This is a genomic window from Roseibium sp. HPY-6 (genome assembly GCF_040530035.1).
GTDB lineage: Bacteria > Pseudomonadota > Alphaproteobacteria > Rhizobiales > Stappiaceae > Roseibium.
The window spans coordinates 455,458-510,525 of sequence record NZ_JBEWCD010000003.1 but is presented as its reverse complement, the minus strand read 5'-3'; the positions used below and the strand labels follow the sequence as shown (position 1 = coordinate 510,525).

General features: G+C 56.8%; 61 protein-coding genes (1 of these 61 only partly in view). 36 read left to right on the top strand and 25 right to left on the bottom strand.

Annotated features, from left to right (window positions below):
- Positions 1 to 574 carry the 5' portion of an urease accessory protein UreD gene (locus tag ABVF61_RS28385; RefSeq protein WP_353996974.1) on the bottom strand. It extends 281 nt beyond the left edge of the window, so the window shows 574 of its 855 coding nt (coding positions 1–574); it begins with the start codon at positions 572 to 574; the stop codon falls past the left edge of the window.
- Positions 575 to 940: 366 nt separating this feature from the next.
- On the opposite strand from ABVF61_RS28385, the gene ABVF61_RS28380 reads away from it, so the two are divergent.
- Together ABVF61_RS28380 and ABVF61_RS28375 are read left to right on the top strand one after the other, a co-directional pair.
- A complete protein-coding gene (locus ABVF61_RS28380; protein WP_502950025.1) occupies positions 941 to 2,344 on the top strand; it encodes a D-alanyl-D-alanine carboxypeptidase family protein in 1,404 nt (467 codons plus the stop codon).
- Between the two features lie 187 nt (positions 2,345 to 2,531).
- A complete protein-coding gene (locus ABVF61_RS28375; protein ID WP_353996972.1) occupies positions 2,532 to 2,822 on the top strand; it encodes a hypothetical protein in 291 nt (96 codons plus the stop codon).
- On the opposite strand, the gene map is transcribed toward ABVF61_RS28375, so the two are convergent.
- Both map and ABVF61_RS28365 read right to left on the bottom strand, forming a co-directional pair.
- The gene (gene map, locus ABVF61_RS28370) at positions 2,819 to 3,586 is read right to left on the bottom strand and encodes a type I methionyl aminopeptidase (RefSeq protein WP_353996971.1); all 768 of its coding nucleotides are present in this window, start codon (positions 3,584 to 3,586) and stop codon (positions 2,819 to 2,821) included. The two genes, ABVF61_RS28375 and map, sit on opposite strands and share 4 nt — an antisense overlap.
- Position 3,587: 1 nt before the next feature.
- The gene (locus ABVF61_RS28365) at positions 3,588 to 3,794 is read right to left on the bottom strand and encodes a ParD-like family protein (protein ID WP_353996970.1); all 207 of its coding nucleotides are present in this window, start codon (positions 3,792 to 3,794) and stop codon (positions 3,588 to 3,590) included.
- Positions 3,795 to 4,008: 214 nt separating this feature from the next.
- On the opposite strand from ABVF61_RS28365, the gene ABVF61_RS28360 reads away from it, so the two are divergent.
- Entirely contained in the window at positions 4,009 to 5,211 is a 1,203-nt protein-coding gene (locus ABVF61_RS28360) for a CobW family GTP-binding protein (RefSeq protein WP_353996969.1), read from the top strand.
- Positions 5,212 to 5,247: 36 nt separating this feature from the next.
- Here the strand turns inward: ABVF61_RS28360 and tesB are convergent, their stop codons facing one another.
- Positions 5,248 to 6,114 (bottom strand): acyl-CoA thioesterase II, encoded by an 867-nt coding sequence (gene tesB / locus ABVF61_RS28355; protein WP_353996968.1) that lies wholly within the window; start codon positions 6,112 to 6,114, stop codon positions 5,248 to 5,250.
- Positions 6,115 to 6,272: 158 nt separating this feature from the next.
- Between tesB and ABVF61_RS28350 the strand changes: the two genes are divergently transcribed.
- The 5 genes from ABVF61_RS28350 to ABVF61_RS28330 all read left to right on the top strand — a co-directional run bounded on the left by ABVF61_RS28350 (position 6,273) and on the right by ABVF61_RS28330 (position 10,006).
- Positions 6,273 to 7,484 carry a ubiquinone biosynthesis hydroxylase gene (locus ABVF61_RS28350; RefSeq protein ID WP_502950035.1) on the top strand — a complete coding sequence of 404 codons (1,212 nt, stop codon included), beginning with the start codon at positions 6,273 to 6,275 and terminating at the stop codon, positions 7,482 to 7,484.
- A 68-nt stretch (positions 7,485 to 7,552) separates the two neighbouring features.
- Positions 7,553 to 8,425, top strand: coding sequence for an SDR family NAD(P)-dependent oxidoreductase (locus ABVF61_RS28345; protein WP_353996966.1), 873 nt, complete (start codon positions 7,553 to 7,555; stop codon positions 8,423 to 8,425).
- 46 nt (positions 8,426 to 8,471) lie between these two features.
- On the top strand, positions 8,472 to 8,669 hold the full coding sequence (locus tag ABVF61_RS28340) for a twin transmembrane helix small protein (RefSeq protein ID WP_353996965.1): 198 nt from the start codon (positions 8,472 to 8,474) through the stop codon (positions 8,667 to 8,669).
- Positions 8,670 to 8,702: 33 nt separating this feature from the next.
- The gene (locus ABVF61_RS28335) at positions 8,703 to 9,278 is read left to right on the top strand and encodes a cob(I)yrinic acid a,c-diamide adenosyltransferase (RefSeq protein WP_353996964.1); all 576 of its coding nucleotides are present in this window, start codon (positions 8,703 to 8,705) and stop codon (positions 9,276 to 9,278) included.
- 35 nt (positions 9,279 to 9,313) lie between these two features.
- Entirely contained in the window at positions 9,314 to 10,006 is a 693-nt protein-coding gene (locus ABVF61_RS28330) for a rhomboid family intramembrane serine protease (RefSeq protein ID WP_353996963.1), read from the top strand.
- Positions 10,007 to 10,011: 5 nt separating this feature from the next.
- On the opposite strand, the gene ABVF61_RS28325 is transcribed toward ABVF61_RS28330, so the two are convergent.
- The gene (locus tag ABVF61_RS28325; RefSeq protein ID WP_353996962.1) at positions 10,012 to 10,323 is read right to left on the bottom strand and encodes an RT0821/Lpp0805 family surface protein; all 312 of its coding nucleotides are present in this window, start codon (positions 10,321 to 10,323) and stop codon (positions 10,012 to 10,014) included.
- Between the two features lie 201 nt (positions 10,324 to 10,524).
- Positions 10,525 to 10,749, bottom strand: coding sequence for a hypothetical protein (locus ABVF61_RS28320; protein ID WP_353996961.1), 225 nt, complete (start codon positions 10,747 to 10,749; stop codon positions 10,525 to 10,527).
- A gap of 368 nt (positions 10,750 to 11,117) precedes the next feature.
- On the opposite strand from ABVF61_RS28320, the gene ABVF61_RS28315 reads away from it, so the two are divergent.
- The 9 genes from ABVF61_RS28315 (at position 11,118) to ABVF61_RS28275 (ending at position 17,929) form a co-directional block, all read left to right on the top strand.
- Positions 11,118 to 11,633 (top strand): RNA polymerase sigma factor, encoded by a 516-nt coding sequence (locus ABVF61_RS28315; protein WP_299479119.1) that lies wholly within the window; start codon positions 11,118 to 11,120, stop codon positions 11,631 to 11,633.
- Positions 11,630 to 12,334: an RT0821/Lpp0805 family surface protein gene (locus tag ABVF61_RS28310; protein WP_353996960.1), complete on the top strand. Its 705-nt coding sequence runs from the start codon at positions 11,630 to 11,632 to the stop codon at positions 12,332 to 12,334. Before ABVF61_RS28315 ends, ABVF61_RS28310 begins: the two co-directional genes overlap by 4 nt.
- A 275-nt stretch (positions 12,335 to 12,609) precedes the next feature.
- Positions 12,610 to 13,359, top strand: a complete 750-nt coding sequence (locus tag ABVF61_RS28305; protein ID WP_353996959.1) for an electron transfer flavoprotein subunit beta/FixA family protein — start codon at positions 12,610 to 12,612, stop codon at positions 13,357 to 13,359.
- A 24-nt stretch (positions 13,360 to 13,383) separates the two neighbouring features.
- The gene (locus ABVF61_RS28300; RefSeq protein ID WP_353996958.1) at positions 13,384 to 14,316 is read left to right on the top strand and encodes an electron transfer flavoprotein subunit alpha/FixB family protein; all 933 of its coding nucleotides are present in this window, start codon (positions 13,384 to 13,386) and stop codon (positions 14,314 to 14,316) included.
- A gap of 137 nt (positions 14,317 to 14,453) precedes the next feature.
- Positions 14,454 to 15,335, top strand: a complete 882-nt coding sequence (locus tag ABVF61_RS28295) for a 3-hydroxybutyryl-CoA dehydrogenase (RefSeq protein ID WP_353996957.1) — start codon at positions 14,454 to 14,456, stop codon at positions 15,333 to 15,335.
- 5 nt (positions 15,336 to 15,340) lie between these two features.
- The gene (locus ABVF61_RS28290) at positions 15,341 to 16,840 is read left to right on the top strand and encodes a class I adenylate-forming enzyme family protein (RefSeq protein ID WP_353996956.1); all 1,500 of its coding nucleotides are present in this window, start codon (positions 15,341 to 15,343) and stop codon (positions 16,838 to 16,840) included.
- Positions 16,841 to 16,923: 83 nt separating this feature from the next.
- Positions 16,924 to 17,127: a hypothetical protein gene (locus ABVF61_RS28285; protein ID WP_353996955.1), complete on the top strand. Its 204-nt coding sequence runs from the start codon at positions 16,924 to 16,926 to the stop codon at positions 17,125 to 17,127.
- A gap of 300 nt (positions 17,128 to 17,427) precedes the next feature.
- Positions 17,428 to 17,688, top strand: a complete 261-nt coding sequence (locus ABVF61_RS28280; protein ID WP_353996954.1) for a hypothetical protein — start codon at positions 17,428 to 17,430, stop codon at positions 17,686 to 17,688.
- A gap of 34 nt (positions 17,689 to 17,722) precedes the next feature.
- Entirely contained in the window at positions 17,723 to 17,929 is a 207-nt protein-coding gene (locus ABVF61_RS28275) for a hypothetical protein (RefSeq protein ID WP_353996953.1), read from the top strand.
- A gap of 175 nt (positions 17,930 to 18,104) precedes the next feature.
- Here the strand turns inward: ABVF61_RS28275 and tlpA are convergent, their stop codons facing one another.
- Complete coding sequence (gene tlpA / locus ABVF61_RS28270; protein WP_353996952.1) at positions 18,105 to 18,767, bottom strand: thiol:disulfide interchange protein TlpA; 663 nt, start codon at positions 18,765 to 18,767, stop codon at positions 18,105 to 18,107.
- A gap of 41 nt (positions 18,768 to 18,808) precedes the next feature.
- On the opposite strand from tlpA, the gene argH reads away from it, so the two are divergent.
- The 4 genes from argH (at position 18,809) to ABVF61_RS28250 (ending at position 24,583) form a co-directional block, all read left to right on the top strand.
- Positions 18,809 to 20,194: an argininosuccinate lyase gene (gene argH / locus ABVF61_RS28265; RefSeq protein WP_353996951.1), complete on the top strand. Its 1,386-nt coding sequence runs from the start codon at positions 18,809 to 18,811 to the stop codon at positions 20,192 to 20,194.
- 108 nt (positions 20,195 to 20,302) lie between these two features.
- Entirely contained in the window at positions 20,303 to 20,518 is a 216-nt protein-coding gene (lptM, locus tag ABVF61_RS28260; RefSeq protein WP_353996950.1) for an LPS translocon maturation chaperone LptM, read from the top strand.
- 72 nt (positions 20,519 to 20,590) lie between these two features.
- Entirely contained in the window at positions 20,591 to 21,865 is a 1,275-nt protein-coding gene (gene lysA / locus ABVF61_RS28255; protein ID WP_353996949.1) for a diaminopimelate decarboxylase, read from the top strand.
- 132 nt (positions 21,866 to 21,997) lie between these two features.
- The gene (locus tag ABVF61_RS28250; protein WP_353996948.1) at positions 21,998 to 24,583 is read left to right on the top strand and encodes a TIGR02302 family protein; all 2,586 of its coding nucleotides are present in this window, start codon (positions 21,998 to 22,000) and stop codon (positions 24,581 to 24,583) included.
- Between the two features lie 127 nt (positions 24,584 to 24,710).
- Here ABVF61_RS28250 and ABVF61_RS28245 read toward each other — a convergent pair whose 3' ends face one another.
- The 4 genes from ABVF61_RS28245 to ABVF61_RS28230 form a co-directional block, all read right to left on the bottom strand.
- On the bottom strand, positions 24,711 to 25,538 hold the full coding sequence (locus tag ABVF61_RS28245) for a VPLPA-CTERM sorting domain-containing protein (protein WP_353996947.1): 828 nt from the start codon (positions 25,536 to 25,538) through the stop codon (positions 24,711 to 24,713).
- 94 nt (positions 25,539 to 25,632) lie between these two features.
- Positions 25,633 to 26,055, bottom strand: a complete 423-nt coding sequence (locus ABVF61_RS28240) for a YybH family protein (RefSeq protein WP_353996946.1) — start codon at positions 26,053 to 26,055, stop codon at positions 25,633 to 25,635.
- Positions 26,056 to 26,105: 50 nt separating this feature from the next.
- Entirely contained in the window at positions 26,106 to 26,543 is a 438-nt protein-coding gene (locus ABVF61_RS28235; RefSeq protein WP_353996945.1) for a hypothetical protein, read from the bottom strand.
- A 10-nt stretch (positions 26,544 to 26,553) separates the two neighbouring features.
- The gene (locus ABVF61_RS28230) at positions 26,554 to 26,949 is read right to left on the bottom strand and encodes a YybH family protein (RefSeq protein WP_353996944.1); all 396 of its coding nucleotides are present in this window, start codon (positions 26,947 to 26,949) and stop codon (positions 26,554 to 26,556) included.
- Between the two features lie 108 nt (positions 26,950 to 27,057).
- Between ABVF61_RS28230 and ABVF61_RS28225 the strand changes: the two genes are divergently transcribed.
- Positions 27,058 to 27,978, top strand: coding sequence for a LysR family transcriptional regulator (locus ABVF61_RS28225; protein ID WP_353996943.1), 921 nt, complete (start codon positions 27,058 to 27,060; stop codon positions 27,976 to 27,978).
- A gap of 115 nt (positions 27,979 to 28,093) precedes the next feature.
- Here ABVF61_RS28225 and ABVF61_RS28220 read toward each other — a convergent pair whose 3' ends face one another.
- Positions 28,094 to 29,098: a LacI family DNA-binding transcriptional regulator gene (locus ABVF61_RS28220; RefSeq protein WP_353996942.1), complete on the bottom strand. Its 1,005-nt coding sequence runs from the start codon at positions 29,096 to 29,098 to the stop codon at positions 28,094 to 28,096.
- A gap of 152 nt (positions 29,099 to 29,250) precedes the next feature.
- Between ABVF61_RS28220 and ABVF61_RS28215 the strand changes: the two genes are divergently transcribed.
- The 5 genes from ABVF61_RS28215 (at position 29,251) to ABVF61_RS28195 (ending at position 34,816) form a co-directional block, all read left to right on the top strand.
- Entirely contained in the window at positions 29,251 to 30,489 is a 1,239-nt protein-coding gene (locus ABVF61_RS28215) for an FAD binding domain-containing protein (RefSeq protein ID WP_353996941.1), read from the top strand.
- A gap of 26 nt (positions 30,490 to 30,515) precedes the next feature.
- Positions 30,516 to 31,604, top strand: coding sequence for an ABC transporter ATP-binding protein (locus ABVF61_RS28210; protein WP_353996940.1), 1,089 nt, complete (start codon positions 30,516 to 30,518; stop codon positions 31,602 to 31,604).
- A 64-nt stretch (positions 31,605 to 31,668) separates the two neighbouring features.
- Positions 31,669 to 32,988 (top strand): ABC transporter substrate-binding protein, encoded by a 1,320-nt coding sequence (locus ABVF61_RS28205; protein ID WP_353996939.1) that lies wholly within the window; start codon positions 31,669 to 31,671, stop codon positions 32,986 to 32,988.
- Between the two features lie 72 nt (positions 32,989 to 33,060).
- Entirely contained in the window at positions 33,061 to 33,978 is a 918-nt protein-coding gene (locus ABVF61_RS28200; protein ID WP_353996938.1) for a carbohydrate ABC transporter permease, read from the top strand.
- A 10-nt stretch (positions 33,979 to 33,988) separates the two neighbouring features.
- Positions 33,989 to 34,816, top strand: a complete 828-nt coding sequence (locus tag ABVF61_RS28195; protein WP_353996937.1) for a carbohydrate ABC transporter permease — start codon at positions 33,989 to 33,991, stop codon at positions 34,814 to 34,816.
- Between the two features lie 182 nt (positions 34,817 to 34,998).
- On the opposite strand, the gene ABVF61_RS28190 is transcribed toward ABVF61_RS28195, so the two are convergent.
- From ABVF61_RS28190 to ABVF61_RS28180, 3 genes are read right to left on the bottom strand one after another with little or no spacing between them, the layout of a single operon-like run.
- A complete protein-coding gene (locus tag ABVF61_RS28190) occupies positions 34,999 to 35,394 on the bottom strand; it encodes a response regulator (protein ID WP_353996936.1) in 396 nt (131 codons plus the stop codon).
- 2 nt (positions 35,395 to 35,396) lie between these two features.
- The gene (hpt, locus tag ABVF61_RS28185) at positions 35,397 to 35,963 is read right to left on the bottom strand and encodes a hypoxanthine phosphoribosyltransferase (RefSeq protein ID WP_353996935.1); all 567 of its coding nucleotides are present in this window, start codon (positions 35,961 to 35,963) and stop codon (positions 35,397 to 35,399) included.
- Positions 35,964 to 35,965: 2 nt separating this feature from the next.
- Positions 35,966 to 36,931 carry a zinc-ribbon domain-containing protein gene (locus ABVF61_RS28180; protein ID WP_353996934.1) on the bottom strand — a complete coding sequence of 322 codons (966 nt, stop codon included), beginning with the start codon at positions 36,929 to 36,931 and terminating at the stop codon, positions 35,966 to 35,968.
- Positions 36,932 to 37,126: 195 nt separating this feature from the next.
- On the opposite strand from ABVF61_RS28180, the gene ftsE reads away from it, so the two are divergent.
- From ftsE to ABVF61_RS28160, 4 genes are all read left to right on the top strand, one after another.
- Positions 37,127 to 37,786 (top strand): cell division ATP-binding protein FtsE, encoded by a 660-nt coding sequence (gene ftsE / locus ABVF61_RS28175; protein WP_353996933.1) that lies wholly within the window; start codon positions 37,127 to 37,129, stop codon positions 37,784 to 37,786.
- A gap of 54 nt (positions 37,787 to 37,840) precedes the next feature.
- Positions 37,841 to 38,881 carry a cell division protein FtsX gene (locus ABVF61_RS28170; protein ID WP_353996932.1) on the top strand — a complete coding sequence of 347 codons (1,041 nt, stop codon included), beginning with the start codon at positions 37,841 to 37,843 and terminating at the stop codon, positions 38,879 to 38,881.
- 148 nt (positions 38,882 to 39,029) lie between these two features.
- Positions 39,030 to 39,662 (top strand): YdcF family protein, encoded by a 633-nt coding sequence (locus ABVF61_RS28165; protein ID WP_353996931.1) that lies wholly within the window; start codon positions 39,030 to 39,032, stop codon positions 39,660 to 39,662.
- Between the two features lie 55 nt (positions 39,663 to 39,717).
- A complete protein-coding gene (locus tag ABVF61_RS28160) occupies positions 39,718 to 40,494 on the top strand; it encodes a lysophospholipid acyltransferase family protein (RefSeq protein ID WP_502950034.1) in 777 nt (258 codons plus the stop codon).
- Between the two features lie 15 nt (positions 40,495 to 40,509).
- Here ABVF61_RS28160 and ABVF61_RS28155 read toward each other — a convergent pair whose 3' ends face one another.
- Positions 40,510 to 41,031, bottom strand: a complete 522-nt coding sequence (locus ABVF61_RS28155; protein WP_353996929.1) for a gamma-glutamylcyclotransferase — start codon at positions 41,029 to 41,031, stop codon at positions 40,510 to 40,512.
- Between the two features lie 114 nt (positions 41,032 to 41,145).
- Here ABVF61_RS28155 and ABVF61_RS28150 point away from each other — a divergent pair, with 114 nt between their 5' ends.
- A complete protein-coding gene (locus tag ABVF61_RS28150) occupies positions 41,146 to 42,195 on the top strand; it encodes a DUF2125 domain-containing protein (protein ID WP_353996928.1) in 1,050 nt (349 codons plus the stop codon).
- A 54-nt stretch (positions 42,196 to 42,249) separates the two neighbouring features.
- Here the strand turns inward: ABVF61_RS28150 and ABVF61_RS28145 are convergent, their stop codons facing one another.
- Positions 42,250 to 42,711, bottom strand: coding sequence for a GNAT family N-acetyltransferase (locus ABVF61_RS28145; RefSeq protein WP_353996927.1), 462 nt, complete (start codon positions 42,709 to 42,711; stop codon positions 42,250 to 42,252).
- Between the two features lie 160 nt (positions 42,712 to 42,871).
- On the opposite strand from ABVF61_RS28145, the gene yddG reads away from it, so the two are divergent.
- From yddG to ABVF61_RS28130, 3 genes are all read left to right on the top strand, one after another.
- Positions 42,872 to 43,771 carry an aromatic amino acid exporter YddG gene (yddG, locus tag ABVF61_RS28140; protein WP_502950024.1) on the top strand — a complete coding sequence of 300 codons (900 nt, stop codon included), beginning with the start codon at positions 42,872 to 42,874 and terminating at the stop codon, positions 43,769 to 43,771.
- A gap of 101 nt (positions 43,772 to 43,872) precedes the next feature.
- Positions 43,873 to 44,757 (top strand): HpcH/HpaI aldolase/citrate lyase family protein, encoded by an 885-nt coding sequence (locus ABVF61_RS28135; RefSeq protein ID WP_353996926.1) that lies wholly within the window; start codon positions 43,873 to 43,875, stop codon positions 44,755 to 44,757.
- A 12-nt stretch (positions 44,758 to 44,769) separates the two neighbouring features.
- Complete coding sequence (locus ABVF61_RS28130; protein WP_353996925.1) at positions 44,770 to 44,973, top strand: DUF1737 domain-containing protein; 204 nt, start codon at positions 44,770 to 44,772, stop codon at positions 44,971 to 44,973.
- 78 nt (positions 44,974 to 45,051) lie between these two features.
- On the opposite strand, the gene ABVF61_RS28125 is transcribed toward ABVF61_RS28130, so the two are convergent.
- The 5 genes from ABVF61_RS28125 to ABVF61_RS28105 form a co-directional block, all read right to left on the bottom strand.
- The gene (locus ABVF61_RS28125) at positions 45,052 to 45,828 is read right to left on the bottom strand and encodes a sulfotransferase (protein WP_353996924.1); all 777 of its coding nucleotides are present in this window, start codon (positions 45,826 to 45,828) and stop codon (positions 45,052 to 45,054) included.
- Positions 45,829 to 46,137: 309 nt separating this feature from the next.
- The gene (locus tag ABVF61_RS28120) at positions 46,138 to 47,127 is read right to left on the bottom strand and encodes an ATP-dependent carboxylate-amine ligase (protein ID WP_353996923.1); all 990 of its coding nucleotides are present in this window, start codon (positions 47,125 to 47,127) and stop codon (positions 46,138 to 46,140) included.
- On the bottom strand, positions 47,124 to 47,777 hold the full coding sequence (locus ABVF61_RS28115) for an outer membrane lipoprotein carrier protein LolA (protein ID WP_353996922.1): 654 nt from the start codon (positions 47,775 to 47,777) through the stop codon (positions 47,124 to 47,126). Before ABVF61_RS28115 ends, ABVF61_RS28120 begins: the two co-directional genes overlap by 4 nt.
- A gap of 84 nt (positions 47,778 to 47,861) precedes the next feature.
- Positions 47,862 to 50,636, bottom strand: a complete 2,775-nt coding sequence (locus ABVF61_RS28110) for an FtsK/SpoIIIE family DNA translocase (protein ID WP_353996921.1) — start codon at positions 50,634 to 50,636, stop codon at positions 47,862 to 47,864.
- A complete protein-coding gene (locus tag ABVF61_RS28105) occupies positions 50,633 to 51,856 on the bottom strand; it encodes an aminotransferase class I/II-fold pyridoxal phosphate-dependent enzyme (protein ID WP_353996920.1) in 1,224 nt (407 codons plus the stop codon). The genes ABVF61_RS28110 and ABVF61_RS28105 overlap by 4 nt, the downstream gene beginning before the upstream one ends.
- 170 nt (positions 51,857 to 52,026) lie before the next feature.
- On the opposite strand from ABVF61_RS28105, the gene ABVF61_RS28100 reads away from it, so the two are divergent.
- Positions 52,027 to 52,686, top strand: coding sequence for an SGNH/GDSL hydrolase family protein (locus ABVF61_RS28100; protein ID WP_353996919.1), 660 nt, complete (start codon positions 52,027 to 52,029; stop codon positions 52,684 to 52,686).
- Position 52,687: 1 nt separating this feature from the next.
- Here ABVF61_RS28100 and ABVF61_RS28095 read toward each other — a convergent pair whose 3' ends face one another.
- The 3 genes from ABVF61_RS28095 to ABVF61_RS28085 form a co-directional block, all read right to left on the bottom strand.
- On the bottom strand, positions 52,688 to 53,206 hold the full coding sequence (locus tag ABVF61_RS28095) for a hypothetical protein (protein ID WP_353996918.1): 519 nt from the start codon (positions 53,204 to 53,206) through the stop codon (positions 52,688 to 52,690).
- An 18-nt stretch (positions 53,207 to 53,224) separates the two neighbouring features.
- On the bottom strand, positions 53,225 to 53,413 hold the full coding sequence (locus ABVF61_RS28090; protein WP_353997332.1) for a DUF1674 domain-containing protein: 189 nt from the start codon (positions 53,411 to 53,413) through the stop codon (positions 53,225 to 53,227).
- Between the two features lie 217 nt (positions 53,414 to 53,630).
- Positions 53,631 to 54,881, bottom strand: coding sequence for a glycosyltransferase family 87 protein (locus ABVF61_RS28085; RefSeq protein WP_353996917.1), 1,251 nt, complete (start codon positions 54,879 to 54,881; stop codon positions 53,631 to 53,633).
- Between the last annotated feature and the right edge of the window lie 187 nt (positions 54,882 to 55,068).

Sequence of the window (55,068 nt, the reverse complement as noted above, 5' to 3'; positions counted from 1 at the left end):
CGTCTATGCGAATGTCGTCGGCGAAAACCAGTTTACCGGCCCGCCGGATGCGCCATCTGTCCTTGAAGGACAGCCTTTCGATGGTCTCGCCCATCGCGGTGCGCCCAAGAACAACGGTCTCAAGCATCATCAAGCGTGCGTCCCGGGCAAGATCCGCTCTAAGGGTTCGCGATAGGCTGGACCGGTCGAAGAGCAGCGTTTCCTGAGGAAGCCATTCAAGTGTCGCTCGCGCGCCGACACGCAGAGACCCTGTCACTTTTGCCGAGCCGCCATTGCTGCGATAGGCGCGCTCGGCAGTTTGGCTGGTCACAATCGCGTGTGCATCGTCGCCGATTGCAACGTCGTATTCCAATTCGTCACCACCGGTGAGTCCGCCGGCCGTGTTGATCAGCACAGCCGTGGGCGCGCCACCATAGATCCTCGGCATCCGGACTTTCGCCGAGCCCTTCTGGTAAAGGTCCGCAAGCCGGGTAGCCCCCGCGCGGTTTGAGAAACGGATGCGGGCGGCTCCTCTGACACGCTGCAGAGGTTTGGCTTGTAAACTCAAATCTGATGCCGGTGCAGCATCATACATGTTGTTTCCGCCCCCGGGGTTCCGTCGGCCTTGGTGCCGCCGGTATGATGGTCCCATTGTGTCACCGGGCTCGTGGTTGCAGCACCCCGGATCGTTCTTCCGGCGATATTAGCAAGGGCCGGGCCAAAAAAGCATCTTTTCGGCGCTTGGCGGAAACAAGGCGGAATATGCTGGCATATTTGCCGAGTTCTTCGCCTATGCTGCGCCGATTGTTCAAAAAATAAGCAAGTGCTTAAATCACAATCATCTTGCGAGCATCAACAAGGGGTTGCTCTTGGCGGCATGTTCCGGTTTTTTATAGGCACAGCAACAAGGCAAGCAGTCCTTAACCCGTGTGCGTTTTTATAGCGGTGTGACCAGCGAGGGATGCGCGTGTTTTCAAGCCCAATCGGCCGCCTGACAGTTTTTTTTATCGTTCTTTTCGGCTTCGTCCTGGGCCCGGGACCCGAGCCTGCGCGCGCGGATATCGGGGCTTTCATCCTGATCGATGCCAAGTCGGGCAATGTTCTTGAAGAAAATAATGCCACGCGAAAATGGTACCCGGCGTCCCTGACGAAGATGATGACTGCCTACGTCACCTTCAAGGCAATCCGCGAAGGACGTGCCACGCTCAAATCGGCAGTTGTTCAATCAAAGAACTCATTGTCCGAACCACCCAGCAAAATGGGCTTCAAGGTCGGGACGCGCTTTACCATCGAAACGGCCCTGAAGATTATCCTGATCAAGTCTGCAAATGACGTTGCAGTGGCTCTGGGCGAAGCTGTCTCCGGTTCGGAGGCAGCGTTTATCGCTGCGATGAATGCGGAAGCCAGACGGCTTGGCATGACCAACACGCGTTTCACAAATCCGCATGGATTGCCGGACAACGGTCAGGTCACGACGGCACGGGACATGGCCATCCTCGCGATGGCGCTGCGTAAAGACTTTCCGGAATCCAAGGATTTTTACAATCATCCGGGGATTCGTTTCGGCAAAAAGACGCTGCGGTCCGCAAACCGGGAGTTCCTGCTGCGGGTTCCCGGCGCAAACGGGATGAAAACGGGATATATCTGCAACTCCGGCTATAATGTTGCAGCGTCTGTTTCCCGCCGCGGCCGCACGTTGATCGCGATTATCCTCGGCGCCGGATCCGGGCTGGAGAGGACAGCTTTCGCGCGCCAGCTCTTCGACAAGGGTTTCAAGAAACGCCGCGGAGGAAGAAACGTTGCCAGCCTGACCGGAACCTCCGGCAATCCGCCTGCAAATGGCTACTGCCGCCGCAACAGAAGTCCTGGCGCCAAAGCTTATATGGCTCGTTTCGACATGAAAAACGAACCTTCCGGTGGTTTCCTGTTTTTCAGAAGTGCAAACGACAAACAGCTGAAGAAAGTCGATGAAAGCGGGTTCACGCTCGCAAACGGCAAACCTGACTGGGCAAAAATTCTCGACCGGACCCTCGGGCCGCGCAGGGTCGCTTACCGCCCGTTACAGGTTGGTCTTGGTAACCCGACCGGCTCGCCGAAGGCGTCCGGATCTGTTGCGGGAGCGGGAATACCCGCCAGCGACATTCCGGTGCCGTCCGCCAATCCGGTTCGACGTGCTCAAACGCAAATTCGAGAGAAACTGCAAAATACGGCGCAAGGCAGCAGTTCCGGCGCGATTTCGCAAGCTTCGGCGGCCGCGATTCCGCAGGCAACGGCTGACGCCTCCACGCAGGCGGCACCCGGCTCGATATTCCGCAAAGGCCTCGATTTTACGGTACCTGTCCCAACGCCCAGCCCCCGCAAGTGAGCCTGTTCAAGGGTTTAGGGGCTTTTGATCGAACGTGAACAGGCGGTTAACCGTTTATTTACGCTAGTCCTTAACACTGCGGTAAGCATTTATCCGACGAGGCCCGCCATCGTGACTGCTCACATGGCATTGGATGGGCATCGTTGAGAAGGGCGAGCGGACACAAGAGAGATCGAGAGATCGCATCATGATTGAACCGAGATCGACAGCCACTATCCGGGCGCTTGCAAGCCTCGCTGAACTCTCTGCAGATCAGCTTGAAGAGGGGGCATCCGTGGATGAAGTGATTGCCACCCTTCGCAAAGCCGCCGAAGCCGTGCGTCTCGTCATCGATACCGATGAGATGGATGACGAAGATTTCGAGGAATCGGATCTCGCTCAGGACCTGACCCCGATGGATCTCTCCGCGGACAGCGACACACAGGACGACCCTGTGGATGGTGAAACCGAGGAAGAGAGTATTCTGAACGCCAGCTAACCTATGGCTGATTCATCGTTTCGCAGGGTAAGGACCTCTGCGCCGATATCAGTGACGGCAATCGTGTGCTCAAATTGAGCGGACAGCTTTCCATCGCCTGTCAGGACTTCCCAGCCATCGTCCGCTGTGGTGACCTTACGTGTCCCCTGATTGATCATTGGCTCGATTGTGAAGACCATGCCTTCGCGCAACTTCAACCCCGCGCCGCGGCGTCCAAAATTGAGGACTTTAGGCTCTTCGTGCATTTCACGGCCTATGCCATGTCCGCAATAATCGCGAACGACAGAATATCCATTCCGTTTCGCGTGTTTTTCGATCGCAAAGCCGACATCGCCCAGATGAGCGCCCGGCCGCACCGCCTCGATGCCCTTCCAGAGCGCGCGGTACGCGACGCGTACTAGCCGTCTTGCGGCCGGCGACGCGTTTCCAACAATGTATGTCTTGCTCGAATCGGCAATGAAGCCGTTCTTTTCGAGCGTGATATCGAGGTTGATAATGTCGCCGTCTCGGATAATCGCAGTCCGACCGGGGACACCGTGACAGACGACGTCGTTAATCGAGCTGTTCAGGACATATTCGAAGCCGTATTGCCCTTTGCTCGCCGGGCGCGCGTCCAGAGTGCCTGTGATAAAGCGCTCTACCAGGTTGTTGACCTCCAGTGTCGAAAAGCCTCTGAGATCCATCGTATCCAGCTGTTCGAAGACGGATGCCAGCAACTTTCCTGAGACACGCATCAGCGCCAGCTCGTCAGGGGTCTTTACCACGTCAGGCGGCCGTTTTGTCTTGATGCGGAATGTCGGCGGCTTTCAGCTGCATCTTGATGATCTCGCTGAATGAGAGTGTCGGGTTCGCCTCGGCCAGCATGCCGATTTTCATCCAGAACTCGGCCTGCGCATTGATGGACCTGCACATGACTGTGCTGGCGCGGCGGATATCGTCGTGCAGGTCTTCCCCGATCTTTACGATGCCCATGGCATTCTCCATATACAGAACATATATGTTTTATATACGATTCGTCTAGCAGGTTCAATATGCATCAGGACCGCGTTATGTCATTACATTTCCCCTTTACCGCAAAGCCGAAAAAGTGATAGCGGTTCGGCAGCCAAACACCGCGAGGTGCCTTGGCTGCTCCCGCCAAGTGATTGGAAACACTGCGGGATGGTATTCAAAGGAGACGCGTTTCATGGTTTCCCCCGGTCCCTCCGGAAAAAAAGGCCCCAAACCTCCCATTCCCTTGTCGGTTCTGACTGGCTTTCTCGGATCGGGAAAAACCACCTTGTTAAACGAGATCCTGAAGGATCCGGCGATGGCCAACACTGCGGTCATCATCAACGAATTTGGTGAAATCGGCCTGGATCACCTCTTTGTCGAGCAGGCAGGAGAAGGGATCGTCGAGCTTTCTTCCGGATGCCTTTGCTGCACGATCCGGGGTGACCTGGTGACGACACTTGAGAACCTGCTGCGTCATCTGGACAACGGCCGCACTGAACGTCTTGATCGAGTGATCATTGAAACCACCGGTCTCGCCGATCCCGCGCCGATCCTCCATACCATCATGCTGCATCCCTATCTCGTGATGAGATACCGTCTCGACAGCGTGGTCACCCTGATTGACGCAATCAATGGCCGTTCAACACTCGATCAACACGAAGAGGCGCGTAAACAGGCGGCTGTTGCCGACCGGATCGTGCTAACGAAAACGGATTTGCTTGAAAAAGAGCAGGATCATGCAGAATTTGAAGCTCTGCAACATCGGCTGAAAGGCCTGAACCCGGGCGCTCAGCGACTGAATGTGCAGTCAGGTGAAGCCCAACCAGATCGACTATTCAATGCCGGGCTTTATGACCCGAAGAGCAAGATACCGGATGTGGCGACCTGGTTGAATGAGGAAGCCTTTGCCGAGACGGCGCATGATCATGATCATTCACATGCTCACGGGCACGGGCACCACCACCATCATCACGATGACGGCCACGGGCACTCACATGATGTCAATCGGCACAGTGAGGCAATACGCGCCTTCACGCTTGCCACCGATCGGCCGGTTTCCGCTTCCGCGCTGGAAATGTTTCTCGATCTGCTGCGCTCGGCGCATGGCCCGAAGCTGCTTCGGGTGAAAGGCATCGTGCAACTGGCGGAAGATCCGGAAAGACCGGTTGTCATTCACGGCGTGCAACATGTGTTTCATCCGCCGGCAACGCTGGATGCCTGGCCGGATGCCGACAAGCGGACTCGCATGGTGTTCATAACAAAAGACCTGCCGGAAGGGTTCGTGAGGAAAATGTTCGAGGCTTTTTCAGGTGCCCTGCTTCCCGATACGCCGGATCCAAAGGTCCTGACGGACAACCCGCTGGCGGTCTCCGGGTTCACAAGCCCGATACGCTGAGCTGCCGGGTCCTTTGCCGGAGATTGAAGGGGCGTGTCAGTCCTTCTTGCGCAGTCTGATCAGGCCTTCCTGGGCTGTGGAGGCAACAAGTTTGCCTTCCATCGTGAACAGCGAGCCGCGGTTCAAGCCGCGCGAACCGGACGAAGAGACACTGTCGGTAGCGTAAAGCAGCCATTCATCGGCGCGGAACGGATGATGAAACCACATGGCGTGATCGAGGCTGGCCGCTTGGATCTTCGGACTGAATACGGACGTTCCATGCGGGAAAAGCGACGTGTCGAGCAGTGTCATGTCCGATGCATAGGCGAGCACGCACTGATGAATGCGTTCGTCATCGGGAAGCCTGCCTGTCGCGCGCACCCAGACATATTGTTTCGGCGGCAGAGGTTTCTTGCTGAAGTAGTGCGTCAGCTCAACGGGGCGCATTTCGATCGGCCGCTCGCGCTCCCAGTAGCGCCGGACGTTTTCCGGCGCGACCGCAAGAAACTTGTCCTTCAATTCCTGATCGCTCGGCAATTCATCCGGCTTTGGAACGTCCGGCATGTCCATCTGATGTTCAAGTCCCTGTTCCCGCAGCTGAAAGGACGCCGACATGGAAAAAATCGCTTCGCCGTGCTGAATGGCGACAACTCTGCGCGTGGTGAAACTGCCCCCGTCCCTGATCCGGTCGACTTCGTATATGATCGGTACTTGCGGGTCGCCGGGGCGGAGAAAATAGCCGTGAAGCGAGTGAATGTGGCGCTCTTCGACAACTGTCCTCGAAGCGGCCACAAGCGCCTGGCCGATGACCTGGCCACCGAAAACGCGTTGCCACCCGACTTGAGGGCTGCGACCACGGAACAGATTGCTTTCCAGCGGCTCCAGGTCAAGTATCTGAAGAAGATTGTCGACGGCCGTGTTCATCGGTGTGTTCCCTGCTACATGAAGCAGCGCGGGTCGCTGCTGGAAATAACGAAACGGATGCGCACTCTTGGACGGGACATGACGTTAAAGTCAAGATGCCTTTGGGGAAGCTGAAGGCCGGGAGAATTGCTGTGACGAAGAAAAAGGAAAAGGCAGAGATGTACGACCTCCTGATAGCCGGAGGCGGTTATGTCGGGCTCTCGCTGGCGGTTGCGTTGAAGCAGGGCGATCCCGGTCTCAAGTGTGCGGTTATCGATCCGAAACCGATGGATCAGCTGCACAAGGATCCGCGCGCATCGGCCATAGCTGCCGCGGCTTCACGCATGCTGACCCAGTTGGGAATCTGGGAGAAGATTGCGAATGAAGCCCAGCCTATCAACGAAATGATTGTCACGGACAGCAAATTGCGGGACGCGGTGCGCTCGGTGTTTTTGACCTTTGACGGCGAAGCGACCGAAGGCGAACCGTTCGCGCATATGATGCCGAACGGCGTCATGATGCCTGCACTTTATGAAGCCGCAAGGGTACTGGATGTTGCGTTCTTTGCGCCTGGAATGGCTGAAACCTTCCGCACACTTGCTGATCATTCCGAGCTTGAACTTCAGGACGGCACAACCCTGAAAGGCCGAGTGCTGGTTGCTGCAGATGGTGTCCGGTCCAAATTGCGCGATCTTGCCGGAATCCGGACAGTGAACTGGGACTACGGCCAGTCGGGGATCGTAACGACCGTCAAACATGAGCGGCCGCATAACGGCCGGGCCGAAGAACATTTTCTGCCGGCCGGCCCATTCGCTATCCTGCCGCTGCCCGGCAATCGGTCGTCGCTCGTGTGGACTGAAAAAACGGCAGACGCGGAGCGGCTGGTGCGTTCCGACGAATTCACCTTCGAACTTGAGCTGGAACGGCGCTTCGGGCACCACCTCGGCAAATTGGCGGTCGAGGGTCCGAGACGCGCCTATCCGCTCGGATTGAAACTCGCACGCGATTTCGTGAAGCCGCGATTTGCGCTGATCGGAGACGCCGCCCACGGAATTCACCCGATTGCGGGTCAGGGCCTCAATCTGGGCTTCAAGGATGTTGCGGCACTGGCGGAAGTTCTGGTCGACGCGCGCCGCCTCGGCCAGGATATCGGCGGTTTCGATGTTCTTGAGAGATATCAGCGCTGGCGGAGGTTCGACACATTCCAGATGGGCGTGGTGACGGACGTATTGAACCGCCTCTTTTCAAACGACAATGACATGCTGCGCGCCGTCAGGGATCTGGGTCTCGGGCTGGTTGACCGAATGCCGCGTTTGAAAAACCAATTCATCAAGGAAGCTGCCGGTTTCGCCGGCCCCGTTCCAAAATTGCTTTCCGGTGAGCCAATCTGATAGGACTTGAATTGCCAGCGGCGGCCATGCCGCCCGTTTTGGTTTTTAAGCGATTGGATCTGCGCTGAATGAATGATTTGCCAGAGGGTTATACTGCGCCCCGCTCCATTCTGATTACAGGATGCTCATCGGGCATTGGCGCTGAGGCGGCACATATTCTACGCGGACGCAATTGGCGGGTTTTTCCGACGGCGAGAAAACAGGAAGATATAGACAGGCTAGCGGCTCAGGGCTTCGAGGCGCTTCGGCTTGATTATGAGGATCCTGCGAGTATCCGGGCGACTGTCGATGCTGTGCTGAGCCTTACGGAGGGCAGACTGGATGCAGTGTTCAACAACGGGGCCTATGCGGTGCCTGGAGCTCTCGAAGACATACCAACCGATGCAATGAGAGCCTTGTTCGAGGCCAACTTTATCGGCTGGCACGATCTGACGCGCCAGATCATCCCGTCAATGCGCGCGAATCGTGCCGGACGCATTGTTCAATGTTCTTCGGTACTGGGTATTGTTGCGCTCAAATTCCGTGGGGCTTATACAGCATCCAAATTCGCGGTCGAGGCGTATACGGACACGTTGCGGCAGGAATTGAAGGGCAGCGGACTGCATGTCTCGCTGATTGAACCGGGCCCGATAGACACCCGGTTTACGGAGAATACGCTTGCCAATTTCGACCGCTGGATTGGTGAAAAGGGGCTAAATTCCTCCGTTTTTGCGGAGACTTACAAAAAACGGCGCGTGCGCATGGAATCCGGAGAACCGGGTCCTTTCAAGCTGCCGGCCAGCGCCGTCGTCAAACGGCTCATCCATGCTGTCGAAGCCAAACGGCCAAAAGCGCGATATCATGTGACGGTCCCAACGACTTTGATGGCGGTCGCCAAGCGCATGCTTCCAACGGGACTTCTCGACACAGTCTGTATCAGGGCCGCGGATGCGGAAGAATAACAAAGGGCAAAAGGCACTTATTTGAGTGGCTCGGTAAGGAAACGAAATGGCGGAATTCTTCAATATTCTTATTCCAATCGGCATGGCCGCCGTCGCGATCGTACTGTTGCTCGGTATCTGGAACATGTTCAGAAACGGCCCTGCAAACCGATCGCAAATGCTGATGCGCTGGCGGGTGGGATTACAGTTTCTTGTTGTTGTCCTTGTCATGGGCGGGCTCTACTTTTTCGGTTCGGGCCACTGAAACGACAGCGCAGACGCGAGGGAATGGGACGTAATGGTTGTTCTGAACAAGATTTATACAAAGACCGGTGATGATGGCACGACCGCTCTGGGAACCGGGGAACGGCGCCCGAAAAACGATCTTCGGATAGAGGCGTATGGAACAGTCGATGAAACCAACGCCGTGGTTGGTCTGGTGAGGCTTCACGTCGCCGAATCTGAAACTGGTATCGACAGTGTGCTCAATCGCATTCAAAACGATCTTTTTGATCTCGGTGCTGATCTGGCGACCCCGGAGACGGATCAGGATCTTGGCTATGAACCGCTTCGCATCACTGACAGCCAGGTGACTGCGATCGAGGCAGCCATTGATGATCTGAATTCCGATCTTTCTCCGCTCAGATCCTTTGTTTTACCGGGGGGAAGTGCCGCGTCCACCTATCTTCATCTTGCCCGGACGGTTTCGCGCCGCGCCGAGCGATTGATGGTCGAACTTTCTTCTGTGGAAAACATCAATCCGGCAGCTGTACGCTACATGAACCGCCTTTCGGACTACTTCTTCGTGGCCTCGCGTTACCTGAATGACAAGGGTGAGAAAGACGTTCTCTGGGTCCCTGGCAAGAATCGGTAGGTCGATGTTGATGTCCGCGGGAGCTTAACAGCGGCATGTTCATTCCGCTTCACGATCAAAATCAGCTGGACCATGTTCCGCGTCCTTATGTGAACCTGGCAATCATCGCGGTGAACGTGATTGTCTTTCTTGTTCTTCAGGATGCGGGCAATTACCAGACGGTCAACGCGTCGTCGATTTCACACGGGCTGATTCCGGTTGTCCTGTTCGATATCCGTGACCTCGCGCCGCAGTTTCAGGTTCTGCCGGACTGGATGTCCTTGGTCACTTATGCCTTTCTGCATGGCAATTTCATGCATCTGATTGGCAACATGCTGTTTTTATGGGTGTTTGGCGACAATGTTGAAGACGCGATGGGGCATAGCCGCTACCTCGCTTTCTACATTATTTGTGCGATCGTCTCTGGATTGGCCTATGCGCTCCTCGATCTGGATTCGGATATGCCGCTGATTGGTGCCTCTGGTGCCGTTTCGGGCGTGGTTGCGGCCTACCTAATGCTTCATCCCAAGGTGAAGGTCTGGGTTTTGGCCCTGGGACGAATACCCCTACGCCTGAGCGCTCAATGGTTGCTCGGCGCCTGGGTTCTTTATCAGATCTACAACGCTTTTGCTTTTCCGGAGAGTCAGGTTGCCTGGATCGCCCATGTCGGCGGCCTGGCTGCCGGGGCGATTCTGGTTCTGTTTTTCAGGCGCAAAGGTGTGCCGCTGTTTGACAGAGACCTTGGCTAGGGAAGTCAGGCGGATTTCCAGACCGCATTTCCGGTGCGGCAGGCCACGCCTTCGCGGTTCAGGGACTTTCCGGACGCGAGCACAATGCGTTCCGTGTAGGAACGGCAATAGGTTCCTTCCGATGTCTTCCAGGTTTTAAGGGGAGTTACCGAACCTTTGACACCGCTTTGAGGATTTTGCCAGCGTGTCGCTTCGCCTGAAAGAGACTTTTCAAGCGCGGTTTGAAGCTTTTCATTGGCGATTGTTTTGTCAGACGTCTGCAACGTGGTCGAGACGGTTGGGACAAGCGGCTCTGTTTTCTCCTGAGCGGAGATCATTGTACAAGAAGGTGTTGCCGCCAAACACGCTACCGCAAGCACGACCCTTGCCGGGAGCAAATTACCATTATTTCGCAATTGATCCCGCCTCTTGGATCTAACGCCAGCCGTTCTGAATAGCCTCCCTTTCTTGGCTTCTGGATAAAGCACCGCCGGAAGGCTCACTGTCGCCCCTGAACTGGGGGCCCCCAAAGATACGATCTACCAGACCGTCAGATCTAGACTTTTCTGAGGCAGATTGTTTTGAATTTCCACCGGAATTTGATTGAGCCTGTCTTTGCGCCTCTTTGCGCCTTTCGTCAGCAGAGCTTTCACCGCCCCCACCGGAGCCGCCACCTGCGTTACCTCCGCCTGAACCACCACCTGAACCGCCTCCTGATCCCCCACCGGAGCCACCTCCGCCTTTTCCGCCGCCGGAGCTGCCACCACCACCATCTCCGGATTGCGCAGCCGCGGCGATGGTGTCTTTCATGTCAAACAAGGGGCTAAAGAAGACAAAAGAGAACACCAACGCCGAGGCCGCAACGCTCGGCAGAACGCGGAACATCGCAGAGAGGCGGTCTTGCAATGAATTCTGACGAGCGTGTTTCATTCGTTTCCAGCTTTTCGGCAATTTGTTATTTTGTCTTCGCACAGGAGTGGACTATTCCTCTCGCACACACAACACGCGGCGTTCTCACTTCTTCCGCAACATAAATCAAAAAAAGTCGGGATTGAAAGATCAGTTTGCGTGTTGTTCCTCTGAGAGCGGTTTTGCGGAGAACTTCTTGTCTGATGAAGCACTGAAAACGGAGATGATCCGTTTGCTCCCGAAGTTGAGGAGTTTTGCGCTTAGATTGTGCCGAAATCCGGATCAGGCGGATGATTTGGTGCAGACGACGTGCGAGCGTGCGATCCGGTCATTGGACCAGTTCGATCCTGCAACCCGTCTCGACAGTTGGATGTTTCGTATCCTGCAGAATCTTTATTTTAATTCTGTGAGGGACGGCGCCAATCGGGCCCGTTTGTTTGACTTGGCAATGATGGATTTTGAAGAAAGTTATGACGGCGCAAAGGCGGCTGCCAGCAGTCTCGAGTTGCAGAAAGTTCAGTCTTTCATAGGGCAGCTTGAGGAGGACAATCGTGAGGTTCTGCTGAAAATCGCTATTGAGGGGCAAAGTTATAAGGATGTTGCCGCAGAATTGGGCGTTCCGATCGGGACGGTGACCAGCCGTTTGGCCAGGGCCCGCCTGAAACTGAGAGAATTTCTTGAAGCGAACAACGCTTCGACCGGGGTTACATTACGCAGCATGCCAGGAGGTGTGTCATGACGTTTCACGAAAAGCGCGAACAGGTAGTGTTGGCGGAAAGTATCGGCAAGATCCTTGACGGGGAAGCGAGCTCTGAGGAGCGCGGTGACCTGCAGAAGGAAATTGACGGATCGGACGGAGGCGCGGGCCTCATGCGCGCTCTGGCAGAAGACAATGCGCTTTTGCAAAGCGCGATACCGGCCGATGTTCCGGAAGCGAGCATGGCGCGTTTCCGCGATATCATCGATCAGGAATTCGAAAAACGCGACGTGGTTCCGCTTCCACGGTCTCAACCATTCTGGTCAAGTCCGATGGTACAGATCGCAGCAAGCGTCGTGATGGTGGCGTGCACGTTTCTGTTTACTGCATTCTGGATGCAATCACGCATGGATAATGCGGTCGCATCTCTGGCAGCGCACATGGAAACGGAACGGATCCTGCTTGCGCAGACTGTCCAGGAGGCACTTGAAACGCGGGTCAGCGGCGAGCCGGTCTATATCGGGCAGGAAGGCGCCTGGACAGATGTCCTCACCCCAATCAAGACCTACAAAAGCAAGAGTGGACACTGGTGCCGTGAGTATGTACGCCAAACGACATTCGGCGGTCTTGATCTGACCATTCAAGGGACTGCTTGCAGAGACGAAAACGGCACCTGGACAACTGTGTTTGCCGAGCCTGTTTCGGACAAATTCTCTCCGCGTACCGATGAGGCTGGCATCTGACCCGGTTTCTGTCGGTTCCCGCATGACGGTGGACTGCCTGTCCACCGTCCCAAAACGCCTTGGATTATCATCATTACGACGCATGTTTTTCCGTGTCCGGCAATTTCTTGCGTTGCGCCCCATAGCGTAATTGACAGCTGCCCTGCAGGTAAGTACCGTCCCGCGCCATGCGCCACGATTGGCTAGTTTCCGCCGTTTGTGACCAAAGGTCGCAGCAGCGGACGCACCAGGTAATGCGGTGCGGTGTAAACCGCCCAGGAAGAGGTTGAGACCAAATGAAGATCCTTGTGCCCGTTAAACGGGTCATCGACTACAATGTGAAAGTCCGCGTCAAGGCAGACGGTTCAGGCGTCGATCTTGCCAACGTCAAGATGTCGATGAATCCGTTCGACGAAATTTCCGTGGAAGAAGCCCTGCGACTCAAAGAGGCGGGCAAGGCGAGTGAAGTCATCGTCGTCTCAGTCGGACCGCAGCAGGCGACTGAAACCCTTCGGACCGGTCTGGCAATGGGCGCGGATCGCGGCATTCTCGTAAAAACCGATGAGACGACTGAGCCATTGGCTGTCGCAAAGATCCTCAAGGCGATCGTAGATGCGGAAGAGCCAAGCCTGGTCATTGTGGGCAAGCAGGCAATTGACGACGACTGCAACCAGACCGGACAGATGCTATCCGCACTTCTGGGCTGGAGCCAGGGAACATTCGCTTCCAATATCGATCTCGGCGAAGGCACGGCTGACGTGACCCGTGAAGTTGACGGCGGTCTGCAAACGGTGAAGCTGAAACTCCCGGCGATCGTGACCACCGACCTGCGCCTCAACGAGCCGCGCTATGCGTCCTTGCCCAATATCATGAAGGCCAAGAAAAAGCCGATCGATGAGAAAACGCCGGAAGATTACGGCGTCGACATCGCACCGCGGCTTACGGTTGTCACGACGACTGAACCACCGGCACGCGAAGCGGGGATCAAAGTCGGGTCGATTGGCGAATTGGTCGAGAAACTCAAAAACGAGGCCGGTGTCCTTTAAGGCCCGTCGCATGAGGAAGAAAAAATGACAACACTTCTTGTGGCTGAGCATGCCGGCGGCGCATTGAATGACGCAACCGCTAAAGCCCTGACCGCCGCTGTTGCGCTCGGATCCGACGTTCACGTACTTGTCGCAGGTAAAGGCGTTCAGGGCGTTGCTGAAGAGGCCGCCAAGCTGACAGGCGTCGCGAAGGTTCTGATCGCCGAGAGCGATGCGCTTGAGCATCAGCTCGCCGAGCCGACCGCCGACCTGATTGTTGGCATGGCCGGTGACTATGACGCAATCGTCGCGCCGGCAACGGCAAACGGCAAGAACACGCTGCCCCGGGTCGCGGCCCTTCTCGACGTGATGCAGATTTCAGACATCACAGCCGTGATCGATGCGGAAACCTTCGAGCGTCCGATTTATGCCGGGAACGCGATCCAGACGGTCAAGTCAGGCGACCCGAAGAAAGTCATAACGGTCCGCACCTCGACCTTTGCGGCAGCAGAAGAGGGCGGTTCCGCCGCCATCGAAACCCTTGCAGGCAATGACGGATCAGGTCTTTCGGAATTCATCGGTGAAGAGCTCTCGAAATCTGATCGTCCGGAACTCACGTCGGCGAAGATCATCATTTCCGGCGGCCGTGCACTTGGTTCGGAAGAAAAGTTCCAGGAAGTGATCATGCCGGTTGCCGACGCGCTTGGCGCAGCGGTCGGCGCATCCCGTGCTGCCGTCGATGCGGGCTACGCTCCGAACGACTGGCAGGTCGGGCAGACGGGCAAGGTCGTCGCGCCTGATCTTTACATTGCCTGCGGCATTTCAGGTGCAATTCAGCACCTAGCGGGCATGAAGGATTCCAAGGTGATCGTGGCGATCAACAAGGACGAGGAAGCGCCGATTTTCCAGGTGGCGGATTACGGTCTTGTTGCCGATCTTTTCGACGTTTTGCCTGATTTGAAGGCTGCCGTAGAGTAACACCTGCGGCAAATTGATCACGAACCCCGGGGTGAATGCGAGTTTTCGCTCCGGGGTTCTTGCTGTTCGGCTCAAGACTTGCCAAAAATAGCCGCGACCCGGTCCGCCGGGATGTGTCTCATATACGGAAGTTCAGGATGGCAGTCGAAATCAAAAAAATCGGCGTGATTGGCTCAGGTCAAATGGGCAGTGGTATTGCGCATGTTTGCGCGCTTGCCGGCTTCGACGTCGGATTGAGCGACATTTCGATGGAGCGAATCGAGTCCGGGCTTGCCTCGATCAACGGCAACATGGCGCGTCAGGTAAGCAAATCCCTGATTGCGGAAGAGGAGCGTGCGGCCGCGCTTGACCGGATCAAGCCGGTGGAGGAGCTCGATCTGCTGGCGGACGCCGATCTGGTCATCGAATCCGCGGTTGAAAACGAGCAGGTCAAGCGCAAGATTTTCGCGCAATTGTGCCCGATCCTGAAACCTGAAGCCATTCTGGCAACGAATACGTCGTCGATCTCGATAACGCGGCTTGCGGCAACGACCGATCGGCCGGAGCGTTTCATCGGCATCCACTTCATGAACCCGGTGCCCATCATGGACCTGGTGGAACTGGTGCGTGGTATCGCAACGGAAGACGAGACATTCGAAGCTTCCAAACAATTTTGCATGCGTCTTGGTAAGCAGATTGCGGTTGCAGAGGATTTTCCCGCCTTCATGGTCAACCGGATCCTTCTGCCGATGATCAACGAGGCGATCTATACGCTCTACGAGGGTGTCGGATCGGTCGAATCCATCGACAAGGCCATGCGACTGGGTGCAAACCATCCCATGGGGCCTCTGCAACTTGCGGACTTCATCGGTCTCGACACCTGCCTTTCGATCATGCAGGTGCTTTATGAGGGGCTTGCCGATACGAAGTACCGTCCCTGCCCGCTCCTGGTGAAATATGTCGAGGCCGGCTGGCTTGGGCGTAAGACACAGCGTGGCTTTTACGATTACCGCGGAGAAACGCCAGTCCCGACCAGGTAAAATTCATGAATCTTGCCCGATTTTGCCTGGCCGGCGCCGATGTGGATCCTGAAAAGGTTGCGCTGGAGGTCATCGGGCCGGGAGGCGAGATTCACGAAACGTGGACCTTCCAGCGGCTGGAAGAGACAATTCTGTCCGTCGCGGCCGGTCTGCGGTCCGCGGGCCTTGAATGCGGTGATCGCATTCTTCTCAGGATCGGACACAGCAGCGATTTTCCGCTGATGTATTTCGGGGCGATTGCCGGCGGTTTCGTTCCTGTCCCCACATCCGATCAGCTGACCGAAGCTGAAGCAACCGGTATCCTCGTCGATAGCTGCGCCAAGCTTATTCTGCACGACGGGTCCGTAGAAATTCCAAAGGCCACACAGATACCCGTCTGGGGCGTGGGCCAGATCAATGATCTCAAGTCCTCAAAACCTGGTGAGTTTGCAGCTTCCGGCAAGGATGATCCGGCCTTTCTGATCTACACGTCCGGAACAAGTGGCACGCCCAAGGGTGTCTTGCATGCCCATCGCACGGGGCAGGCCCGGTTGTCGGCCCATGAAGGGTGGATCGGATTGCACGAAGATGACCGGCTTTTGCACGCTGGGGCCTTCAACTGGAGTTACACGCTGACGGTCGGGCTCATCGATCCCTGGATCAAGGGGGCGACCAGCGTCATTTACCAAGGCCCACGCGATCCGGAGGTGTGGCCGAGACTCCTTGAAAGCAGCAATGCGACCTTGTTCGCGGCTGTTCCAAGCCTCTATCGCAGGATCCTGAAATACGGTGACGTTGCTCAAGCATCGTTTCCGACTTTGCGCCATGGTCTGACGGCGGGCGAAGGGCTTTCGGCAGAACTCTATCGGGATTGGCGGGCACATACCGGCCGCGAGCTCTACGAAGCGCTCGGGATGAGCGAGGTTTCAACCTATCTGTCGAGCGGGCCTTCCGTGAAGGTGAAACCGGGCGCAACCGGGAAACCGCAGCCAGGCAGAAAAGTCGCTCTATTGAGAGATGATCCGAACAAGATCGAATTTGCGAAGACGAACGAGACCGGATTGCTCTGCGTTCATCGCAACGAACCGGGTCTCATGCTCGGTTACTGGCAGCGTCCGGCGGAAACCCGCGCCGCATTCCGCGGTGACTGGTTTGTTACCGGTGACCGGATGCGCGCCGATTCCGACGGCTACTTCTGGTACGAGGGACGTGCAGACGACCTGATGAATAGCTTTGGCTACCGGGTTGCCCCAGAAGAGGTTGAACGCGTTTTGTCAGAACACGACAGCGTGCACGAAGTGGCCGTAACGGAGACTGAGGTGCGGCCTGGCGTCAGCCTGATCACGGCTTTTGTCGTCCCGCGCGACCTGGCCGCGTTCAATGAGACCGACCTTGCCGCCTATGCGTCGCACCATCTTGCGGACTACAAGAAGCCGAAGATTTACGAGGTGCTCGAACAGCTCCCAAGAACACCTTCGGGCAAGGTGCGGCGCAAGGACCTGAAACGCTCGCCTCAAAATCCTTAGGGTTTAAACTGGCAAGAAAACAATTTGTTAACCCTCACTTAAGTGCGAAACTGCTAAGATGCGCCCAGGCTTGGAGAGTTTTCATGGACAGCGTAGGCATCGCCGGCACATTTGCAGCAGCGTCACAGGCGCAGACGAACCAGGCGCTGCAATCAGAAATGCTGAAGATTGCTGCGCAACAGGATGCTAGCATCGTCGCCCTGCTTCAGGAAGGCGCGTCCAATCTGCAATCGTCGCAAGCGGCACCGCCTCCGGGCCTGGGTGCGACGGTCGACGTCACGGCCTGACGCTCAACGCGTAACCCAAATCCATTAACCCACCCCATATGACTTGCGGGAATCATAGGCGTCTCGCTTACGCTTGACGATGCGTGCAATTTTGGACGCGGAAAATCTGAGCAACAAGGAAAATAAAATTATCTTTCTTTTTCAGTTGTCTAGTAGTTTTTATTTTGATTTTTAAATAACTTTTCCCGAATACAGTAAGGCCGCATAGATCAATTTCTAATTTTGCGAATGAAGTTTACAATTCAATTCAGTTATCTGGTGCACAATTGAACAAACAGGCACCTTGTCTCAGGACCTATGATGACTGAAGTCGCTGCACATTCAAATGCCCTGGCCTTCCAGCCGGCCCTCGGTACGCCGCGTACCGAGAAGGTCGCTGAGCAGGTAAAGGTCCTGGGCGCGCGCCAGTCTGAAGCGGCTGCCGAGGCGGTGCAGCGCCAGGCGGAATTCAGCACAAAACGAGCAGAATTCCTGAGCGACCAGGCGCAAAAGCTGGAAACGCGTGCGCAGACACGCAATCCCGAGACCGGCCTTGGTGGCCGTGTGGACATCACCGTTTAGAAAAATCGAACAACGGACAAGAGGAGAAACGGGTTTGACGAGTGTTTCAGGTAGCACATCTGCGTCGTACGACGTTGCAAAGACACGAAACGAGTTCGCCCTCAATGCCGTCAAGGATCAGGCCGACCAGGAGCGTCAGGTCGCGGACAGATTGAACGAAGCCCAGGCAACGCAGGAAGAAGACCGCCGCGAAGCCCGCAAGATCCCAGGCCTTGGCGAGGCCGTCGACATAACAGTCTAGCCTCGCACGGATACAAACTGTCGAATCAAGGACGCAAACTTGCGTCTTTCATGGTTTCTGTGACGACAATCGCGTTTTCGTCAATGGCCCCGTTGCCTGGAGTCTTTACTAACAAATTCGATTGCTTGAGTTTGGGCCGCTGCAAGTGCGGCCGGAAGCTGGACCTGTTTGACTGTCAGGCGCCCTCTTTCCCTCTTGCACTTTGAATGAGGTGTTTTGCCTCGCCTGATGCCCATTCGGCCGGACCGTACATGGTTCCGATTTCGCAACCCTCCGGATCGATCAGAATGGTTGTTGGCAGGCCCGTCGCACGGCTGACTTTTCGCAATTCCTTCAAGAGACCGTTTGAGCTGTCCTGATAAAACGTCAGGTTCGAGACGCCGATTTCCTGCAGAAAATCCTTCGGTTTGTCGGGGCCGCCGCGATCAAGGCTGACTGCGACGACCTCAAAAGTCGGGTCGCCCAGGTCGGCCTGGAGCTGATCGAGTGCGGGCATCTCCTCACGGCAAGGCGCGCACCAGGTGGCCCAGAGGTTTAGTAGAACTGTCTTGTCCTTGAAGTCAGCAAGCGACATGGTTTCCCCGTCCGAGCCCTTGAAGGTAAGCCCTGTCAGGTCAAGTGGCTGGCTTGCAGGCAGGAATGCGGCGACTTCGCCTTTGGCAAATGGTTTTGCGGAGGCTGCGGCAGATAGCGCAGCCGTACAGCTTTGCGCACCGGCAATATTGCCATTCGGACCGGCGATCACGTATAGAGCCGCTACAGCAGCCACCGCGCCTGCGAGCCCTGCGGCGATCATGCCGCGTCTGGAGCTTCTGACGGATTCGGTAGGCTTATTCATTCGTTCACACCTCGCAAGGGGCGCCTTTTAAAGGACAGGACATGAGCAATCGCATGTGGGGAGGCCGGTTTGCCGAAGGACCGGACGCCATAATGGAGGAAATCAACGCCTCCATCGACTACGACCGAAGGTTATATAGGCAAGACATTGACGGCTCGAAAGCCCATGTGCGCATGCTCGCTGAAAAAGAGATTGTTACGCGCGACGATGCCGACAAGATCGTCGAGGGTCTAGACACAATTCTGTCAGAGATCGAAAAAGGCGACTTCAAGTTTTCCCGGGCGCTTGAAGACATTCACATGAATATCGAAGCGCGCCTGGCCGAGTTGATTGGGCCCGCCGCCGGCCGGCTGCATACCGCGCGTTCGCGGAACGATCAGGTGGCGACTGATTTCCGGCTTTGGGTCCGCGACACGCTCGATACGCTGGACGAGCAGCTGGGCGAACTGATGCAGGTACTTGCGGCAAAGGCTGAAACCCATGCGGCGGATGTCATGCCGGGTTTCACACACCTGCAATCCGCTCAGCCGGTCACGTTCGGGCACCATCTGCTGGCCTATGTCGAGATGTTCTCCCGCGATCGTGGCCGTGTCCGGGATGCGCGCAAGCGTATGAATGAGTGCCCGCTCGGTTCGGCCGCCCTGGCCGGAACGTCCTTTCCGATTGACCGGAAAATGACCGCGGAAGCGCTCGGATTCGACCGTCCATCCGCGAACTCCCTGGATGCGGTTTCGGATCGGGATTTCGTTATCGAAGCATTGGCGGCCGCCTCGCTCACCGCAATGCATTTGTCGCGGCTGGCGGAAGAGATCGTCGTCTGGTGTTCGGCTCAATTCGGGTTTGTGAAACTCTCCGACAAGTTTTCGACCGGGTCGTCGATCATGCCGCAGAAGAAAAATCCGGATGCGGCGGAACTCGTGCGCGCCAAGACGGGCCGTATCTACGGATCGCTGCAGGCACTTCTGGTCATGATGAAGGGTCTTCCTCTCGCCTATTCGAAGGACATGCAGGAAGACAAGGAACAGGCGTTCGACGGTCTTGCCAGCGTGTCCCTCGCGATTGCAGCTATGACCGGCATGGTGCGCGATCTTGAACCGGTCACAAAGAACATGAAGAAAGCCGCGGGTTCGGGTTATTCCACCGCCACTGATCTGGCAGACTGGCTTGTCCGCGTGCTGGGAATGCCCTTCCGCGACGCGCATCACGTGACAGGCAAGATCGTCGGTCTCGCTGTCGAAAAGGGCATCGAACTGCACAAGGTTCCGCTCGACCAGATGCAACAGGTCGACCCGAAAATTACCGAAGAAGTCTACTCGGTTCTGTCAGTCGACAAGTCGGTCCGAAGCCGGACAAGTCTTGGGGGAACCGCGCCGGCCAACGTGCGCAAGCAGGCGCGCCGCTGGCTCAAAGACCTTGCAAAGGCATAGCGAGAACGCAGTCAAAAGCGCATGACGCCTTCAACCGGTCTTGCCGAATGGAGCGTGCCATGCGAGGAGAGGACTGCGGAAATGAATTTCAGGAAGGGCATTTAGCGAATGACGACCCGGTTCAAGATCCTGGCGCTGATCGGTCTCTGCCTGAGCCTGACCCTTGCGGGGTGCGGCCGCAAAGGCGATCTGGATGTCCCTGGCACGCCGGCAGCGCCTGAAAACAGCGCTGTCGACCCGGCTGATACGGCTGCAGTTGCGACTGCCGAGATCGAACCGGAAGTTGATGAGGACCCGTTCTTTCTGGACTTCCTCATCAAATGAAACCGGTATGCTGCGGCTCCGTGCGCGCACCCTGACCTTTTAAGAAAACACGACAGCTTGGCGAGGCGAGTCTTGCATCATTTCAATTACAGGAACGGAGTTTTATACGCGGAAGACGTTCCGGTCGAAGACATCGCCCGCGAAGTCGGGACGCCGTTCTATTGCTATTCGACCGCGACGCTGACCCGTCACTATCAGGTGTTTTCTTCCGCCTTTGACGAAATTCCTTCGCTTGTCTGCTACGCGATGAAGGCGAATTCCAATCAGGCCGTCCTGGCAACGCTTGCGAAACTCGGCGCTGGCATGGACGTGGTCTCCGAAGGCGAGCTGCGCCGTGCACGCGCCGCCGGCGTGCCCGCTGACCGGATCGTCTTCTCAGGTGTCGGTAAAACCGAGGCGGAACAGGCTTATGCGCTTGAAGAAGACATTTTGTGCTTCAACGTTGAATCGGAGCCGGAGTTGCACCAGCTGTCGCGCGTCGCGAGCGAAATGGGACGGACCGCGCGCGTTTCCATGCGCATCAATCCGGATGTCGATGCCAAGACCCACGCCAAGATCGCGACCGGAAAGGCCGAAAACAAATTCGGAATTCCCTGGCAGAGCGCGGGCGCCGTTTACGCGCAGGCAGCAAGCCTCCCGGGCATCGAAGTCACCGGCATCGACATGCATATCGGCTCACAGATCACTGAGCTGGAACCTTTCGACAACGCATTCGCGCGCCTGGGCGAGCTAATTTCGGAGCTGCGCGCGCATGGACACAAGATCGATCATGTCGATCTCGGCGGCGGTCTCGGCATTCCTTATGTCAGCGACAACGACCCGCCACCGCACCCTGACGCTTATGCGGAGGTGGTCAAGAAACACGTTCGGGAGCTCGACTGCAAAGTGATGTTCGAGCCGGGCCGCCTGATTGCGGGCAATGCCGGTATCCTGGTTACGAAGGTCATTTATGTTAAAGAAGGCGGTGACAAGACGTTCGTTATTGTCGACGGTGCGATGAATGACCTGATCCGGCCAACGCTTTATGATGCTCACCACGAAATCCGCCCGGTTCAGGAAGATGACGGCCGGCGGGAGCGAATCAGGGCGGATATTGTCGGGCCCGTCTGCGAGACAGGCGACTTTCTGGCGCAGGACCGCGACATGGCAAATGTGTCAGCTGGGGATATTCTGGCGATCTATTCCGCGGGCGCTTATGGAGCTGTCCAGTCAAGCACGTATAATACCCGCCTGCTGGTGCCCGAAGTCCTCGTAAACGCTGATCAATTCGCGGTCGTGCGGCCCCGCCAAAGCTATGAAGAGCTCCTTGGCCTGGACCGGATACCGGACTGGCTCAAGGCTTCGTGACGAAATCTGTCCGTAATTAGTTGATCCAGACTGTTGCCGGATCGCCTCCGATGCCTCACCTTATAGTATGGTGGGCCAATTCCGTAGCTGTGCACAGCAATTGCCGCTGCGGAATACGAACCGGAGGTGCCTTTGAGCCCGAAAGACAGCGATCAGGATTCCGAACGGCATTCCAGTCCGGACGCGTCCGGCTGGCGCCGGTTTATCCATGCACGCCTTGATACGCTCATAAAGCAAAGCCGCTCTGCTCTTTTCGTTGAGCGTGTCTGGCGCGCTCTTATGCCCGTGCTCGTCGTGACCGGTATCTACGTCGGGCTCTCGTGGCTGGGCTTGTGGCTGGTGCTTCCCGTCTGGCTGGGTCTGGCGGGTATCGTGTTGTTTGCGGCAGCGCTGGTCTGGGCGTCCGCCGATCTGTTCCGGCTGCGCTGGCCGTCACGCGAAGACGGGCTGTCTCGCGTTGAAAAGTCCTCCGGGCGCGACCACCGGCCTTTGACGACCCTCGAAGACGAACTTTCCGTTGGAAGCGAGAACGCGGAAAGCCGCGCTATCTGGGCACTCCACCAGCGCCGGACGGCCGAAGCCGTTGCATCGATCCGCTCCAAGGCACCGGATCCGCAAGCCTATCGCCGCGATCCCTGGGCTTTGAGGGTTCTTGCCGCCAGCCTGCTGATCATCGGCTTCACGACCGCAAGCGGCGATCATCTCGGACGGCTTGCTTCGGCATTTCAAAATCCCTTCAAGACGGTGGAACCGCCTAGCCGGCTTGATGCTTGGGTCACGCCACCGATCTACACCAGCGAACCACCGGTTTACCTGACGGGCGAAAGTGCGCAGCTGCGCGATCCGGGGGCACCTGTTTCCGTGCCTGAAGGGTCTGTTCTGGTCGTAAGATCGCAAGGGGTGCGCGCGGTCGGCATGACATTTGCCGGGCCGTTCGACACGGAACCGCGCGTCATTGAGCCGGATGAGACATCGGAAGACACTGATGCGGAACTTGCAAAGCTGCTTCCCGTCGAACGGCGCCTTACACTCGAAACAACCGGCGTGGTCGAACTGCTGGACGGCGAAGAACCGTTCCTGAAATTCGCATTCGACGTCAGGCCGGACGATGCTCCGGAAATCCGCCTGACGGACGACCCTGAAGAGCAGCTCAGCGGCGCGCTGAAATTCTCCTATCTGGTGAATGATGATTACGGCGTGGTCTCTGCGGAAGCACGCATTACACCGCTTCCCAATCCGGACCACCAGGACCGTGTTCCGCGCCCGCTGGTCGATGCACCGCAGTTTCCCTTGTCATTGCCCGCGCGTACCGGCACGGCAAAGACCGCTGAGACAATCCGCGATCTGACATCGCATCCCTGGGCCGGCTCGGAAGTGGATCTGACGCTTCTGGCGCGCGATCAGGCATCCCAGGAAGGCTATTCACCCGCCTATCGCATCACGCTGCCGCAGCGCCGGTTCAGCAAACCGCTGGCGCGGGCCATTGTAGAGCAACGGCGGAACCTGGCCCTCGACGCTCAGAACCATGCGCAGGTCATTACCGCCATGGATGCGCTGATGCTTGCGCCGGACCTGTTCGATATCAGGGCGCGCAACTATCTCGGGATGCGGTTTGCCTATGGCGAACTGGTCCAGGCGCAGTCTGATGAGGATCTGAAGGCAATGCTGCCGCTCCTCTGGGATCTCGCGCTTTCCATTGAAGACGGCGATCTTTCGGCAGCCGAAAGAAAACTGCGCGACGCACAAGAGGCCTTGCGCAAAGCGCTTGAAGAAGGTGCGAGCGATGAAGAGATCGCCAAGCTGACACAGGAGCTGCGCGAAGCACTCAACGAATACATGCAGGCCCTTGCCGAGCAGATGCGGCAGAATCCGCAGGCCATGCAGCCGTTCGATGGAAACCAGCAGACCCTCAATCAGCAGGATCTGAGCGAGATGCTGGACCGCATCGAGGAACTGGCGCGCACAGGTTCGCGCGATGCGGCGCGGGAGCTTCTGGCCCAGATGCAGCAGATGCTAGAAAACCTGCAGGCCGGCCGTCCGCAGATGATGCCCAATGGCATGAACAGCGAGATGATGGAAATGCTCAACCAGCTGGGTGAAATGATCCAGCAGCAGCAGCAGTTGATGGACGAAACCCATAATTTCAACCAGGACCAGCAACGCCAGCGTGGTGGCCAACAGCAACAGCAGCAAGGACAACAACAGCAAGGTCAGGGCCAGCAACTGACCCAGGAGCAGCTCGAACAGATGCTGCAACAGCTGCAGCAGGGCCAGGGCAATCTGGCGCAACAGCTTCAGGAGCTTATGGAACAGCTCGGCCAGAATGGTATGGGCCAGAATGAGGCGCTCGGACAGGCCGGGGAATCCATGGGCGACGCACAGCAGTCCCTCGGCGAAGGTCAGGGGCAGCAGGCGCTTGGCCAGCAAGGCGATGCGCTTGATGCGCTCCGGCGCGGCGCGCAGAGCATGACCGAGCAGATGATGGGTCAGGGCGAAGGTGCCGGCAACCCGAACGGACCGTCGCCAATAGATGAGGATCCACTTGGACGCCCGCGCAGGACGGAAGGACCCGATTTCAACAACCGTGTCCAGATTCCGGACGAGATCGACGTCCAGCGTGCCCGGCGTATCCTGGAAGAATTGCGCAGGCGCTTTTCCGATCCGTCCCGGCCCCAGTTGGAACTGGATTATCTTGAGCGGCTCTTGAAGCGGTACTGAACGACATTGAAGATGCTGTCGTACTCTGATGCAACGACAGTTTGAATTTGATTGGCAAAATCAAAACGCCCCGGACATTCATCCGGGGCGTTTTGCGTTCCGGTCAATTTCAACCGTCAGCATGGTCTCACTTGCTGAATTTTCGGACCAGTCCAAGGGCTCCGATGCCCGCGAGCAGGAGCGGCAGCGAAGCCGGCAGTGGCACCGGCACCGGTGTCCGTGAGGGCGAACTGATGAAGCTGCCTTCATTCCCGTTACGGACCGGGGAACAGTTCCCGCAATCGAGAAACCCGGTGCTGGTGAGCGAGAACTGGTTCACGGTATCGGCCACCAGGGGCAAAAGAGCGACAGCCGTATCGAGAACGTCGAGACCGCTGAAGCCAAGACCGAGACGCAATACCCGTTCGCGGTCCGGTCCGTTGAAATATGTGACATCCTCGGTGCGGAACTCAATGAAACTGAAGCCGTTTTGCGTAAACACCGAGGCAACGTGGCCCGCGCTGTCATTGCTGAAGGTGTCTCCGGGTAGAACCTGCCCGCCGCTGAACAATCCGCCGGAGACAGATATGCTCCAGGCGGTCGCAGCGTTGAGGTCGCTATCCCAAACGAAGCTGCCGGCAGCCGTGCCATTGTCCTCGAACTGCAGGTCCAGCTCCCAGGTGACCGGGGCTGCCTGGGCGGAAACCGCCCATGTGCTGAAAATGATCGCTTTGAGAAGTGTTCTGAGTGTCACGATGCTCTCCGTCGCCATGCGTGTTGCTTTGTTGCGGCTCCACTTCAGAACGAAGCAAAGTTCTACTGTTTCCTGAGCTCGTCTGAGCTCAAGATTGATCTTCTTCTCCAGACGAATGCCGATCAGAAGCGTAGAAAACGCCTGCGATTGATCGATTTCGTCTTGCCAGGATCCAACAGTAAATTCGTGGACTGCTGAGTGGGTGGCTTTGCCAATCGCCACGGAGACTAGGGTTTTCGTTTCAGCTCCAGAACCCGAATCGCGACATAGGGCCTTTGCAATTCTGCACGACGCCCGGGAGGGCAGATGTTCCCAGTTAGTGGTCCGCCGCTCCTGCAAACACTTCTGTCCTGAGCGGAGGTGGGCCGTAGGGGCAGTCGATCAGGTATCCCCAGCCGCCATTGGCGAGCCGTTTTGCCACCTCGGTGGAGCGGCCTTCTGCCATCACGGTGCCATCGGGAGCTAAAACACGCCATGTCGCGCACAACATGGCTGTATCGCCAACGATCACTTCGCTGGTGACGTCGCTTTCGATCCTGGGCCTGACCTCCAGCAGCTCTGCGAACGCGGCGCGTGCACCCGCAGTCCCGGATTTTGGGGGCTGGTCCGGCGGGAAGAAGATCAGGCAGTCGGGGTGAAACATCGATATGATGCCATCGATATCACCGTCCTCAAGATAAGCGCTTACGCAATCGGCAATATCTCTTGGCCGGTGCGCAATTCTGCCGTGTTCCGTCATTTTGAAGTTCCTGATGTGTATTGCGAGGAGGCAAGCCGCGTGCGTTTGTCCTAAAAATCAAACGAACCGGCTTGCCGGATTTTGTCGGGCAACCAGGTTTCATGGATGTGAAGCCACTTGAAAGGCGGACCCGGTACAAGGACCGCGCTGGTGATGCGCGCATTGTTGGCAAGATCTGATGCGAATGCGCCCGCCTGCCACTCGGTATAGGTGGCCAGAACCGCGTCGCCGCTTCGATGCCTCAGCGTGACGTCGCGGATTTCAATTCTGAAACCTTTGTTCGAGCCGTACCCGTTTTCGAACATTTTCTTGAGCGCGTCATAGCCGAGGACCTGGCCGTCCGGGGAAATGAAGGTCATGTCCCGGTCGAACCGCGACAGGAGGCGCGGCTCCAGTTGATCGCGCGCTATCGTTCCGTTGAACCATCGGACAAAGAAGTCGTGCACATCGACGATTTCGGTACGAACATTATCCAGAAGCGTGCTCATGGTGTGTCCCTCAGGCCGCGTTGCGTTCGTCATTGTTGTCGATATCGAGCAGCAGTTTCCAGGCTCCGTCAGGATGCTTGCGATAGGTCAGGACAAGCCGTCCCTCGCCACCGCCTGTCCGGCCTGTTTCCTTGTCCGTAAACTCGACCGTGAAATGGCCGACCAACAGCGCCTGATTGCCATAGACCTTGAAATGTTCGATCTCGAAGCCGGATCTGAAGGTGTTGGCTTCGATGCGAGGCCCGTATTTGTCCCGGATTGCCTGCATGCCGACTGTTGTCGGCTGCCGTTCATTGCAGACGACGACTTCCGGGTCGCAGGTCCTGACCATCCGCTCCAGATCGCCGCTATCCAGTCCTTCCATCCAGTCGTTAAGCGCCGCCATTACGGCGTCTTTGTCGTCCATGTCCGTTCTCCTTCATTGGTGTGACCGTTCTCTTGCCAGTGAAAATAGGAACGTGATACTGTAAGAAAAATACTTACTAATCTTACAGTTTGATCGAAAAAACGAACAATGAAACGCAATCAGCTCAGCGACATGTCCGTGTTCGTCGAAGTGGCCCGCGTGAAAGGTTTCAGGGCGGCGGCTGAAAACCTGAAGCTCAAGGCAGGATCTGTCAGCGAGGCCGTGCAGAGGTTTGAAGACCGCCTGGGTGTGCGATTGTTCGAACGCTCCACACGCTCCGTCGCGCTGACGCCGGCAGGAGAGCAACTTTACCGGCGGAGCCTTCCGGCGATCACGGACCTGGAAACAGCGATACGCGAGCTCGACGCGCTCAAAGACAGCGTTGCCGGAACCCTGCGCATTTCCGCACCCTACAGTGCGGGCGCGTTTTTTCTGGACGGTCTTTTGAGCGAATACGCGTTGCTTTATCCCGATGTCGCGGTCGAACTGATTTACGATGATGCGAAGGTCGATCTGGTCGAAGCAGGTGTCGATGTGGCGATCAGATCCAATACCCTTCTGGAACCGGATACCCATGCTCTGCCGATTGGCCCCGAGCTGCGCATGGCAATTGTCGCTTCCCGTTCTTATCTGGAGCGGGCGGGAGTTCCGGCGTCTCCCGAACACATTCTTGATCACGAGGGAATTTGCTTTGCCTTCGGCCGCGGTGACCGGATGGCTCCCTGGATGTTCGAGGGCAAGGACGGCCTTTACAGCGTGATGCCGCGGCCGCGCATGGTCGTAAATGATCTCAGGGCGCTTTTGACCTATGCCCGGGCGGGCCTTGGTCTTGCCTATGTCTATGCCGACATGGCCGAAGCGGATCTTGCAACAGGCGATCTCATTGCCGTTCTGCCCGGAGCGGTCCCCTCCCTGCCGCGCTATTCACTGAATTACCGCAGCAAGAAGCACATGCCGCGCAGGCTCCGGGCTTTTGTTGATCTGGCAAAGAAAACGCGCGGGAAGTTGCCGGGATCCTCTGACTTTTAAGCCCGATGAGTTTTCTAGCATCGCAAAGCCGTTTGAGGTACATGAGCGGTTGACGAATTACCCCGCGCGTTTGGTGATCAGAGTGGTGACGCCGCGATCATCGCTGCAAAAGCCTTCATCCTGTTTCGCCTTCGATGAGTTCAAAGCCCATGTCCCACCGAAGGCTTACAGGCGTGTTGGAAAGTTGCTGGAGAATATTGCGGGCGGCGCGGCGCCCGGTTTCGTAGCGGTTGGTGAGAATGGTTGTCAGACGCTTCGGCAGGTTCTGTCCGCTTTCAAGTCCGCTGAACCCTGCAATGGCCAGGCGATCCGGAACTGAGATTCCGGCTTGCAAACAGTGCATCAAGCCGCCGGTTGCCGCGGTGTCATTGGAAAAGAAAACGGCGTCGCGATCCGGTGCCTGTTCGAGGAGTCGTATCAGCCCGCTTTTCCCGGCGGCCAGGTTTGGGGGACGGTTGAAAAGATCCGGTGCGAAGATGCCGAAGCCGTGACGTTCGAGTTCAGCCTTGATCGCCTGAAAGCGGATTGCTGCAGCATAGTCGCTTTCGTTCCAGCCCACATAGCCAAATCGCCGGTATTTTTTGGTGATCATATAGGCGGCCAATGCCTGGCCGGCTTCGGCGTGATTGAGCCCCACACACATTTCTATCGGGTCTTCCGGCAGGTTCATGATTTCCACAACGGGAATATCGGCATTGAGCAGCACATTTCGGGTTTTCGGCGAGTGACGAACGTTGGACACCACAAAGCCAGCCGGACGCCAGGACATCATCGAATAAACAAGCTCTTCTTCCTTCGCGATGCTGTAGTCGGAAACGCCGACAACGGCCTGGTATCCTTCCCGATCCAGCATCTCCGAGATCCCGCTCAGGACTTCGGTGAAGACATGATTGGACAGGGACGGAATGATCACGGCGACCTGGTTGGATCGCGCTGTCGCGAGCGATCCCGCCATCCGGTTTTCGACATAACCCAGCCTGTCAATCGCAGCCAGAACCGTCTTCCTGGTTCCAGCCGAGACAGTGCCGGATTTACGCAGAACCCTTGAAACGGTCATTTCGGAAACGTTGGCCGCTTCGGCTACGTCCTTCAAAGTTCTACGTTTTTTGTTTTTAGTCAATATTACTTACCTAATTGTTAGCGGCAAACAATCTAACAATAGAACGCCCCTCACGGCTTGTATAGAGTTTCAAAAAGAGGTTGGGGCGCGGGACGGAAAACGCACTCAAAAATCACCAGGAAGTAAAATCAAGGGTCTTGGAACAAGGACACATGAGCGAATTCGGGAAGTTGAAAATAGCGATTGTCGGCGGGTCTCTATCAGGCTGTATTGCGGCAACGCTCCTCTTTCGTACCGGACACGAAGTCACCGTTCTGGAGCGGTCGCGCAGCGGCCTTTTGGGCCGTGGCGGAGGGCTGACCACATCGCGCACCGTTCTTGAGGAACTCAAGTCACTCGACCTGCTTGACGCCGACTTTGCCGCATCTCCGTTCCACACGCTGAAAATGTCGAAACTTTCGGAAGAAAATGCCTATGTCGGCCGCTGTCCGCTGACCCGGCCAATCGACATGCATTGCGTCAACTGGGGCGGCTTCTGGCAGAATCTGCGTAAACGCGTTCCGGACGAAATCTATTTCCAGGGAAAGACCGTCTCGCAGGCGGAGGAAACGAACGGGTGCGTATCGCTGACCCTGGAGGATGGCAGCACGGAAGCCTACGACCTTGTGGTCTTTGCCGACGGCTACCGCTCGGCAGGCCGGAAGCTCCTGTTCCCCGATATTGACCTGTCTTATCGCGGCTATTTCGTCTGGAGGGGAGTGCTGCCGGAAAGTGAAGTGAGCGATTCCGATCCGCTGAACGATCATCCGCGATATTCCTACAAGAATATCGATGGCAGTTTCGTATCCTTCATCATTCCTGACAGCAGCGGCTCAATGATCCCAGGTGAGCGCATCATCAACTGGGCGGCCTATATTCCGTTGCCCGCTGAAGATCTGCCGGAATTCATGATGGATAATGACGGCCACGTGCGGAGCGGGTCCATTCCATCCGGTGCCATGCGCCCCGAGCAGGACACTGACCTCAAGGCGTTGATGACGGAGCAATTGCCAAGCTACTACGGTGAAATTCTCAACAAGTCGCAGGGCAACCAGATCCAGCTTATCTACTCTTGCGCACTGCCCGCCTACCGGAAGGGGCGCATGTGCCTGGTCGGTGATGCCGGCATGATGGTGCAGCCGATGACGGGCGCCGGCGTCTTCAAAGGGTTTTCGAATGCCCGCGACCTGGTCGACGCTCTTGGCAGTGGAAAGGATCTCGACAGCGCCCTTGAAAGCTGGTCGATCCGACAGACCCGCGTTGCCCACCGGATGCTCGAGATGGGCCACGAAATGGAGCAGGCCTTTATCTGGAACACAATCGATTTGGCCAAGGCGAGCCCGGAGGAATGCGAGCTTTGGTGGGAGAAATCCATCCGGGTGCCGGAGGAGTTTTCGTACTTCGCCACGTAAGGCGTTGCGCAATTGGGAGGAATGGAATGAGCGGGGTGTCCCTGCAGAATGTATCCAAATCGTATGGAAGTCTGACGGTCATCCCTGACCTGTCCCTTGATATTGCGGAAGGGGAATTCGTTGTCTTCGTTGGTCCGTCCGGATGCGGCAAGTCAACGACACTGCGGATGATTGCCGGCCTTGAAAAGGTCTCCGGCGGACAGATTTTCATCGGTGGGCGCGACGTTACCTGGGAACGGCCCAAGTCACGCGACATAGCCATGGTGTTTCAATCCTATGCGCTTTATCCGCACATGAACGTGGCGGACAACATGTCGTTTGCGCTGCGTCTGGCCGGCACACCGAAGTCTGAAATCAACGAGCGTGTCCTGCGGGCGGCCGACATGCTCGAACTGACCGACTATCTGCACCGGAAGCCGCGTGACCTGTCAGGCGGTCAGCGGCAGCGCGTGGCCATGGGTCGTTCGATTGTTCGCGACGCCTACTGCTTCCTGTTTGATGAACCCCTTTCGAACCTGGATGCAAAGCTGCGCGCATCGATGCGCACGGAACTTGCGCTGCTGCACAAGCAGCTTGAGCGCACCATGGTCTACGTGACGCATGACCAGATCGAAGCCATGACAATGGCAGACCGGATCGTAATCATGAAGGACGGGGTCATTCAGCAGGTCGGGACACCCAAGGATGTCTACAACACCCCGGTGAATACGTTTGTGGCGACATTCATTGGCTCTCCATCGATGACTCTCCTGCCTGGGGAGCTATCCGATCAGTCCGGATCCATGTGCATTCAGGGCAGCGGGTTCGAACTGCCCATCCCCGACAGGCTCAAGTCCCGCGCCGGCGCAAGCCCAACCAAGGCCGTCACCATGGGCATGCGGCCTGAACACTTCGCCGCAGAAGCCAGAACCGCGGCCTTCGCGCCGGTCGATCTGGAGGTGAAGGTGGCCGAGTACATCGGCTCCAGCCAGTTTCTTGCGGCAAATCTGGGCGGGCAGGATGTAACGGCCGCGGTTGAAGTCGGACCGGAAGCCGATCTTCTGGGGGACGGCCAGTATTTCTTCGATACATCAAGACTTTACCTGTTTGACCGGGAGACGGGTCGGGCACTTTAGGCTGCGCTGAGCCTCAAAGTCAGCCGCGAGCAATTGCAGTAGTAGTTCAGGGAGGATGAAGACTATGAAGCATGTTTTGAAGAAAGGGCTGCTGTCGATGGGGGCTCTCGCTTTCATCACCGCTGCCGCATTCGCGAACCCTTACGAAAAATACGAAGGAACCACGATCGTCGTCTCCTGGCCGGCACTCAGTCACTTCAAGAAAGCCGAGGAACTCGTCGCAGAGTTCACCGAGGAGACCGGCATCGAAGTTGAAATTGACGCACTTCAGTATCTCAAGCTTCGCGACAGACAGCTGTTGGAAATGTCCAAGGACGAGGGCGAGTATGACGTTGTCAGCTGGGTTGTCATGTGGAAGGGCGAATACGTTTCCAAAGGATTGCTGACACCGCTCTCCCAGTTTTACACAAGCGGGTCGCTCGTCGATCCCAATTACGACCTCGACGACATTGCCGATGCCTACTTGCAAAACGGCGGCATCGTCGGCGGTAAGAAAGGCTATATGCCGGGCAAGTCGGGGGCGATGTACGGCGTGCCGTTCGGAGCGGAAACCTCAATCCTGGCCTATCGCAAGGACATTTTTGAAGAACAGGGTCTCAAAGTTCCCGAGACCTATGACGAGTTGCGCGATGTGATGCAAAAGCTCCATGAAGCTGGCATTCCCGCACTCACCTCCCGTGGCAAAACCGGACACCAGATAACGGCTGCCTGGCTGCTGCATCTGGCACCGCTTGGCGGAAAAATCTTCGACGATCAGTGGAACCCGGTCATCAATTCGCCCGAAGCCGTCGAAGCGGCGCAGGTCTTGCGCGAAGTCGCGCAGACAGGACCAAAGGGCATTCCGACATTCGGCTTCGGCGAGGCCGCCGCGGCCTTCCTGCAGGGCGAAGCGGCGATGCATCTCGACACGCTCAAGATTGCCGCCATGTCGCGTGATCCGAAATTGTCGAAAATCGACGGTAAGGTCGGCTACGCCCTCCATCCTGTCGGGAGCCGCTGCGGCTCGGAAACCGGGGGCTTTGCGGCCGGAATTCCGGCCAATGCGCCAAACAAGGAAGCCGCTTTCCTGTTTCTCCAGTACATAACCTCAAAAGCAGGCGACCAAAGGATGGTTGAGCTTGGCGGCGATCCTGTTCGTATTTCAACGCTTGAGAACAACGCCGACAAGTTCGACGAATACGCAGTCGTCGCGGAACAGCTGCCTTGCGCAGACCCCGATTGGCGTCCGTTGATTCCGGAATGGAACGAACTCAACATTGATGTTCTCGGTCAAGCGCTGACGGAAGTGATCACAACGGACAAGCCGATCCAGCCCATCATGGACGCTGCCAACGAAAAGGCCCGGGCCATCATGGAGCGCGAAGGCTACTACCTCTGGCAGTAATGCAATAGCTGCGGGGATCTCTCCCCGCAGTTTTCGTCCGATGAAGCATTTCGACAACGACAGGATCCGCCGGTGACCGTACTCACCCAATCGCGCAAACCGCGTTTTGCCGCGGAAACGATGACGCCCTATACGTTTATCACTCCGGCAATTCTTGTCATGCTGGGCGGCCTTCTCTATCCGGTTTTCATGGCGTTTTACCTGTCGTTCTATGACTGGGAGATCGGCCGCGACCTTGCCAAGGCACCGTTTCTGGGTGTCGACAACTTTGTCCGGATGGTGCAGGACCCTCAGGTCTGGGAAGTGCTTTGGGTTACCCTGCGGTTCGGCTTCTGGACTATCACGATTGAAATGACACTCGGCGTCGCGTTGGCGCTCCTTTTGGAGAAGCCCATCCGGGGAGCTTCAATCTTTCGGACGATCTTTATCCTTCCTCTGATGGTGTCGCCGGTGGTTGTCGGCCTGATCTGGCGGTATCTGTTCGATGCGCGTATCGGCTGGATCAACTACTATCTGGGGGCCTTCTTCGGGATTGAGCCTCAGGTCTGGCTCGGAGATGCCGACCTGGCATTCTTTGCCATCGTCTTCACTGACATCTGGCAATGGACGCCCTTCATTTTCATCATTGTGATCGCGGGACTTCAGGCCTTGCCGTCCGAGGTGGTGGAAGCGTCTACCATCGACGGTGCAAATTGGTATCAGCAGATCTTTCTGGTGAAGCTCCCGATGATCAAATCGATCCTGATCATCGCCTTGCTGATGCGCCTGATCGACGTGTTTCGCGGTCTTGAGGTGATGCTGATCATGACCGGGGGCGGGCCAGGCAGATCAACGGAATTGCTCTCACTCCATATCTACAACAGAGCTTTTGACACGCAGCAGCTCGGCTATGCGTCTGCCATATCGGTGCTGCTGATCCTGATTGTCTTCGCGATCAGCACGGCAATCCTGACGATGGCCAATCCCATGAAATCCAAGTCTGACGTTTAAGGACCTGAAAATGAACGATACTTTCCAGCGTCAGCTCTATCACTACACCGCCTTGATCTTCCTCGCGCTGATTGCGCTCGCTCCGATCTGGGTGATGATCGCGACCTCGTTCAAAAATGATGTCCTTGTTCAGGACGGCACGCCCCTTTGGTTTTTCTTTCATCCGACACTTGAAAACTATGAGTACATTCTGACGCGCGGAAAGTTCGACCGCTATCTGACCAACTCGGTCATTGTCGCCGTCTCCTCGACAATCATTACGCTGCTGCTGGGCGGCTTTTGCGCATACGCACTTGCCCGCCTCGATTTCAAGGGCCGCGCGCTCATGGCAAATTCCACACTTCTGGTGCGCATGGTCCCGCCGGCGGTGCTGGCTGTGCCCGCTTTTGCTTTCGTGACGTTGACCGGTGTTGACAGCGATCTGGCCGTTCTGACGTTTTTCTATACCGCGCTGAATCTGCCTTTTGCAATCTGGCTACTGTTCGGTTTTTACAAGCAGATTCCCGTTGAACTGGAAGAAGCGGCCATCGTCGACGGCGCATCACCGTTGCAGGTCTTCTTCAAGGTGCTCTTTCCACTCATGACCTCCGGGTATGCCGTTGCCGCGATTTTCACGTTCCGCATTGCCTGGAACGAATTTATTCTGGCCCTTCTTCTGACCGGCAGGACTACCCGTACACTGCCCGTCGGGGCGGCCGGTTTCATCACCGACACCGGCATCGAATGGGGGCGTATCATGGCGATGGGCACCCTGATCGTCATCCCGCCGCTGCTCTTCACCTTTTTCGCAGCACGCCAGATCATCGCAGGCATGACTGCGGGCGCCGTGAAAGGGTGAATTGCGCAAGTTGTTTGGCTGAAGAAGTTATCTGATCATTTCAGATAGAGGTGGTTCGAGAACAGCGGACGCCTTGCGTGCGCATATGAATGCTCGGCGCCGGCTCACTCGCTGAACCGGTGAAGATACGCGCAGGATCGCGAATTATTGAAAGGTCTCCGATCCGAGACTGAAATGCTTGTTTACGCGTATCGGCGTGCGTCTTGCGGCAGGTCGCCGGTGATCGCGTCACGCACCGCCTTGCGGATATCGACAAGGGAAAACGGCTTGGTGATGACATCGTGCACCAGTGCGTCGAGCCCATTTGCGCGTTCGCGCTGATCGGCGAACCCGGTCATGAGAAGTATGGGCATGTCCGGGAAATCCCGCGCTGTATGAAGGGCAAGCGCGATCCCATCCATGACGGGCATTTTGATATCGGAGACAAGAAGATCGAATTGACCTTTTTCGCGTGCGAGAATTTCGACAGCTTCTCCGCCGTCTTCCGCAACGTCTACTGCATGCCCGTCAAGTTCCAGAGCCCGCTTAACAAAGCTCCGGACTGCGTCATCGTCTTCCGTGAGAAGAATGCGAGCCATGCTCACTCTCCTGTCTTGCCGTCAGCCGCAGCTTCATCTTCTGAAGCAACGACGTATCCAATAAAGGGCAACTGCCGCCACGCGTGGCCCATATCCATACCGTATCCGACGACAAACTTATCAGGACAGGCAAACCCGACATAGTCTGCAGATATGGCAGCTTTACGGCGCTCCGGTTTATCCAGCAGTGCTGCTATCTTTACGGAGCGGGCGTTACGCTCGATCAGTCGCTCGCGTGCAAAAGCGAGAGTTCGTCCCGATTCCAGAATATCATCCACTAAAATGATATCGCGGTTGTTAACGTTGCTTTCAACATCGCGCAAAATACGGATGTTTTCAGAACCTTCGGTGCCGGCACCGTATGAAGACAGGTGAATGAACTCCATTTCAGGCTCGAGCCCGGCACGGTGCATCGCCCGGACGAGGTCGGCTGCGAAGATAAAACTGCCTTTCAGAACGGCAACCACCAGAAGATTTTGCGGATTTCCTTCGGCGATCTCTTTCGCCAGTGCAGCCACACGCGTTGCGATGGCGTCTTCGTCGAAAAGAGTTCGAATATTGGCTGTCATGGTCACTCGAGTACTATCTGGCGTTTGCCGCGGTCAATAAAGCGAACCTGGATATCGGAAGCTTCTTCCGGCGGGTCTGCCAGAATTGTTCTGAACCGGGTTTCGTCCAACCCGTTTAACGCTTTTGTTCTGGGTTCGACAGTCCAGGCATATACTTCCTGAAGATCCGAATTGCGAATCGACAACCGGACCGCAGGTACCGCATTGGTCTCGTCTGCAAGATTACGGATCGACCCCTCGACCACTAGAACCTTCTTGCCGGCCTCGATTTCGGAGAATGTCCGCAAGTTCCGGAACTCCAGACCGCGTAAGTTCACCTCAAACCCGATGATCTGGAACAGACTGGCAAGGTCCGGCGATTGTTTGACCATGCTGTCTCGCATGAAGACAAAGGAAGCCAGAGCGCCAAGGGCGAGCGTAAAGATCAGAATTCCGCCAAGCCGGCGAAAATTCCGCCGTGCGACCCAGGACAGGATAGCGCCGATATGATTGCGGCGGAACTTGTCCGGGTTAACGACGATCTTCGGCCGCTTGGCGCTGGATTCAACATCCTCAGGAGCATCCGTCTCGCTTGTTGCTTCATCAGCGGCAAGATCAGCACTGAATTTGTCTTCGTCCGTGCTTTCGCTGTCGTCTTCCATCGGTGAGGAAAGCGCCGCATCATCACTAGCGTCAGCGTCGCTTTCGCTGTCGTCACCGGAGGTCTCGTTCTTTGGCGTATCTTCGTCAGTGTCGGCCTGTGCGTCCGCGGCCCAGTCCGCCTCGTCCCTGTCCGCGTCCTCTTCCTTCGAGCCTGAATCCGCGCCTGTGTCGGGGCCTTTGAAGGATTTCGCGTCGTCGTTGTCGTCTTCAGGTGAAACGAACCAGCGATTACCGCATTTGGCACATTTGACGCTACGGCCCTGAGAGCCGACTGCCTCTGCCTTGATTTCGTAGGACGTACTGCAATCCGGACATGTGATCTTCATGCGCGAAGACCTTTCGTCATGGCATGCTCAAGCGCTATTCTGATGTTACCGACCGGGCCGAATTCCGGCATGAAATTCTGGACAAATGCCAGCAAATCCGATGACGGGCTTTCAGGTTTCTAAAGGACCTTTATATGATTAATGGACCGTTAACGGCCTGGCTATAGCGTCTGTCCATCAACAGGAGACATGTGTGTGATCCGCTTTGAAAATGTCGGATTGAGATACGGCATGGGACCGGAAATTCTGCGGGACCTGACTTTTCAGGTCGAGCCGCAATCTTTCCAGTTTCTGACCGGGCCGTCCGGTGCCGGGAAAACCAGCCTTATCCGGCTCCTGTTCATGTCTCTTCGCCCGACACGTGGGCTGATCAAGGTGTTCAATCGCGATCTGAGCGTGATCGACAAACAGGAATTGCCGAGACTGCGCCGCAAAATCGGCGTCGTGTTCCAGGATTTCAGGTTGCTGGATCATCTGACCACTTATGAAAATGTTGCGCTGCCTTTGCGCGTCGTCGGGAAACAGGAGACCGAGTACCGCTCTGATGTGGTCGATCTTTTGAAGTGGGTCGGCCTCGGTGACCGGATGCATGTGCTCCCGCCCGTTTTGTCAGGCGGGGAAAAGCAAAGAGCCGCAATTGCGCGCGCGCTGATCACACGTCCTGAAGTTCTTCTGGCAGACGAGCCGACCGGTAACGTGGATCCGCCGCTTGCCCGGCGTCTGTTGCGTCTGTTCATAGAGTTGAACAAACTCGGCACTTCCGTTGTGATCGCAACGCACGATATTGCCTTGCTGGAGCAGGTCGATGCCCGGCGCATGGTTTTGGCTGACGGCCGTCTGTCCATCTTCGATTAGGCGGATCCGGGAAACGAACGCTCCAAGGCGGCAAACTGACAACCAGGCATCACGATGGCGGAACCAGACGAATCAGAAAAAGAGCAGGCGCTCGCCGTAGAAGTGAAACCGCCGAAGCGCCCCGGCGGGGGGAAACGGTCGCGGAAAAAGGCCGCGTCGAAACCGAAAAAACAGGACAAGGGCGATGAAGCAAAACTCCGTCCGGCTGCCGCGATTGTCCCACCGCAGTCTGTCGCCGGCCGTGCGCTGACGCTCGTGGTCGCGATCATGAGTTTCCTTGCCTGCCTGACCGTCGGGGCTGTTTCCATCGTCTGGGATGCAGCCGACGCCTGGCAAAACGACCTGGTCCGCGAGATCACGATCCAGATCAGGCCGACTGAAGGCGTTGATATGCTTCGGGAGATCGACAAGGCTGTCGCGCTGGCTCAGGAGTTTCCCGGTGTCGGATCCGTTCGTGCTCTTTCAGATGCGGAAACGAAAGCCTTGCTCGAACCCTGGCTTGGAGAAGGGTTGCAGCTCGATGGATTGCCCGTCCCCAGGCTCATTCAGATCACGGTCAGCGATCCCGCCCGGCTGGATCTGCCGCAATTGCGCAATTCCGTCTCCCAGCAGGTCGTCGGCGCAAGCGTGGACGACCACTCTATCTGGACGTCGCGTCTGTCAGCCATGGCCGGCGCTGTGGTCGCAGGTGGTTTTGCCATCATGGTCCTAGTACTCGGTTCCATGGTCTTAAGTGTAGTGTTTGCCACCCAATCGGCCATGGCCGGCAACAAGGACGTTGTTTCGGTGCTACATTTCGTCGGTGCAGAGGATGGGTTTATCGCGCGCGAGTTTCAGCGCCATTTTCTCCTTCTCGGCTTGAAAGGAGGCGTGTCTGGAGGCGCTGCCGCGATATTTACGTTTGTCGTTCTGGATCTTCTCACACGGCAGGGATCCGGCCAGGCCGGCTCAGATCAAGTGTCCGCGCTGTTCGGTTCGGTCTCCGTTAGCCTGCCGGGTTACCTTGGCGTATTCGCCGTCGTGTTTCTGGTGGCGATCCTGACCGCGGTGACATCAGGGATCGCGGTCAAGGCACATTTGGCGAAGGTGGATTGATTTTAATGAGGAATGCCGCGAAATTGGCCGAATCAGACATCACACTCGAGACATGTTGCACTCAGAGACAGCCATAGACTCTGCATCCGGTGAAAGCGCCCGATCCCGCACGGGGCTTGGTGTATCGCCGGTTCGTGCGCATTCAACCGTGAAAGAGGGATCAGAGATCAGACCGGGCCGGCGCAAGAAGCGATTCGGTTTGCGGCTTGTCTTCGTGACGGTTCTGGCTGCGCTCATTGCCGGTGTTACGGGTCAGTTCCTGTTTTTCGCGCACCAGATCGCGACAGCAAAGGTGCCCCGGTCTGCGAATGCCGACGCAATCGTTGTGCTCACGGGTGGCCAGGCACGGGTCAATGAAGCTGTGCGGCTGCTTGAAGAAGGCCATGCGAACAGATTGTTGATCTCCGGCGTTCATCCGGGCACGACGCGCGAACAGCTTGCAGCAGTCACCGCGTCCGATATGCCGCTCGAAAAGGCGAGCGTAGATCTCGACAGGGTCGCCTTGAACACAGCCGGAAACGCGACAGAAACTGCAAGCTGGGTTCAGAAAAACGGATTCAGGTCGCTTCTGGTCGTTACCAGCGCCTACCACCTCCCTCGGGCGAAGGCCGAATTGTCTGACGTATTGCCAGACGTCGACCTGATTGCCTATCCCGTGTTCTCGAAAGGTTTGAACCTGGAAACATGGTATCAGGAGCCGGCAACGATCCGGCTTCTCATGCGCGAATATGTGAAGTATATCCTCGCCAGACTTCGCAACACCGTGAAGGCCATGAACTGATCGCACTCACGACATGGCCGGATGGTGATCTTGCCCGCTCATGTTTTCTGGTGCCATGCTTCTCCTGCGTTCCACTCTTTTTCAAATCCTGTTCTATTCGGTCACTCTGGTCGAAATGATTCTGTTTTCGCCGGTCATGCTGTTGCCGCGAAAATGGGGCTGGCCGATCGTGCCTTTCTGGTCACGCACGTTGATCTGGCTGATGCGTGTCTTCGCGGGCATCAAAGTGGAAATTCGTGGCCGCGAAAACCTGCCCAAGGGCGGGTACATTGCTGCAATGAAGCACCAGTCGGCCTGGGAAACCGTTGCATTGATACCATTGTTTTCCAGCCCGACCTTTATCTTGAAACGGGAACTGCGCTGGATCCCGATTTTCGGATGGTACACGGCCAAATACCGCCAGATCCCTATCAACCGGGGCAAGCGGTCCGAAGCGCTGGCGGCGATGATGGAGGCGGCGAAGGAGGCGATCGCCGAAGAGCGGCAGATCATGATCTTTCCGGAGGGCACGCGCCGCCCGGCGGGTGCCGAACCGAAGTACAAGTACGGCATCGCTCATCTTTACAGGGATCTGAAGTGCCCGGTCGTGCCGATCGCGCACAATGCCGGGCTTTATTGGCCACGGTCGTCCTGGAAGGTTTATCCTGGAACCGTAATCGTCGAAATCCTGCCACCCATCGAACCCGGTCTTACACCTGATGCGTTTCACGCAAAGCTGGTGGACACGATCGAAACGGCGAGCGACAAACTGATTGAAGAAGCCAGGGCCGCGTCCGATCCGTCGCCGGTCCTGAAACAAGTCGATGCTATGCGAACAACCCAGCCCGCCTGACTTGGGCGCCGCGCCTCACACGTTCTTGAGCCGCTCAGCCAGCCAGGCAAGATTGTTGTCGGCGATGCCCATTTCTTCAAGGTGTGCCGCCGTGTTGATCACGTATTCAGGGTTCTCGCCGGATTTGCCGACGGCCCCATCGACAATTTCGAGCTGTCGCTCCAACGGCAGCGCACCTGCATACTGCGGATGGGCGTGATCGACCATATAGACCAGCGCATTGACCTTCTCGCCGTTGCCGAGTTCGATATTGTGCCAATGTTCCTTGTAGACCATTGTCGTCTGCTCGCGGGCGCGGAGATAGTCGAGGGTTTTCGGCCAGATGTCTTCGGCAACCTGATAGGCCATGCCCCGGCAGGCACCGCCATTGTCGAGACCGAAAACAAGGCCTGGCCGCTCCTGGGTGCCGCGGTGTACCCAGGAATAGACACAAAGCGCCCGGTGAGCGCCGCGCAGCAGGGCCGGTTCGGAGCGTAAATGATCAAAACCCGGGTTCCACATCAATGACCCGTAGCCAAACACCCAAAAATTGCTCATATCATCCTGTCTACCATTGTGCCGGTGGCCGAGATAGCAATACCTGATTGATGTTTCAATGAAGGTCGCGGGGCAACCCGGCAAAAGAGCGCGCATTCAAGAGTGATAGAGACCGTGTCAGATACCGAAAACAAGCCAGCCAAACCGACGCGTCGCCGGTATCTCCTTCTGATCGGCGCCATCGTCCTAGTCATAGCCGGATGGTCCGGGGCGTGGGCCTACGGAAGATCCGTTCTGGCGGAGCAGATCGATCTTCAGATGAAGTCAGTTGCGCGCAATGGTTTGGAAGTATCCTGCGCGGATCTGGCAATCGCCGGTTATCCCTTCCGCTACGAGGTCTATTGCCGTGAGTTGGCGTCTCGTGATCGGGCAGGTGCTGCCGGATCGGTGGGCGGGCTCAACGCCGTGGCTTTGATTTACAACCCCTGGCACATCATACTGGAAGCCAAGGCGCCGGCTGCAATTTCCGAGCCCCTTAGCGGTCTTCTGGGTGAGCTGCGATGGGAAACCGCGCGGGCGAGTATCAAGTTCTCCGATACGTCACTGGGTGCCTTCGACGCCGTTCTGCAAAAGCCGGAAGCGGCTTTCGAAAACCCTGCCTCTCAAGGTCTTTTTGCCGCTGACAAGGCCGAAGTGCACTTAAGGCAAACGCCGAACCAAGCTGATGCGGTGGACGGTTTCATCTCGGTAGACGCCTTGCAGCTGAAATCCCTCCCAGAGCTTGGCGAAAAGATCGATATGCGAGGGCATTTGCAGGTTTCCGGCGGATCGGCGCTGCTCGCAGGCGCCAATCTTGCCAGCCTTGTACAGGCCTATGGTGGTCAGCTTCCCGTCAAGTTGGTCCTGCTGGAGACCGTTATCGGCAAAAGCAGTCTTGGTGCCGCCGGCGACCTCGTCGTCAATGGCGACGGGACGCTTTCCGGCCAGCTTGAGGTAACAATCGGCAATGCAGACGGTTTGCTCAGTGCATTGAAACCGTTGTTTCCACCGCAGGACGAAAGTTTTGCTCTGGTTCAGAACGTGATCCAAAGTCTGAAGGCGGCGGAAACCGAGGTTAACGGTGTCAGGTCGATCGCCCTTCCCGTGACAATCGAACGGGGTATTGTCCGTGTCGGATTTTTGCCACTGGGCCGGGTCCCGCCGTTTTATGCGGCTGGAACCTGATCGCTCGCCTTTCGGCATCGTGCCCGCGGCAGATCGCCTTACGTGGTGCGCAGACTAATCGCCCGCAATCCTGTCGATCGGGATCACGTAGCTCTTGCGATGATCGGGTTCTGCTATCTTCTCATAGAGAGCGACCGCCGGCGCGTTTTTACCGGGAACGATCCACCTCAGGTGCAGCCAGCCTCGTTTTTGACCTTCGCTCACGAGTTCGTCGATGATCTTCTTCCCCAGTCCTTTATTGCGATGGTCCGGGTGGACGTAAATCTCGTCCAACTGACCGATTCGAAGCCCGGTAATCAGTTCGGGGAGATCGAAATACACACCGAATCCGATCAGGTCGCCGCTGACAAAAGCCCCCAGGACTTCAGCGGTTTTGTCGCCCAGAATCCGTTCAGCGTAAAATTCGTCGGGCCGTCTCGGCGCTCCGCGCTTGAGCGCTTGGGCATTTTCGGCAATGAGTGGCGCAAGCTTATGGGCGTCTTCCGGCCCAAGGGCTCTGATTTCCGCAGTTGTCATGGAATCCCCGGATATCACAGGTCTAAGATGTCGCCCCAACATGTCCCGAAACAGGAGCCGGGATCAAGGACTTCCATCAAATTCTGCTATGACGGTTGTTGGTCCCGGGCTATTGCGCCATGGGTGTCGCCATTGAGTGACGTTTTGTTTGAGGACTGAAATGATGGCGGCAGCAGATCGTGTCCGCGCAACAGCAATTGGACTGAGTGCGGTTCTGATGTGGGCGACGCTCGGTCTCTTTGGTGCAGGGTCGGGACACGTGCCGCCCTTTCTCTTGAATGCGCTCTGCTTCGGGCTGTCAGGCAGCCTTGCCATTATTTGGTTGGCCTTGTCGGGAAAACTCGCATTGTTGCGTCAACCGCTGAAGGTCTGGGCGTTCGGTACGACGGGATTGTTCGGGTTTCATTTCTTCTATTTCACCGCCATCCGGAACGCGCCGCCGGTGGAAGCAAATCTCATCAACTACACCTGGCCGCTTTTGATCGTGCTTTTTTCTGCCTTTTTGCCGGGTGAGCGGCTGCGCATCCACCATGTCATCGGAGCCATTCTGGGCCTTGCGGGCGCAGCGCTCCTGGTAAGCGGTGGCGGCAGCGTTGCGTTTTCCGGCGCGTTTGCAATTGGTTATGCTGCAGCAGTCGCCTCGTCGCTGTTCTGGTCGAGTTATTCGGTTCTGTCACGACGCCTCGGCGCTGTACCGAGCGAGGCCGTCGCCGGTTTTTGCCTGACGTCTGCCATTCTGTCGGCAATCTGCCATTTCGCCCTGGAAGAAACCGTGCTCCCGGCCAACACCCTTGAATGGGCGTCAGTCGTCGCTCTTGCCCTCTTCCCAGTAGGCCTCGCGTTTTTTACATGGGACATCGGGATCAAGCGTGGCGACATCCAGGTTCTGGGCGCAGCAGCCTATTCCGCACCGCTGCTTTCGACGCTTCTGTTGATTGCCTTCGGGTTCGGCAACCTGACGCTTTCTGTCGGATTTGCCTGCATAGCCATTACTCTGGGCGCTGTTATTGCGGCAAAAGACATGATTTTCTCAAGGCCGCGCCGAACAGGCCTGCCATGACAGGGATCATGATGCGCCTTCCCCATTCGGCGAATTTCTCCCGGCCCCGCAAACCACTAGGGTAGTGTTCGTTCCGCTTTGCCTTTCTTTAGGATGACCTGATGACGATACCGATCAGACCGCGCCGTTCCGCCCTTTATATGCCGGGTTCCAACGCCCGAGCCCTGGAAAAGGCCAAAAGCCTCGATGTGGACTGCTTGCTTCTGGATCTGGAAGATGCCGTTGCGCCGGACGCCAAAGACCTGGCGCGGACACAGATCGGTGACGCTGTTGCCGCGGGCGGATATGGCGAACGTGAAGTCGTTATCCGCATCAATGGACTTGATACCCCGTGGGGCGAATCGGATCTCCGGATGGCCGTCAACTCCACTGCCGATGCGATACTGGTTCCGAAGGTCAATGCTCCATCGGACTTGCAGCGCGTGGCCCACTTGCTGTCGCTTCACAACGCTCCAGGCAGTCTTCAGCTTTGGGCGATGATGGAAACACCTGAAGCCATGTTGAATGCAGCCGCGATCGGCGCATGCGGTCAGGATCCAGAAATCAGACTTTCCTGTTTTGTCATGGGAACGAACGACCTTGCCAAGGAAACACGCGCCCGATTGACGCCCGGACGCGCGGCTATGGTGCCCTGGCTGATGACATGCGTTGCAGCAGCACGCGCCGGCGGTATCGACATCCTGGACGGCGTCTATAATGCATTCCAGGACGAAGAGGGATTTGCATTGGAGTGCGCGCAAGGGGTCGATATGGGCATGGACGGCAAAACGCTGATCCATCCGAAGCAACTCGCGCCCTGCCATGCTGCCTTCAGTCCTTCCGAGAGTGATGTTGCCTGGGCACGCAAAATCAACGACGCGTTTGATCTTCCGGAAAATGCGGACAAGGGTGCCATTCAGGTGGACGGAAAGATGGTGGAACGGCTACATGCGGAGATGGGCAAACGGGTGATCATGATTGCCGATGCCATTGCCGCACGTGCATAACAGGACCAGATGATGAAACTTTACAGGTTCATTACCGGTGTAGACGACAGCGAATTCTGTCACCGGGTTACCCAGGCGCTCAACAAGGGGTGGGAGCTTTCCGGATCGCCGACGCTCAGCTTTGACGCGGCGCGGGGCGCCACCATCTGCGGTCAGGCCGTTACCAAAGAAGTGGAAGGGGAGTATTCCCGCGACATGAAGCTCGGAGATTATTAAGCGGCACTTCGGTAAGGTTCCGTGACCCGAATATCTCCGGGTCACGATCTTCCGAAGGAACGTCCGATACGCCGGGTGCTAGTGTTTCAGCTTCGTTTCCAGCAATTTCGCGACCTCAGTGGCGTCGAAGGGTTCCTTTAGAAACTCGAACAAGGGCTCGAGCTTGTCTGCGCCCGCAAGATAGTTCTCATACCGCAGTTGGTAACAGACGTCCTGGTTGCCCTCAGCGTAGGACTGCGTCAGCTCTTCAAAATTTTCCCATTTCCGTCTGACGTCGGCTTGTTCATGTTTTTTCCAGAACGAGGACTTGACGACGTTGTCAAATGCCCTGTTTTGAAAAATGAACCTGCTCTTCGGGAAATAGGTTTTGATGATGTCGAGGAACTTCGGAAAGTACTTCGGGTCGTTATGATAGCGGATTTCCTTGAAGCCGAGAACGCGGGCGTCTCCTCGCGGACAAAGTACCTTGGAGACAAACGAATCGAAAAGGCTCATGGCATATTCGTCGACATCAACGTCTTCCATGCCGTACCAGGGATCGAGAGAGGTGCCCACCATCTTGTTGAAATAGGGGCGCTTGCCGGAGATGACGGTTCGTTGAGGTTCCTGGCGCTGCTGGAAGTTTCCTTCGCTTTGGATAGCGGTTATTGACCGCGACAAATGGACGAGCGCATTGCTGTTTTCACCCCGCACAAAGTAGCCTGGCAGCGAATTCAGCAAGTGCTGTGTCAGGGTCGATCCGGACCGTCCGAAGGCCACAACGAAGACATACCCATCCTTGGGAAAAAACAGCGATGGATACTGCCGATGCAGTCGGAAACTGTCCTCTCGCAATGGCACGACATTCGATATCATTTTGACCTCCTTAAAAACGCTTGGCACGGGGCGTATCTGTCCGGCCTCACGTATGATTCCAATCTTGCGCGGTGCCGTCGTGACCGGTTTACCGAATTGCACCTGCCGGAAACCGGCTCCACGGCGTTTGTTAGTTGCCGATCACGACGAGCAATATCCGGAAGAAAGATCCGTCAATAGTGGCTGTATTTTGGTGGCGTGCGTAAAACACGCAGCCGTGATTATAATTTTTGCAGAAGATTAAAGTCTGTACTGAAGGTGAGCGCAATATTTTTCTGGAAGTATATTTACATTAATTCAAATATTGAATTATTTTTGTATCATTGCGTTAAAAACCTCTACGTAAACTTTCCTGACGATCTCGGCTTCTTTTGATCCGCGCCGGTACAGATTGTTCAATCCGGGTGCCGCGTTCACTTCCAGCACAACACCGGCAGTATCCGGTCGGCGCTCTTCTGGAACAATCAAATCAACACCGGCATATCGCAGGCCGAGTGCTTTTGCAGACAAGCGCGCGAGCTCGTGGATCTCAGGTGCAATCTCGTCGGTGATGATTTTTGCCGATCCGCCGGAGGACAAGTTGGAAACAGGCAAAAGCGATACCGTCTGACCTGCCGCCGGCACGCTTTCCAGCATCAATCCCTGTTGCGAGAGTTCAAAATCAATTCGCCCATCTGCTGGGTTAATCCTTCCGTGGGAATCAACCAGTTCGGCGAGACTGCTTTCGCCATCCCCCGTGACCTCGGGGGGCTTTCTTTCCATGGCGCAAAGGACGTCTTCGTCCAGTACGATCACGCGCAGGTCCCTGCCCCGGATTTCTTCCTGAACAAGAAGCCTGTCATGACGTTTTGCGAGAATGTGAAGCGCGCTCTGAAGCGTATGGTAGGTGTCGGCGCGCATGACATCCCGGCCTTCCTGACCGGTATTCGGCTTAACGAACAGCGGAAAGCCCTGCTCTTCGGCAAAGTCGAGCACAGCGTCAGGCGGTCTTCTGCCGTCGCGGATGTCAGCACTCATGACAAGATGGCTTGCCGGCACAGCGATGCCTTCCGCGTGCAGAAACCCGGCCGTGTACGCCTTGTCATTGGAAATCTCGGCACAGCCGAGTGTGTTGAGGTCGAACCGTGTGCCTTTGAAAAACCAGCGTTTGCCGGATCCATTTTCAATCAAGCCGGCATGGCCATGCGTATCGCCTGCCGTCAGTCGCAGACCGTGTTCCGCGCAGTAGGTTTCAAGCAGTTCAAAGACAAGTGTGCGGTCGGTGGAACCGATTGCGTCCGCCGGTTCCGACCCGTTCAATTCCGTCCCTTGCGCTGATTGGCATTGGCCAGATAGTCAATCTTGAACAGATCGGGGTTGGTCGGCGCGTTGGACACTACGTTATAGACTGCGACCGATGTGTCGTAGCCTTGCTGATCGGTAACCGTCCACTGCTTCAGGGCAAAGTTATCCGTGTCGAAAATGAGTGTCAGTGTTCCGGAGTTGAACTTGGTTTTGTCGAAGATCGTGACGGTGATCAGATCCTTCTCGACAAGGACGTTGGTGACGTTGGTATCTTTTTCGAGATCAATCGAGTCCGACAAAAGAAAGCGCAGCGGCGTCTGTCCGAGTGGCCAAATGTCCTGAGTGTTGAGCTTGCGATCGCGCACGGAGACCGACTTGCCATCGGCGACGATATCAAGCACCGACGGTTTGTTGTAGTAGAAGCGCACCTTACCCGGCCGCGCCATATAGAACTTGCCGTCCGACTGGCTCCCGTCCGGTCCGAACTGGATGAAATCGCCGTGCATCGTTTTCACGGAATTGAAATAGGTGCTCAATTGCTGAAGGGTCTTCTGTTCCTGGTCCGTAAGCGCCTGCGCGGGAAGCAGCATGGCCAGAACCAGACCCGCTGTGATGAGCGGGCCGCCGATGTGCCGGGCGAAGCGAAGAGCAAAGCGTTTCAGCATGATGCAATGTCCTAAATCGTTATTTGCCGCAAATACTATAGCCTAGCTATGGAGCGTGTGTGGCAAAGCTTTGGCAATTCGGACCTAAAACTCTTCTTCAACTCCGTTTTGCACGAGAATTTCCCGCTTCCCGGCATGGTTGGCCGGGCTGATGAGCCCTTCCTGCTCCATGCGCTCGATCAGCGAGGCAGCGCGGTTGTAACCGATCGACAGGCGGCGCTGGACATAAGATGTCGATGCCTTCTTGTCGCGCAGAACGATAGCAACTGCCTTGTCGTAGAGTTCATTGCCTTCACCGCCACCGGCGAGACCGCCGCCGGCGTCATAAGGGCTTTCGGCTTCTTCTTCCTCTTCCGTGACGGCTTCAAGATATTGGGGTGTACCCTGGACTTTCAGGTGCTTGACGATGTCTTCCACCTCGTCGTCAGAAACAAACGGGCCATGGACACGCTGAATGCGGCCACCACCTGCCATGAACAGCATGTCGCCCATGCCCAGCAGCTGCTCGGCCCCCATTTCGCCGAGGATCGTCCGGCTGTCGATTTTCGACGTTACCTGGAAGGAAATACGCGTCGGGAAGTTTGCCTTGATGGTACCCGTGATGACATCCACGGACGGACGCTGCGTTGCCATGATCAGATGAATGCCGGCGGCGCGGGCCATCTGCGCCAGGCGCTGGATGGCACCCTCGATGTCCTTGCCGGCAACCATCATGAGGTCAGCCATCTCGTCGACGATCACGACGATGTATGGCATTGCCTCGAGCGGCAGTTCCTCCTCCTCGTAGATCGGCTGGCCGGTGTCGCGGTCGAATCCGGTCTGGACGGTACGCGTGAAGCTTTCGCCTTTTTCAAGGGCCTGCTTAATCCGGGTGTTGTAACCGTCGATGTTGCGAACACCCATCTTGGACATCTTCTTGTAGCGGTCCTCCATTTCGCGGACCGTCCACTTCAACGCAACGACCGCTTTTTTCGGATCCGTCACGACGGGCGTGAGAAGATGTGGAATTCCGTCGTATATGGAGAGTTCGAGCATCTTCGGGTCGATCATGATCAGCTTGCACTGTTCCGGTGTCAGCCGGTAGAGCAGCGACAGGATCATGGTGTTGATCGAAACCGATTTACCCGAACCGGTCGTGCCGGCAACGAGCAGGTGCGGCATGCGAGCCAGATCGGCGACAACGCTTTCGCCGTTAATGGTCTTGCCGAGGGCCAGAGGAAGCTTGGCCTTGGATTTTTCGAAATCCTGTGCTGCGATCAGTTCGCGAAGGAAAACGGTTTCACGCCGCGCATTGGGCAGTTCGATGCCGATGGCGTTCTTGCCTGGTATAACGGCAACACGGGCCGAGATCGCTGACATGGAACGGGCTATGTCATCTGCAAGGCCGATGACGCGGGACGACTTGATCCCGGGCGCAGGTTCCAGTTCGTAAAGCGTGACAACCGGGCCCGGGCGCACTTCGATGATCTCACCCCGGACACCGAAGTCTTCAAGAACACCTTCCAGGATGCGCGCATTCTGTTCCAACGCGTCGGCGGACAGGCCAGGCACCTTGCCGCCAGCCTTTGGTTCGGCAAGCAGCCGCAAAGGTGGCAACTCGTATTCCTCCGGAGCGCCCAGGAAGGAAGGCTGGGCTTCCTCGATGGCGCGTTTGCTTTGCTTGGGCCGCGGTGCGGGTGGAACAACCCTGCCTGCCTGCGGTGCCGGCTGTCCGGCCGGTGCCGGTATCTCACCCGGTGCTGCGATCCCGACCGGCATCGCCTGTTGACCCGAAACCGGACCCTTTTCGATCAGGAGATCGTCGGGTTCAAAGCTCTCTCCCTCGTCTTCAAGGGGTTCGTCGGCATAGAAATCGTCCGGATCTTCGTCTTCCGAATGGCTGCCCCGATCGTAGAATTCATCGAGCCCATCGTCGTCCTGCGGCATCAGTTTGCCTGCAATCGCGCGGCGGAACGCCGCGAGACGGCTACCGCGCCTGCCGGTTGCGTCTTCGGCAGCGTCATCACCGTCGTCGTCGTAGTAGTAGTCTTCGTCGTCCGGGGCGGTCTGAGCGCGCTTCAGACCCGTTATGCGTCGAAGTTGGGCCGCACTTTGCAGGCGCAAGTGTTCAGCCTGGCCCATGAATGCACTGAAGAATGCCGACAGTCTGGATTCGCTGTCTTCGTCTTCCAGGCCAAGTTCGTCCTCAATGGACCTGCCGTGTCCCTTGGGGGCGCGTGCTGGCTTTCCGCGTTCGGCTGCCGGCTCGCCTTCAACGCTATCCTTTGCGCCAAGCCATCCGGCAGCGGACAGCAGGAAGAAAATCGCCGGTACGCCAAGGCCAAGTCCACCGACGATCGTGGCGGCTCCACTTGTCATGTTGGCGGTAATGATTGCAGGAATCTGATGAACGGTGTCACCGAAAAAACCGCCCAGGCCGGTCGGCAGCGGCCAGCTGTCAGGAACCGGTAAAGCGGCCAGGGCACCGGCGGCAAGGCTGGATCCGACGAGCCAGAAAAAGAGACGCTTCTTGCCGATACCGAGGGCGTGCCCCGCAAGAAGGCGCCATCCCCAAAGCACAAGCGGGATCAGAAAAACAGCGGTCGCAAGACCGATCGTCTGCATAAGTATGTCTGCGACGATCGCTCCTGGGGCTCCGAGTGCATTGCGCACGGTGCCATCGGTCGCATGATTGAAGCTCGGATCGTTGACCGACCAGGTTGCAAGCGCCGCCGCCAGCATCGCCGCAAGCGCAATGATGCCGAGACCGCAGGCTCCGACAAGATTGCGCCGCAGGAAACGTTTGATCGGGCTCTCGGTGTCCAGCAGATCAACGGCGGGTCTGCGGCCGTTGCTGCGCACTGCGCTTGCCCGTCTCATGCCTGTTCTCCCAGCCAATTTGCCATGCGTTCCAGGGCAGCTTCCGTCTGCTGCAGCGGTGCCGTCAGCCCTACGCGAATGAAGCTGCGTCCCGGATTGGTGCCGTCGGACTGATCGGATGCCAGAAATCCTCCAGGCACGACTTTCACGCCAATCTCGTGCCAAAGGCGTTTTGTGATCGTGACCCCGTCGGCCCATCTCCCGACATCAAGCCAGAGAAAAAACCCGCCCTCGGGCGTAACCGGACCCATCTGGGGCGCAAGAAGCCGTTCAGCAACCTCGAACTTTTCGTTGTAGAGGCGCCGGTTCTCAATAACGTGCGCTTCGTCCTGATAGGCGCGCACCGCGACTGCTTGCGCCGGAAGCGAGACCTGAGGTGCGGCGAGGCCGCGGAACTTTGCCCATTTGCTAAGGAATGCAGGATCACCGGCGGCAAATCCGCATCTCAAACCGGCCAGATTGGAGCGTTTCGACAGGGAATTCAGCACGATGATGTTGTCAAAGCCGGTTCCCATCGCCTTCGCGGCTTCCAGAATGCCGGGAGGTGGCGCACTGCGGTAAATTTCCGAATAGCATTCGTCGGCAAAGATAAAGAAGCGATGTTTGCGTGCAAGTCGGATCAGTCTCTGCCAATAGTCAACACTCGCCGGATAACCCTCCGGATTCGTTGGCGAAGCGACGTAAAACGCGACCGTTTCATCCAAAAGACCTGAATCCAGACTGTCGAGGTCAGGCAGGAAATTGTTCCCTGGCACCGCATCCAGCAGCACGGCTTGGGCGTCTGCCACGTGAGCTGCAGCTGCATATGTCTGGTAAAACGGGTTCGGCAGGATGACGACGGGATGATCCAACCCTTTGTCGAGCTGATCGCGCGCTGCAATCGCACCGAAAGACAATCCCTCGCGCGAGCCGTTCAACGGCAGCACGCCGTCTTCCGGGTCGATCATGCCGTCAAGCGAGTATCTGCGATCGAGCCAGCCCGCCACCGCATTGCGGAAGTCCTGGGATCCCTTGATGGGCGGGTAGCGGCGGAAATCGCCAATGTTTTCAGCAAGAACACCGGCCGTAAACTCGGGGATTGCGTGCTGGGGTTCACCGATTGTCATGATAATCGGGTCAAGACCCGGCGTTTCGCCGTCCAGAAGCTCGGCAAGACGCTGAAAGGGATTGGAGCTCGGCAAAACAGCGCCGCGCTTATAGGCTTGAAGGCTGGCAGTCATGCAAAATCCGGCGGTCGTTACGCATTACATTGACCCGACCCTATCGCCCTCTTGGTAAATCTCTGATTAACCAAGGATGAGAACTGGAGCCTCAATCAACGCAATTGCCTGCGCCGTGCTTCTTTTTTATGGTCTTTTTCAAGAATGCTTATTGGTCAAAAGGGTTTTTCATGACCGCACACATGGATCCGGTATCCGTCGTCTGTTTCGGAGATTCCCTTACCTGGGGGTTCAACCCCCTGGACAAATCCAGATACGGTCATGAAGTTCGCTGGACCCGCAGACTGCAGCGCGAACTCGGGCCGTCCTTTCACGTCATTGAAGAAGGTGTCAACGGCCGCACCACCGTCTTTGAAGACCCGACGCGGGGTGACAAAGACGGATTGGCGCACCTAGCCACAGTGCGCAAGACGCATATGCCGATCGATGTCCTGATCATAATGCTTGGTTCGAACGATCTGCAGGACCGGTTCAACATGAGCGCCGACGCGATCGGGCTGGCAATGGGCAGGATCCTGTTTGCGGCAACCCAGTCCACGGACGATGTGGAAGGCCGTGCACCGAAGGTTCTTCTAATGGCGCCGCCGCCGCTCGGCGACTTTACCGGCCTCGAATATGAAGGCCTTTATTCCAACGCTCACGGCGGTGCGCAATCGCGTCGTCTTGCAGACGTCTACGCACGTCTGGCGGACCAGTACGGCACGGCTTTTCTGGATGCCGGAAAGCACATTACCGCGAGCCCGGTCGATGCCATACATTTCGAGGCAGCGCCACAGGCGGATCTGGCGAAAGCCATTGCGGATGAGGTTCGAGGACTGGCTGGTACCTGATTTAAGCCTCAAGTTTCTCCAGCGCTTTTCGAATACGCACCTTTACCGAGCCAGCGGTCTCGCGTTCGCCTGCAGTTCTGAGAATTTTCAGCGCCTTGGATTCATGCGCCGGAAACCGCTGAGCTAACACGGCGAGCGCATAGTGAGACCAGGCGCGCAAGAACTTGTTTTCAGATGTCAGTCCGTTGTCGATCATCTGCCTGAGCGGGTCTTCCAGATGTTCCGGGATCTGCAAATGCTCGAAATACTGAAGAAAATGCAGTCGGGCTTCCCAGTCGGTTAGTTTCGGTGCGAAGGCTGCGTGCTTCGCTGCTAACTGTTCCGGAAGCCCGCTTCCGGATTTTTCCAGGTGATGCTTCAAGAGCCACGTTGCTCCGCGCTGACACCGTTCATCCTCGCCGAGATCAACAAGATACCCGACAAGGTCCGTTTCCGCCTGAAAGCTTGCATAGGAGCGTTCCAGTGGCGCGGTATCCTTGCCGTCCCATTCGCTCAGAACTTGATGGAGTTGCGTGCGCATGTGCGATCGCCACGTCCTTCAAAAATCAACCGTCAGGCCCTTGATTTCCCAGTCATCATATCGGGTTGGCTCAAGTCCGCCGCGACCGTTGACCTCGTCCGGCATGGCATCCTGTTTCGCGTCGATCTGTTTCCGACGCTCCTCGGCCTCGAGAAGTGCGCGCTGGGCAGCGGGTGGCAGGTCCTCGAAACGTTTCTTCGGCTCCATCGCGACTTCGGTCTTCAGCGAAGGAGCTTCACTCTGGCTGTAGCTCGTAGCCGGATCTTTCTGGTCGTGCGTCATGTCTGCCATGGGCTGATTAGAAGTTTCATGTCCATACTCTGCCTATTCCATATAGGGCAAGACGGGATATTTTGGCAGTGCGCGTGCTTCGCCACCTGTTTTGCCCGATAGGGCCGATGACCGCGCGCGTCGATCGATTCGATCACGCGCCGCTCCGTACCGTTTCGGGGGTGCTGAGCGACGCGAGCGCTTTTCGTGGCTGCCGGTATCTGATCAGCAGATAGAAACCGGCAGGTACTGCGGTCACCAGCAAAAATACCGAGGTCGCGTGGGTCCCCAGGGTTGAAGGCCAAATCGAAAGAAGCAGCAGATAGACAAAAGGTTGCATCCAGGTCAGACATGTCAAAAACTGCAGTTCCATTGGCCAGTCGGGCAGGGCTCTGGCAACGAATAAGACGCCTGCTGCGAATAATGGCCAGCTGTAGTAGAGGAAGGATGGTGCAACGACGGCGCTGAGCAGCAGGACGAGGCCAATGCGCAATTCACAGGGCAGGCCGGCAGGAAGGCGGAGCGCGCAGATCGCACCCAAAATGATCGCTGTGAAAACGAGCGCTGCTCTCAAACCCATGTCGACATTCATTCGGCCCAGGAACGAGCGCAACGACGTATCCCACTCCAGAGCAGTCAGTGCGTAGGCCTGATAAAGTGGAGTTGTAAAAGACGACGTGTAGCTGACAAAGACGCCCGGTCCATAGAGGACAAATGAGAGACCCGCCAGCAGCAATGTACCAAGCGTTGCCCAGCCGATGCAACGCCAAGCGCCTATGCCGATCAGAAAGAAGGGAACAAGAAGACCGTATTGCGGTTTTATTGTTGCGACCGCAAGCGAAAGGCCGGCCAGAATGGGTCGTTGTTTTGCGTGAACAAGAGCAAAAACAATCAATGTTATTATGAAGATAGAAAGATTGAGTCGTAGAAGGATCTGAACCGTGCCAACGGAGGCGGCAAACAACGCCGACACGGCCAGATTAAACCCAGCAAGCCGTGGAATCGCGAAGAGCGCTATCAGAGTCATTCCCAATATGATGATTTTCAGCGTCGCGAAATCTGTCCAGGAAAAGACATGAAAGAGCGGAAGCGCGTGTGGTGGATTCAGGAAAATCAGGTCAGAGAGCCGGTCTGATAAACCCTCCCGGAACAACGCCGGGTCGTAGACGTTCGCCGCCGATCCTGAATTGGCCATCTCAGAGGCCCGGTGGAACGCGGAGAGGTCCTCGACGCGTGCATCTTTCAGGGTTTGCGGAAACTCGAAAACGGCGGACCTGACAGTCCACAAGCCTTGCAGAGTGCCAAGTGCCGAAATAATCATCAGCCACAAAAACGCGGGCCCGCCAAGTGTGTTCCTGACGGTCTTTGAGTTCCAGAACGGCAACAGGCTGCGAGCAGAAGACACGGCAAAAATTCCTTTGTGAAAAATCGGGAGAATACATACGGCGCAATAACCTTAAGTTGCGCAGAAATCTGAAAAATAAGTTAAACTACAGGTTGTGCAATTGAAAGTTGATCAAAAAATGCCTGACTTCGACCCAAGACCTGGTGTCCACTCTTAACAGGCGCGATCAACTGGCGTCTGGGATCAT

Excerpts from the sequence above, each read along its gene's own strand:
- ABVF61_RS28380 (WP_502950025.1), top strand. The coding sequence starts at position 941 with ATGCGCGTGTTTTCAAGCCCAATCGGCCGCCTGACAGTTTTTTTTATC.
- ABVF61_RS28375 (WP_353996972.1), top strand. The coding sequence starts at position 2,532 with ATGATTGAACCGAGATCGACAGCCACTATCCGGGCGCTTGCAAGCCTC.
- ABVF61_RS28365 (WP_353996970.1), bottom strand. The coding sequence starts at position 3,794 with ATGGGCATCGTAAAGATCGGGGAAGACCTGCACGACGATATCCGCCGC.
- ABVF61_RS28360 (WP_353996969.1), top strand. The coding sequence starts at position 4,009 with ATGGTTTCCCCCGGTCCCTCCGGAAAAAAAGGCCCCAAACCTCCCATT.
- tesB (WP_353996968.1), bottom strand. The coding sequence starts at position 6,114 with ATGAACACGGCCGTCGACAATCTTCTTCAGATACTTGACCTGGAGCCG.
- ABVF61_RS28350 (WP_502950035.1), top strand. The coding sequence starts at position 6,273 with ATGTACGACCTCCTGATAGCCGGAGGCGGTTATGTCGGGCTCTCGCTG.
- ABVF61_RS28345 (WP_353996966.1), top strand. The coding sequence starts at position 7,553 with ATGAATGATTTGCCAGAGGGTTATACTGCGCCCCGCTCCATTCTGATT.
- ABVF61_RS28340 (WP_353996965.1), top strand. The coding sequence starts at position 8,472 with ATGGCGGAATTCTTCAATATTCTTATTCCAATCGGCATGGCCGCCGTC.
- ABVF61_RS28335 (WP_353996964.1), top strand. The coding sequence starts at position 8,703 with ATGGTTGTTCTGAACAAGATTTATACAAAGACCGGTGATGATGGCACG.
- ABVF61_RS28330 (WP_353996963.1), top strand. The coding sequence starts at position 9,314 with ATGTTCATTCCGCTTCACGATCAAAATCAGCTGGACCATGTTCCGCGT.
- ABVF61_RS28325 (WP_353996962.1), bottom strand. The coding sequence starts at position 10,323 with ATGATCTCCGCTCAGGAGAAAACAGAGCCGCTTGTCCCAACCGTCTCG.
- ABVF61_RS28315 (WP_299479119.1), top strand. The coding sequence starts at position 11,118 with ATGATCCGTTTGCTCCCGAAGTTGAGGAGTTTTGCGCTTAGATTGTGC.
- ABVF61_RS28310 (WP_353996960.1), top strand. The coding sequence starts at position 11,630 with ATGACGTTTCACGAAAAGCGCGAACAGGTAGTGTTGGCGGAAAGTATC.
- ABVF61_RS28305 (WP_353996959.1), top strand. The coding sequence starts at position 12,610 with ATGAAGATCCTTGTGCCCGTTAAACGGGTCATCGACTACAATGTGAAA.
- ABVF61_RS28300 (WP_353996958.1), top strand. The coding sequence starts at position 13,384 with ATGACAACACTTCTTGTGGCTGAGCATGCCGGCGGCGCATTGAATGAC.
- ABVF61_RS28295 (WP_353996957.1), top strand. The coding sequence starts at position 14,454 with ATGGCAGTCGAAATCAAAAAAATCGGCGTGATTGGCTCAGGTCAAATG.
- ABVF61_RS28290 (WP_353996956.1), top strand. The coding sequence starts at position 15,341 with ATGAATCTTGCCCGATTTTGCCTGGCCGGCGCCGATGTGGATCCTGAA.
- ABVF61_RS28285 (WP_353996955.1), top strand. The coding sequence starts at position 16,924 with ATGGACAGCGTAGGCATCGCCGGCACATTTGCAGCAGCGTCACAGGCG.
- ABVF61_RS28280 (WP_353996954.1), top strand. The coding sequence starts at position 17,428 with ATGACTGAAGTCGCTGCACATTCAAATGCCCTGGCCTTCCAGCCGGCC.
- tlpA (WP_353996952.1), bottom strand. The coding sequence starts at position 18,767 with ATGAATAAGCCTACCGAATCCGTCAGAAGCTCCAGACGCGGCATGATC.
- argH (WP_353996951.1), top strand. The coding sequence starts at position 18,809 with ATGAGCAATCGCATGTGGGGAGGCCGGTTTGCCGAAGGACCGGACGCC.
- lptM (WP_353996950.1), top strand. The coding sequence starts at position 20,303 with ATGACGACCCGGTTCAAGATCCTGGCGCTGATCGGTCTCTGCCTGAGC.
- ABVF61_RS28240 (WP_353996946.1), bottom strand. The coding sequence starts at position 26,055 with ATGACGGAACACGGCAGAATTGCGCACCGGCCAAGAGATATTGCCGAT.
- ABVF61_RS28235 (WP_353996945.1), bottom strand. The coding sequence starts at position 26,543 with ATGAGCACGCTTCTGGATAATGTTCGTACCGAAATCGTCGATGTGCAC.
- ABVF61_RS28230 (WP_353996944.1), bottom strand. The coding sequence starts at position 26,949 with ATGGACGACAAAGACGCCGTAATGGCGGCGCTTAACGACTGGATGGAA.
- ABVF61_RS28225 (WP_353996943.1), top strand. The coding sequence starts at position 27,058 with ATGAAACGCAATCAGCTCAGCGACATGTCCGTGTTCGTCGAAGTGGCC.
- ABVF61_RS28215 (WP_353996941.1), top strand. The coding sequence starts at position 29,251 with ATGAGCGAATTCGGGAAGTTGAAAATAGCGATTGTCGGCGGGTCTCTA.
- ABVF61_RS28210 (WP_353996940.1), top strand. The coding sequence starts at position 30,516 with ATGAGCGGGGTGTCCCTGCAGAATGTATCCAAATCGTATGGAAGTCTG.
- ABVF61_RS28205 (WP_353996939.1), top strand. The coding sequence starts at position 31,669 with ATGAAGCATGTTTTGAAGAAAGGGCTGCTGTCGATGGGGGCTCTCGCT.
- ABVF61_RS28195 (WP_353996937.1), top strand. The coding sequence starts at position 33,989 with ATGAACGATACTTTCCAGCGTCAGCTCTATCACTACACCGCCTTGATC.
- ABVF61_RS28190 (WP_353996936.1), bottom strand. The coding sequence starts at position 35,394 with ATGGCTCGCATTCTTCTCACGGAAGACGATGACGCAGTCCGGAGCTTT.
- hpt (WP_353996935.1), bottom strand. The coding sequence starts at position 35,963 with ATGACAGCCAATATTCGAACTCTTTTCGACGAAGACGCCATCGCAACG.
- ABVF61_RS28180 (WP_353996934.1), bottom strand. The coding sequence starts at position 36,931 with ATGAAGATCACATGTCCGGATTGCAGTACGTCCTACGAAATCAAGGCA.
- ABVF61_RS28170 (WP_353996932.1), top strand. The coding sequence starts at position 37,841 with ATGGCGGAACCAGACGAATCAGAAAAAGAGCAGGCGCTCGCCGTAGAA.
- ABVF61_RS28160 (WP_502950034.1), top strand. The coding sequence starts at position 39,718 with ATGCTTCTCCTGCGTTCCACTCTTTTTCAAATCCTGTTCTATTCGGTC.
- ABVF61_RS28155 (WP_353996929.1), bottom strand. The coding sequence starts at position 41,031 with ATGAGCAATTTTTGGGTGTTTGGCTACGGGTCATTGATGTGGAACCCG.
- ABVF61_RS28145 (WP_353996927.1), bottom strand. The coding sequence starts at position 42,711 with ATGACAACTGCGGAAATCAGAGCCCTTGGGCCGGAAGACGCCCATAAG.
- yddG (WP_502950024.1), top strand. The coding sequence starts at position 42,872 with ATGATGGCGGCAGCAGATCGTGTCCGCGCAACAGCAATTGGACTGAGT.
- ABVF61_RS28135 (WP_353996926.1), top strand. The coding sequence starts at position 43,873 with ATGACGATACCGATCAGACCGCGCCGTTCCGCCCTTTATATGCCGGGT.
- ABVF61_RS28130 (WP_353996925.1), top strand. The coding sequence starts at position 44,770 with ATGAAACTTTACAGGTTCATTACCGGTGTAGACGACAGCGAATTCTGT.
- ABVF61_RS28125 (WP_353996924.1), bottom strand. The coding sequence starts at position 45,828 with ATGATATCGAATGTCGTGCCATTGCGAGAGGACAGTTTCCGACTGCAT.
- ABVF61_RS28115 (WP_353996922.1), bottom strand. The coding sequence starts at position 47,777 with ATGCTGAAACGCTTTGCTCTTCGCTTCGCCCGGCACATCGGCGGCCCG.
- ABVF61_RS28110 (WP_353996921.1), bottom strand. The coding sequence starts at position 50,636 with ATGAGACGGGCAAGCGCAGTGCGCAGCAACGGCCGCAGACCCGCCGTT.
- ABVF61_RS28105 (WP_353996920.1), bottom strand. The coding sequence starts at position 51,856 with ATGACTGCCAGCCTTCAAGCCTATAAGCGCGGCGCTGTTTTGCCGAGC.
- ABVF61_RS28100 (WP_353996919.1), top strand. The coding sequence starts at position 52,027 with ATGACCGCACACATGGATCCGGTATCCGTCGTCTGTTTCGGAGATTCC.
- ABVF61_RS28095 (WP_353996918.1), bottom strand. The coding sequence starts at position 53,206 with ATGCGCACGCAACTCCATCAAGTTCTGAGCGAATGGGACGGCAAGGAT.
- ABVF61_RS28090 (WP_353997332.1), bottom strand. The coding sequence starts at position 53,413 with ATGGAGCCGAAGAAACGTTTCGAGGACCTGCCACCCGCTGCCCAGCGC.